Raw genomic sequence first — 44,003 nt, 5'->3', positions numbered from 1 at the left:
TAGGTCATGGGTGGAAGCACGGCGACGTGTGGAGCTGAATGATACTAATCGGTCGAGGCTTTGATCTAGAAACGGTTTGAACTTGATGAGTCTTCAGTTTTCAGGGAACAATTCCCTTGTCTGGTGGCGATAGCGAAGCGGCCACACCCGTTCCCATGCCGAACACGGAAGTTAAGCGCTTCAGCGCCGAAAGTAGTTGGGGGTCTCCCCCTGTGAGGATAGGACGTTGCCAGGCCATATGAAGGACGACCAAGCAGATGCTTGGTCGTCTCTTTTTGTATAATTTATGCGTACGGTGTCGGATAAGGAGGATTTCCACATGACTCGAAAGCCTAAAAATAATCCATTCACGTTTATGGAAATGCTTGAACAGCACGTTCGGGAAGGACGTGTGTCGTTTCATGTGCCAGGTCATCATAACGGGACCGTGACAGATGATAGCCTCCCGACAGCATTTAATAAAATCATGCCGTATGATTTAACCGAACTTGCACATCTGGATGACCTTCATCACGCTGAAGGGATTATCCAGCAAGGTGAAGAGGCTCTTGGGACCCTGTATCAAAGTAAGAGTAAGTGGTTAGTCAACGGATCGACCGTTGGCAACTGGAGCATGTTAGCTGCGACAGTCAAACGAGGTGAGCGGGTATACGTCCAGCGAAACTCACATAAATCAGTTTGGAACGCAATTGAATGGTTGGGCTTAGAGCCGATTTTACTAACTCCTGAACTAGAACGGGGCAGCGGTCTGCCGACGGTCGTTTCCCTTCGTACTGTCGAAGCGGCAGTTACGCAATATCCCGGAGGAAAAGCGTTACTGCTTACGTCCCCGACTTACTATGGAGATATGGCAGATGTACGGGCAATCAGTCGTTTTCTGCAGACGTTAACGATTCCCTTACTTGTAGACGAGGCGCATGGGGCACACTTGATTCATCCGAATCTTCCAAACCGCTCAGCGATTTTTGAAGGTGCGAGCGCTGTCGTCCAGTCCGCCCATAAGACACTCCCGGCATTCACGATGGGGGCCTGGATTCACTATAAGGAAGATATTAATGAATCGCGTTTGTTTCATGCGCTTTCTTCCTTCCAAACGTCTAGCCCGTCTTACTTGATTATGGCGTCTCTTGATCACGCTCGAGCTTATCTCGAAAATTTGAGTGACCGAGATTGGTCACTGATTCAAACGAGTCATTTAGCTTTTATTATGGAAATGAGACGTGCCGGTTTCACGATAAAAGTGGGCGACGATTTCACAAAAATGACGGTACTGACTTATCCGAAGAACGGTTTGATTTTTAGTAGACATCTATCTTCGATTGGAATTGATATTGAACTTGCGGCCGAGGACCATGTGTTATTCTGTCTGCCGTTCCGGGAATTAAAAACGCAAGAGATTCATCATTGGGTGAAGCTGATTAAAAATGCTTCTCAGCATGTCCCGCTCATTGACGAGGATGAAACAATTTATCCGTTTCCGATGACGGAGCCTGTTTCGCGCCTTCATCTTATAAAAGAAGATACACACGTCGTGCGCCTTCCGTTCGATGAGGCGATCGGACGCGTTGCAGCTGAGACGATTATCCCTTATCCGCCAGGGATCCCTTGGATTTTAAAAGGTGAGACCGTGACGGATGAGAAAATTCGTGTGTTAAAAGAGTGGATTTCGTTGGGACGGAACCTCCAGGCGAACAGACATGTTATGATAAAACAAATTGATGTTATCGTAGAGGAGTTTTAAACGTGAAAGGTATGTTCATCACTGTCGAAGGTCCAGACGGGTCTGGAAAGACGACGCAGTTGCAATTGCTGGCTAACGCCTTGACTAAAAAAGGGTATGAGGTTGTTATGACACGAGAGCCAGGAGGAACGAAAGTCGGGAATAGCATCCGGGAAGTGTTATTGTCTCCAGAGCATGACGAAATGACACCACGCACCGAAATGATGCTGTATGCAGCGTCTCGTGCACAAAACGTGGATCAGGTGATTCGTCCGGCCATCGACCGGGGGGCCATCGTTGTTTGTGACCGGTTTGTCGATGCATCCATCGCGTACCAAGGGTATGGTCTTCAGTATGACTTAGAGCAAGTCGTATCGCTCAATAAGTGGGCGACAGCTGGGGTCACACCCGATTTGACTTTCTTATTCGACTTAAGTCCAGAGCAGTCGAGTCATCGCATGAAAGAACGCGGGCAGTTAGATCGAATCGAGAGTCGGGACGAGGCGTTTCATCAACGCGTCTATGAAGGTTTCTTGACGTTACTTCAACAAAATCCTGGCCGAATGGTCCGAATCGACGCAAGCCAGACGATTGAAATCATCCAAGATGAAGTGTTCGATATCACGATAGAACGACTACACGAAAGAGGAGTGAACGAATTATGAAAATGGTAATCGCAATCGTACACGATAAAGACAGCGCGCGTTTGTCAGACGCTTTAATTGAAGAAGATTTTCGAGCGACGAAATTGGCTACGACCGGAGGTTTTTTGAAAGAAGGCAATACGACGTTCATGATCGGTGTCCCGAAAGAACGCCTTGACGATTTGCTAGGTTTGATCAAATCGAACTGCTCAAGCCGCGATCAAATGATTACGCCAATCTCGCCTATGGGTGGACATGCCGATTCATACATTCCGTATCCTGTTGAAGTCCAAGTTGGCGGAGCGACTATTTTCGTCTTGCCGATTGAAGGATTTCATCAGTTTTAATGGGAATGGTCACACATATGCGATTCCAAGAGTTGACTGAATCACAGAAAGTCGTAGCAAAAGTGATTGAGAATTCGATTGCCGCTCAAAAAATCGGGCACGCCTACATTTTTTCGGGTGACTATGAACCTTATCTGATTGAAACGGCCCAATTATTTGCCAAGGCACTTTTTTGTGAGATGCCTAGCGGGGCTGAACCTTGTGGCGTTTGCCGAAACTGCAAACGGATGGATTCTGGCAATATCGTCGACTACATGGAAGTTGAACCGGACGGGGCCAGTATCAAAAAAGAACAAATCCAGCAGCTATTGAGCGACCTGTCATTACGGGGAGCCGAGGGCGATCGTCAAGTCTATGTGATCCACCAAGCGCATAAGATGACGACGCAAGCAGCGAACAGTTTATTAAAGTTTTTTGAGGAACCCGGTGTCGGCAAACTCGCCATTTTGGTGACGACGCAACCTCAACTGCTTCTCCCGACGATTCGTTCACGGGCTCAACACTTAGTATTTCGCCCCATTGACCGGGTCCGCCTTGCTGAAAAACTGGCAGAAGAGATGCAATGCACGAACGATTTGGCACGTCTTGCCCTGACCGTTTATCCGAAATGGGACGATGCGCGCGAGGCACTTCACAACGACTGGTTTGTACAGGCGTACGGGCTAGTGGTACAATTAGTTGAAGTATTGACAAAACGGCCGCAAGAGTTGCTTTTGTTCGCCCAAGAGAAGTGGCTCGGTCACTTCAAAGGGCGCAATGAACTCCGAGTCGGCCTCGAACTGTTCGAAAGTTGGTTGGAGGAAGCTCTCCACTTCAAAGTTCGAACCGATTATGTCCCGGAACTGTTCACGAAAGAGCAGTCGTTATATACGGCTTTCGTGAATGATCGTCCGGTACACAAAATCGTCCATGCCATCGAATTCGTTCATGAAGCGATTCGACGACTCGAGGCAAACGTCAATCCTCAATTAACGTTCGAACGGTTAACGTTCGATTTGCAGAAGGGATAGGAGAGCGTGCTTGAAGTAGTTGGAGTCCGTTTTAAAGAAGCGGGAAAAATCTATTACTTTTCACCAGGCGAAGCAACGCTTGAACGTGGAGACCATGTCATCGTCGAGACGGTGCGAGGAATCGAATACGGTGAAATCGTCCAAGTTGGTAAACAACTAGGTGAAGACGAAGTCGTCTTGCCGTTGAAAACGATCCTTCGTGTCGCCGATCAAAAAGATGCCGAAATCGTTCAAGACAACCGATTGGCAGCTGTTGACGCTCACGCCGTCTGTGAAGAAAAAATTCGCGAACATCGACTTGAGATGAAATTAGTAGATGTTGAGTATACATTTGATCGTAATAAAGTTATTTTTTATTTCACGGCTGAGGGGCGCGTTGATTTTCGCGAGCTTGTTAAAGACTTAGCGAGCGTGTTCCGGACACGGATCGAACTCCGACAAATCGGGGTGCGGGATGAAGCGAAGCTACTCAGTGGAATCGGTCCTTGTGGTCGAGTGCTGTGTTGTTCCTCGTTCTTAGGCGAGTTCGAACCGGTGTCCATCAAGATGGCCAAGGATCAAAACCTTTCCTTGAACCCTAACAAGATCTCCGGTGTATGCGGTCGTCTCATGTGTTGTCTCAAATATGAGAACGATACGTATGAAGAATTGAAACGAGACTTGCCAGACGTCGGGAAGCGAATCAAAATTCCAGAAGGTGACGGACGTGTCGTCGGTCTCAACATCTTGGATCAGTTGATTCAAGTCGAATTGAATGACCGGACTCGTGTTGTGACGTATACGATCGATGAACTCGTCGAAGTCGGTGCGGTCAAACGAAAACCGTTGAAACAGTGATGGGGTGCTGAGCAGTGGAGAGAATGGATAAAAAAGAAGTTATGATGCGGGTCGATGCCATCGAGCAACAGATGTACGTGTTGACGGAGCATTTAAGCGTGCTCAAAGAACAACTCGCCTATTTGCTTGAAGAAAACCAACATATGTATCTCGAGAACCATCACCTGCGTGAAAAGGTTGAGCAGCTTGCAGAAGTCGAAACCCCTGATGGCGATCCGCAAATCGCTTTGTCCGGAAAAGGACAGAACAACTTGGCGGCGCTCTATCAGGAAGGGTTCCATATTTGCAACTTGCACTACGGACAAGTCAGAAAAGATGGCGATTGCCTCTTCTGTATGTCGATGTTAAATAAGCATTAATCGGGGGCGATAGACGGAGGAAATCTCTGTCCGTCGCCTCTGTTGTTATATAGGAGGGAAACAGCGTGACTGTAAAACAAGGGGAGCGCCTTGACGATTTGCTTGGACGCCCCGGTAAAATCATCCAAAGTGATGATGTCTTTTCATTCTCATTGGATGCGGTGCTACTCGCCGAATTCGTTTGGGTACCGATTCAACAAGGAAAGTTGGTTGATTTATGCGCTGGCACCGGCGCAATCCCGCTCTTTTTATCTTATCGGACGAAAGGGACGGTGACGGGCGTCGAGATTCAACCCCGGCTCGTCGACATGGCGAATCGCAGCATTGAGGTGAACGGTCTCGAAGAGCGGCTTCACATCATCGAAGGAGATGTGAAAACGGCCGCCTCCAGTCTCGGCCATGCCCGTTATGATGTTGTGACGTGTAATCCACCTTACTTCCTGGCCAATGAGACGTCGCTTCGCAATCAAAATGAGCACCATACGATTGCTCGTCACGAAGTACTCTGTACGCTTGAAGATTGCATTCGTTCGGCAAGTCAGCTTGTGAAGCCAGGCGGGAAAGTCGCGTTCGTCCATCGGCCCGAACGGCTGCTCGATATCGTCACGCTCATGCGGGCATACCGCATTGAGCCGAAGCGGATGCAGCTCGTCTACCCGAAGGCAGGACGAGATGCGAACACATTACTTATAGAGGGGTCTAAAGATGGAAAACCAGGACTCACGATCTTACCTCCGTTTATCGTTTATGAGGAAGATGATACGTATACGAAAACGATGCGAGACATCCTCGATGCGTAACTATTATGCGTATATTCTCGAATGCAGTGACCAAACCTACTACACCGGTTACACGACCGATATCGAAAAACGGGTCACTGTGCACAACGCCGGTAAAGGTGCGAAATATACGAGGGCGCGTCTCCCGGTCAGTCTTCGATACGTCAAGTCGTTCGAGACGAAACAGGAAGCGATGCGGTATGAATGGTCGATCAAACAATTGACCCGCGCTCAAAAACAGCAGCTGATGGAGGGGACGACCAATGAATTCACAGAAAAGTTATCAAACTGAGGGGCCGACGCTTTATGTCGTACCGACACCGATCGGCAACTTAGAGGACATGACGTACCGGGCCGTCCGCATCATGCGTGAAGTCGACTTGATTGCGGCCGAAGACACACGGCAAACGATGAAACTATGTCGTCATTTCGAGATCGAGACGAAATTGGTCAGCTATCATGAGCACAATAAGCAAGTTAGCGGACCACGTTTAATTGAAGACATTCAAAACGGTAAGTCCGTCGCCGTCGTATCGGATGCGGGCATGCCTGGTATTTCAGATCCGGGGAGTGACCTCGTCCGACTCGCGATCGAGGCGAAGCTGCCAGTCGTCGTCTTGCCGGGTGCGAACGCGGCACTCACGGCACTCGTCGCATCTGGCCTCGCGACAGAACGGTTCTTATACTACGGGTTTTTACCTCGTAAAAAGAAAGAGCGGACCGAAGTGTTGGCTTCCCTTCAATATGAACCGGGTACACTCATCTTTTATGAGGCACCGCATCGGTTGAAAGAGATGTTGACCGGGGTGAAGGACGTACTCGGTAATCGCGAAATCGTGCTCGGTCGAGAGTTGACGAAAACGTTCGAAGAGTTTTTAAGAGGCACGGTTGAAGAGGCGCTCGCATGGTGCGAGGGCGAGGTGCGTGGCGAATTCGTCGTCATGGTGAGCGGCTCTACAGAGTCGGCACCGACGAGCGACTGGTGGGAAGCGCTGTCGCCTTTAGAGCATGTCGACCGGTACATCGAAGACGGACTCAAACCGAACGCGGCCATTAAGCAAGTCGCGAAAGAGCGTGGCTTGGCACGAAGCGAAGTCTACGATGCGTATCATCAAGTCGACAAAAAAGAGTAAGCAAGGATTCCCTTGCTTACTCTTCGCTGTAGTAGTTCTCGAGCATGTTTTTCAACTCGACGAGAACGCGCTGTGCGCCTTCAGGTGAAAGGATGAGTTTTCCGTCAGCCAACTTGAAGTTGTCGTCAGATACTTCGCCTGTCACTTGGCATGTCATGTTCGGTTTGTATTTTTTTAAGATGATTTGTTCGTTGTCGACGTAAATTTCGAGTGCGTCTTTTTCAGCGATACCGAGTGTCCGGCGCAATTCAATTGGAATAACGACGCGGCCGAGCTCGTCAACTTTCCGTACGATACCTGTAGATTTCATTTTGTGTTTCCTCCTCCAATGATGTCGAAATCTCATGGTGACATGAATCGTCAAAATTCGACAATGTGGCTTCAGCAAAAAGCATACTAAACTTTCCAATTGCAGTCAACTGCTTACTATTGGAAATGCGCATTTTTCGAAAAATGACGATAAGGGAATCATATATCCATAAAATTCCCCGAAAGTTTGCACCTGAAACAAAGAAAGGGTTTTTTTGGAACATATTTTATGAACTAGCATCAAATTAATTCCAAACAATTGGTTTGGAAATTCTTTTGTCGAACCGTGTATAATGGAAATTGCAAATGTCGAAAGGATGGAGAACATACTATGGCGAAGCCAACTTTTTATATCACGACTCCGATTTACTATCCGAGTGCGAAACTACACATTGGTCATGCCTATACGACGGTGGCCGGCGATGCGATTGCTCGCTATAAGCGTTTAAAAGGATTTGACGTCCGTTACTTGACTGGGACCGACGAGCATGGACAGAAGATTCAAGAAAAGGCCCAAGAAGCTGGCGTGACGCCACAAGCGTTTGTCGATGAAGTCGTCAAAGACATCCGTGTGCTTTGGGACAAGCTTGAGATCTCATATGACGATTACATCCGGACAACTGACGCCCGTCATAAAGCGGTCGTCGAGCACGTATTTGAGACGCTGCTTAAAAATGATGATATTTACCTCGGTGAGTACGAAGGGTGGTACTCAATCCCGGACGAGACGTACTATACAGAATCACAACTCGTTGATGGAAAAAGTCCTGACAGCGGTCATCCGGTGGAACTCGTGCGCGAAGAGTGCTATTTCTTCCGCCTCAGCAAGTATGCGGACCGGTTGATCGAGTACTTCGAGTCACATCCGGATTTCATTTTACCGGAATCGCGTAAAACTGAAATGGTCAACAACTTCTTGAAGCCGGGGCTGCAGGATTTGGCAGTCTCGCGGACGACGTTCGACTGGGGTGTACAAGTCCCGTCGAATCCGAAACACGTCGTATATGTCTGGGTCGACGCGCTCACGAACTATATCTCCGCGCTCGGCTACGGGACAGACAACGATGAATTGTTCAATCGTTACTGGCCGGCGGACGTACACTTGGTCGGGAAAGAAATCGTTCGTTTCCATACGATCATTTGGCCGGCGCTGCTCATGGCGCTTGACCTACCGCTACCGAAACAAGTGTTCGCGCACGGCTGGTTGCTCATGAAAGACGGTAAGATGTCGAAGTCAAAAGGGAACGTCGTCGATCCGATTCCACTCATCGACCGCTACGGTCTTGATTCGCTTCGCTACTACTTGCTCCGTGAAGTCCCATTCGGTGCAGACGGCACGTTCACACCGGAAGCGTTCGTCGATCGCTTGAACTTTGATCTCGCGAACGACCTCGGGAATCTTCTCAACCGGACCGTTGCCATGATCAAGAAGTATTTCGATGGCAACGTACCGGCTTATGCGGGGAATGTGACGGCGTTCGATGCGGAACTTCTCCGTATGGTAAACGAAACGACGAACAAGACAGAAGAAGCGATGGAGCATATGGAATTCTCGGTCGCCCTCGCAAGCATTTGGCAACTCGTCAGCCGAGCCAATAAATATATCGATGAGACACAACCATGGGTGCTCGTAAAAGATGAGTCGAAGCGTGATGAGCTTGCATCTGTGATGACGCACCTCGCCGGCGTACTCCGCCATGTCGCGATCATGATTCAACCGTTCATGACACGGGCGCCGAAAGAAATGTTCCGTCAGCTCGGACTCGTTGACGAAGACATGTCATGGGAAGCGCTCGATACGTTCGCTGCCTTTGATGGAGCGGTCGTGACGGACGGAACGCCGATTTTCCCACGTCGAGACGTGAAAGAAGAAGTCGATGCGATTCAAGAGATGATGCGTCAAGCTTCGCAAGCGCGCATCGAAGCGGAAGCAACGCCGACTGAAACTGAAGATGAGGACGTCCGTCCAGAAATCACGATCGATGTGTTCGACCAAGTTGAGTTTCGGGTCGGGCAAATCGTCGAAGCAGATAAGATCAAGAAAGCGAAAAAACTACTGAAGCTTCAAGTCGACCTTGGCGGCGAAACGCGACAAATCGTCTCGGGCATCGCCGAATGGTATGCGCCGGAAGACTTAGTCGGTAAAAAAGTGATCGTCGTCGCCAACTTGAAACCGGTCAAACTCCGCGGTGAACTGTCTCAAGGAATGATTTTAGCAGCCGATAAAGATGGTAAGCTAGAACTCGCCACCGTCTCAGAGAATATGCCGAACGGGGCCATCGTCAAATAATTTTGAGGGAGACTTCGGTCTCCCTCTCTTTGTCTAAATAAGGAGGATGCATCATGTTGATTGATACGCACACCCATATTAACGCTGAGCAGTTCAATGAAGATGTCGAGGCGACAATCGAGCGTGCTCGCACTGCCGGCGTCTCGCCGATGCTCGTCGTCGGATTCGATACACCTACGATTGACCGTGCCATTGAGTTGGCTGAGGCGTATGAGGACGTCTACGCCATCGTCGGCTGGCATCCGGTCGACGCGATTGACTGCAGCGAAGCTGAACTCGCCCGAATTGAAGCGCTTATGGCACATCCTAAAGTGATGGCACTCGGGGAAATCGGCCTTGATTATCATTGGGACAAGTCACCGAAAGATGTACAGCAGCGTGTATTCCGTCAGCAAATCGCAATCGCGAAGCGGACGCACATGCCGATCGTCATCCACAACCGCGAAGCGACCGCGGACGTGCTCGATCTGCTAGAAGAAGAGCACGCGGAAGTTGTCGGCGGCGTGTTTCATAGTTACAGCATGTCTGTTGAACTGCTCGAGCGCTGTTTGAAGTTGAATTTTTATATCTCGCTCGGCGGACCGGTGACGTTCAAAAACGCCAAAGTGCCGAAGAAAGTGGCGCAGCAGGTACCGCTCGACCGTCTTCTTGTCGAGACGGATTGCCCCTATTTGACGCCGACACCGTTCCGCGGTAAACGAAATGAACCGGCATACGTCACTTACGTCGCTGAAGAGATTGCAGCGCTCCGCGGCATGCCTTACGAAGCACTCGCCGAGGCTACGACCGCCAATGCGAAACGGCTGTTCCGACTTCCATGATGATTAGACGTTTCGTGTTAAGTGCAGGCGTCATTGTCGTTGCCGTCTTCGCCTACATGATGATGCAGCCGGAGAAGATTACGATTATCGATAACGGTGTCAAGATTGAGCACGATACACAGGCTGATTCGGTCATCGAAGTGCTCGCCGAGGCCGGGATCACGATCGATGAGGCTGACTATGTGACGCCGGCGCTCAGTGCGGACATCCCGCCGGAGCGTGTCATTCATATCGAACGGGCCCAAACGGTGTCGCTCCAGATCGGTTACGGTCAAATGGAGACGATCGATACCCGTGAGCGGACCGTTGGTGATGTCCTGCTCCGATACGGTGTGAGCGTGCGAGAAGGTGATGATGTCTATCCGTCGGTCAGAACACCGATCACGTCAGGCATGACGATTCGCTATCAGCCGGTCGTGGCGCTTGATTTGATCATAGGCGATGATGCGACAAAAGTTTATACGATGGCATCGACCGTGGAAGAGGCGTTACGAGAAGCCCGAATTGAGATTTCAGATAAAGATACGGTCGTTCCGGCGCTCACGGCCGAAGTGCGTGATGGGATGACGATCACCGTCAACATAAGCCGAGACGTCGTTCAATATGAGAACCGCTTAATCCCGTTCGAGATCATTGAAGAAGAGGATGCGACACTTGCAGCCGGAACGACCGAAGTGTCACAAGTCGGCGTCCCTGGTCTAGAGCGGACGCGGTATGCACTGACAGTTGAAAATGGTACAATTACAAATCGGACCGAGACAGACGTCGAAATGGTGCAGACAGTCCGACCGCAAATCATTAAGGTCGGTACGAAAGTCGCAACCGAGCGCGAAGCCGAGTTTGAAGCAGCCGAAGCGCCGGCTGAGCCCGTTGACTCGACAAGTCCATTCCGCGAGGAAGCGGAAATCAAAATCGAGGAAACGCCTCGGGCCGACGATGTCCTCGACTTCACATCAGCCAAACAGCTCCTCGTCGAGGCCACCGCCTATACGAACAATGCAGAAGACACCGTGACGTATGACGGCAGAGTACTGACGCGCAGCGGCTATGACGTGACGGATACGATCCTTTATGAAGGAATGCGGATCATTGCGGTCGACCCGGCCGTCATCCCGCTCGGAACCCGCGTCTATATCGAAGGGTTTGGCATGGCGATCGCTCTCGATACAGGCAGTGCGATTAAAGGCAATATTATCGATATCATGATGGATACGAAAGAGGAAGCGGTCACGTTTGGTCGTAAGCCACTGACGATTTGGGTGATCCCGAAGCAAGAAGAGAAAGAAGGAACTGACAATGCGTGAGAAAATACAAGAAGTGATCGTCGTCGAAGGACGCGATGATACGACCCGGCTTCAAGAAGTGTACGACGTCGACACGATTGAGACGAACGGTTCGGCCGTGTCAAAACAGACGATCGAACGGATCAAACGTGCCCAGGAGACACGCGGTGTCATCATCTTGACCGACCCGGACTATCCGGGCGACCGGATCCGGGCCATCGTCGAAGAGCAAGTGAAGGGCTGTAAACACGCCTACCTCCCTCGGGCCGAGGCGAAAGACAAACGAGGGAAAATCGGCGTCGAACACGCGACACCTGCGACAATCCGTCGTGTGCTCGAGGCGGTTTATGAAACGCGAGTTGAGACAGACGAGCCACTCGTCACGCGACAAATGGTGCTCGAGGCCGATTTGATCGGTGGGGCGGATGCCGCAACTCGGCGCAAGCGTCTAGGTGTTTTGCTCCGCATCGGAGAACCGAACGCCAAGCAATTTGTGAAACGAGTCGAAGCGTTGCGTGTGACCATCGAAGAATGGGAGCGGGCGCTCGCTCAGTTAGAGGAGGAAAATCAGTGAAAGATATTGCAACGATTCATCGCACGAAAGCGATTTTACAACGTCACGGCTTCTCATTCAAAAAGTCGCTCGGACAAAACTTTTTAATCGACTTGAATATATTAAATAAAATCGTCGACGCCGCAGAACTAGGTGAAGCGAGCGGTGTGCTCGAAATCGGTCCGGGAATCGGCTCGTTGACGGAACAATCGGCCAAGCGGGCGCAAAAAGTGGTCGCGCTTGAAATCGATCAACGCCTTCTACCGATCCTTGAAGACACGATGGCGCCTTACCCGAACGTTCACGTCATTCATGGGGACGCGCTCGAGCTCGACATTCGCAGCATCGTGGAACGTGAGTTCTTGAGTGAAGGGATTGATGATATCGCGGTCGTCGCCAACTTGCCATATTATGTGACGACGCCGATTATCATGCGTTTGCTCGAGAGCCGGATCAAGTTCCGTTCGCTCGTCATGATGATTCAAAAAGAAGTGGCTGAGCGCATCGGGGCGAAACCTGGCACGAAAGCGTACGGTTCTTTATCAATCGCGATCCAGTATTATGCGGAAGCGAGTGTAAGCTTTATCGTACCGAAAAGCGTGTTCATGCCGGCTCCAAACGTCGACTCGGCCGTGATCACGCTCAAGATGCGTCCGCGCCCGGCTGTCGATGTCGAAGACGAAGCCTTTTTCTTTGAAATCGCCCGCGCTAGTTTCGCGCAACGTCGAAAAACGATTTTGAACAACTTGACGAATCATCTCGGCAAAGATAAAAAAGTAGACCTTGAATGTCTCTTGAATGAAGCGGGAATCGACCCGAAACGGCGAGGCGAAACGCTTTCGCTTCAAGAGTTTGCACGCTTAGCAGACACAATTTTACCACTTAAAAATAGTTGACGACTGGATAGCGAGTCGCTATAATATTTACTCTTTATTTCCGTTTTAGAATATGCTATACTTGTAACAGTGAGGTGAAGCGTATGCCAAAGACGTTGCAAGAAATCAGACAAAAACTCGAATCACATGTTGGAGAACGATTGACGTTGAAAGCAAACGGCGGTCGTAAGAAAGTCGTTACTCGGTTTGGAACGCTCGTTGAGACGTATCCCGCGGTGTTCGTTGTCAAGTTGGATGAAGAGCATCACAACGTGGAACGTGTCTCTTATAGCTACGCTGATGTCCTAACGGATACAGTTAAAATTGAATTCAGTAATTGATCGATAAATGAGGGGCGGATGCATTGGCAGCTGCTTCTTTTTTTGTGCGTCCGTTTACGGTACAATGGCGAACAGGAGATACATTGGGAAGGGTGAACGATATGCGTACGATCAGTGTGAAAGCGCCGGCAAAAATCAATTTGACACTAGACGTCCTCGGGAAGCGGACGGACGGCTATCATGAAGTAGAAATGGTGATGACGACAGTGGACTTGTCCGACCGGCTCGAATTGACCGTACTCGATACGGATGAGATTCGAATCCAGTCTGAGCACGCCTATGTCCCGAGCGATCATCGGAACTTGGCTTATCGCGCGGCCGATTTATTGCGGAAGCGGTTCGACATCACAGAAGGAGTCGAAATCGTCCTCGATAAACAAATCCCGGTCGCAGCAGGGCTCGCCGGAGGATCGAGTGATGCAGCGGCGACGCTTCGGGGAATGAACGAACTGTTCGAGCTCGGTTTAACGCTCGAGGAGTTAGCAGAGCTTGGAGCCGCGGTCGGTTCAGACGTCTCGTTTTGTGTGATGGGTGGAACCGCGATCGCCCGGGGTCGCGGTGAGATATTAGAGACGATTCCGTCACCGCCGCCGTGCTATGTCGTATTGGCGAAGCCGAAGCTCGGTGTATCAACGGCTGACGTGTATCGAGCCGTTCAGATGGAGAAAATCATCCATCCAGACACTGCGGCGATGGTTAAAGCGATTCGTGAACGGGACTTTGACGGAATTTGTGCGAACCTCGGCAACGCGCTTGAAGGCGTCACGCTTGAACTGCATCCCGAAGTCCGTCAAATCAAAGAGACGATGCTGCATTGTGGTGCTGATGGCGTGTTGATGAGCGGCAGCGGCCCGACCGTATTCGCGCTCATCGAGCACGAGCAAAAAGCGCACCGCGTCTATAACGGACTGAAAGGATTTTGTCCGGAAGTGTTCGTCGTTCGGATTCTCGGCAAAAAACATTGAACAAAGACGAATGAAAGTGATATATTCTGTTTAGAACATTCGTCTATTATTGACAAAGTGAAGGGGAATCCGTATGAAAATTCGTAGAAGTGGTCGTCTCGTCGATATGACCCGTTATATGCTTGACCATCCACATCAGCTCGTCTCGTTATCGATGTTTTCGAGCCGCTATCAGTCTGCTAAATCATCGATCAGTGAAGATTTAGTCATCGTCAGTGAAATGCTCGCCCACGACGGTACCGGAAAATTGATTACCGTCCCAGGTGCGGCCGGGGGAGTCATGTTCATTCCAGGGTGGAGCAAAGACAAGTCGCTATCGATGATCGATGGCTTGTGCGATCAACTGTCGAAACCGGAGCGTCTGCTTCCGGGAGGCTATTTATACTTAACCGACGTGCTTGGTAATCCGCGTCAAGTGAAACCGATGGGACAAATCTTCGCCTCGGTGTTTGCGGACCGTAAAGTCGACGTCGTCATGACGATTGCGACAAAAGGGATCCCGCTCGCCTACGCGGTCGCTGAGCAATTAGGTGTTCCGTTCGTCATCGTCCGGTCCGACAGCCGTGTCACGGAAGGGTCGACCGTCAGTATCAATTACGTTTCCGGCTCGTCAAAAGCGATCCGTACGATGGCACTCGCACGTCGAAGCTTGCCACGAGGCGCAAACGTCTTGCTCATCGATGACTTTATGAAAGCAGGCGGGACGATCCGTGGGATGATGAGCCTGTTGAATGAGTTCGAGGCAAACCTAGCTGGTGTCGGTGTCTTGATGGAAGCCGAAGGTGCCGAGAAGAAAATGGTGAGTGAGTACGTCAGCTTGATGAAGTTGACGAACGTTGATGCAGATGAAGGACTCGTCACAATTTCACGCGGTAACGTCGAACAGTTCTTAAAGTGATTGGCAAAAATTTGATTTCGTTTTATGATGAGAGGGTATATCAGTCATACGGAGTCAATCGGTTCGCTTGAATCACTTTAACCTTTTAGTGAAAGTACACCATGGCATAGACAACGAAGAAAAGGGGATGCGAAACATGCAGATCACAGACGTAAAAATTCGCAAAGTGACGACGGAAGGTAGGATGAAGGCGCTCGCTTCAATCACGCTCGACCAAGAGTTTGTCGTGCATGACCTTCGAATCATCGAAGGAAGCACCGGGCTCTTCGTCGCGATGCCGAGTAAACGAACGCCGGAAGGCATCTTCCGAGACATCGCTCACCCGATCAATGGAGATATGCGCCAAAAAGTCGAGGCGGCTGTGCTCGAAGCCTACGGCACGGTCGATGTTTCCACTTACGAAGCACAGGAATCATACAACGGTATAAACGAATAATGACTCGACAGCGGATGGGGACCCTTCCGCTGCCTTTTTGCGTTTGATTGGTTACGAATGGTTACAACGGTTGAAACCGCGTCACGGTTTCGATATAGTAGAAACGGTGTATTCAGGATTTAAATATAGAAAAAACCGAACGATTGAATAAAAACAGTCGATTAAGATAGGGGCGAATCAAGAATGGATCGTTTTGCAGTCATTTTGGCAGCAGGTAAAGGGACGCGTATGAAGTCTAAGCTCTATAAAGTGCTTCATCCGGTCCTCGGAAAACCGATGGTCGAACATGTCGTCGACCAACTCGACAAAATCGGAGTCAGTCGTCAAATCGTCATCGTCGGTCACGGGGCTGAAGCGGTACAAGAGACGCTAGGCTCGCGCGTCGAGTACGCGGTCCAAGAACAGCAACTTGGAACGGGCCATGCGGTTCAAATGGCAGAAGCTGAGCTCGCTGGTAAATCAGGTGCGACGCTTGTCGTCTGTGGTGACACACCACTTCTCACAGCGGAAACGTTGGAGGCGCTCCTTGCCCATCATGAGGCGCAGCAAGCGAAAGTAACGGTACTGACGGCGATCGCTGACGATGCGACCGGTTATGGTCGTGTCATCCGTGGAGAAGACGGTAACGTGACGAAAGTCGTCGAACATAAAGACGCCTCTGCTGCAGAGCAAGCGATTCTTGAAATCAATACGGGAACTTACGTGTTTGACAACGAATTATTGTTTGATGCCCTCAAACAAGTCGGTAACGATAACGTTCAAGGTGAGTATTACTTGCCAGACGTCATCGCGATTGCGAAAGAAGCAGGCGAAGTTGTCGCGGCCCATACCGCGCCGACGTTCGGTGAGACGATCGGTGTCAACGATCGTGTCGCTCTCGCGCAGGCTGAAACACTCATGCGCAAGCGGACGAACGAACGCCTTATGCGCGAAGGCGTAACCTTCATGGACCCGGCCTCGACATACATTTCGCCGGACGCCGTCATCGGATCAGATACGATCATCTACCCAGGGACAGTCATTCTTGGCAAGACGGTCATCGGTTCGGAGTGCGTGATCGGACCGAACTCGGACATCCGCAACAGTGTGATTGAAGACGGTGCGACCGTTCGTCAATCGGTACTCAGTGATAGCCGTGTCGGAAGTCATGCGCAAGTTGGGCCGTTCGCCCACCTTCGTCAACAAGCAGTCCTTGGCGCCAATACGCGCGTCGGCAATTTCGTGGAAATCAAAAAATCAACGTTCGGGGACGGTGCGAAAGCATCGCATCTCAGCTATATCGGAGATGCCTCGATCGGTGAACGTGTCAATCTCGGATGTGGATCGATCACGGTCAACTATGATGGTAAGAATAAGTTTGAGACGGTCGTTGAAGCAGACGCGTTTGTCGGATGTAACGTCAACTTGATTGCCCCGGTAACAGTCGGGAAAGGTGCGATCGTCGCTGCCGGTTCAACGATTACAAACGATGTCCCTGAAGAAGCTCTCGCGATTGCGCGCGAGCGTCAAACGAACAAAGAAGGTTACACGAAACGCTAAGTTGCTGCCTATTACTATGGAAAACGATGGAGGAGAATCCTAAACATGTCTACTGTATATGAACGTGAAATTCGCCTATTTAGCTTAAACTCGAACCGCCCGTTAGCTGAAGAAATTGCCAAAGAAATCGGTGTCCCACTCAGCGACTGCCAAGTGAAGCGGTTTAGCGACGGAGAACTTTACATCAATATCGAGGAGAGCGTCCGAGGCGACGATGTGTACATCATCCAATCGACGAGCTCACCAGTGAATGAAACGCTCATGGAATTGCTCGTGATGATCGATGCGCTGAAACGGGCCTCGGTTCGCACGATCAACGTCGTCATCCCATACTATGGTTACGCACGCCAAGACCGTAAAGCACGGTCGCGTGAGCCGATCACAGCGAAACTCGTTGCCGATCTGCTTACGGTAGCCGGAGCGACACGCGTCATCACAATGGACTTGCACGCCGCTCAAATCCAAGGTTTCTTCAATATTCCAGTAGACCAATTGTTAGGTGTCCCGCTCATCTCGACGTATTTCGAGACAGATGAGTTCAAAGCAAAAGATATCGTCGTCGTCTCACCAGATCACGGCGGTGTCACGCGCGCGCGGAAGCTCGCAGAACGTTTGAAAGCACCAATCGCCATCATCGACAAACGACGCCCGGAAGCGAACGTGGCCGAAGTCATGAACATCGTTGGCAGCGTTGAAGGCAAAACAGCCATCTTGATCGATGATATCATCGACACGGCCGGTACGATCACACTCGCAGCAGACGCAATCGTCCAAGCGGGAGCAAAAGAAGTATACGCTTCATGTACCCACCCGGTTCTGTCTGGCCCGGCAATGGAGCGAATCGACAACTCGTCAATCAAAGAACTCGTCGTCCTTAACACGATCGATTTGACTGGTCGCGAGTACTCGAGCAAAATCAAGCAGATGTCGGTTGCCCGTTTGCTTGGGGAAGCGATCATGCGTGTCCACGAGCACAAATCGGTGAGCACGCTGTTCGATTAAAAAAACGAGGCCCGAAGGCGTTCGCCTTTGGGCTTTTTTGTTCAGGAGGAACATGATGAAATGTATCGTCGGTCTCGGGAATCCGGGCAAGAAATATGGAATGACCCGTCATAATATCGGGTTTTTAGCAATTGATCGGTTAGCGGACAAGCACGGGATCACGCTTGACGAAGCCAAGTTTAAAGCAGTCATTGGAACGGGAAGAATCAATGGAGAGCGGGTCGTCCTCGTCAAACCGCTCACGTACATGAATCTATCAGGTGAAGCGGTCCGTCCGATTCTCGATTACTATAAAATCGATATCGACGATTTACTCGTCATCTATGATGATTTAGACATGGTCCCAGGCAAACTCCGCCTGCGTCCGAAAGGGAGTGCCGGTGGACATAATGGCATCAAGTCATTGATTCAGCATCTAGGGACGATGGATTTTAAACGGCTTAAGCTTGGCGTTGGACGTCCGCCGCACCCGATCAAAGTTGTTGATTGGGTACTGATGAGTTATCGAAAAGAAGATATGTCCGAATTGAACGATACGCTCGACCAAGCCGTGGCCGCCGCAACAGATTTTGTGGACACGGACTGGGTCGCGCTCATGAATCGATATAACTAAAGGGTCACAGCACCCTTTTTTGTCGTATAAGGTGGAGGAAAACAAATGAACGCTTTAGAGAGATTTATGGTGACACTGCCGGAGACGAACGTGATTCGAGACCGGTTGCCTAAAGTCGACCGTCAACTCGTCACGGGGTTGACGACAAGTGCCAAAGCGCTCGTTTTGGCCGGTTTGGCGAAACAGTCGACACGCCGTCTCGTTGTCGTCACCCATAACATGTACCAAGCCCAAAAGATGTTCGACCAGCTTGAGCCGCTTGTCGGACCGAGCAAGACGTTGCTCTATCCGATTGACGAGACGCTCGCCGGTGAACTGTCGCTCACATCCAGTCCCGAGCTCCTCGCCGCGCGAATCGAAGCCAGAACACGTCTCCTGACCGAAGAGGGAGGCGTCCTTGTCGTCCCGCTCGGTGGCTTGCGTCGTTTCGTGCCGAGTCCGACCGATTGGCTGGCGAGTCATCGGACGATCAAACCAGGGCAAGAGCTTGATTTAAAGCCGTTTGCCTCAACACTGATTGAACTTGGTTACGAGCGGACGGCCACGGTGACGGCACCGGGTGAGTTTTCGGTCCGCGGCAGCATTCTTGACGTCTATCCGCTCACGGAAGCGAGACCGTATCGAATTGATTTGTTCGACACGGAAGTCGATTCCGTCTTCACGTTCGATGCGGAGACGCAACGGTCGTTAGGTGTCGTTTCGGAAGCGGTCATCACGCCGGCGACCGAGTTCGTCGCATCGGTCGAACAGTTGAAGAAAGCCGGACAAGCGCTCGAACGGCAATACGACCGGACGCTCGAGCTGATTGAAACCGAGACGATTCGACAAGCGCTTGAATCAGGTATCGCCCGCGACATCGAGCAGTTCGGGCGCGGTGATGTACCGGAGAAGCTCGGGAAGTACACGCCGCTACTTTATACGTCGACGCTGCTTGACTATGTGGGTGCTGATTCGGTCCTCATGTTGGACGAAGTGGCACGTATCGAGGACGCGGCGGACGTGCAAGACCGTGAAGAGGCCGAATGGTTCTCGTCACTGATCGAACGCGGGGAGTCGGTCAGCAACTATACCCTCGCCGTGCCGATGCACAAAGTGTTCCGAAGCTTGAAACAAGTTGCGTTCTCGCTGCTGCCATCACGGCGTTCGGGGATCCCGGAGACGAATACGGTCCATCTCAGTTGCCGCCCGCTCCCTGCCTTCCACGGACAGATGCACTTGTTGAAGCAAGAGGTCGAGCGGTGGCAACAAAGTGATCACCGGATCGTTTTCCTCGCCGGGGATCAAATGCGGGCAGACAAAGTCGTGGCGCTCCTTGAAGACTACGGTATCCCGTCCACGTTCACGAATGTTGACGGGGAGCTGTTGCCACGCCATGTCCACGTCATGATCGGACAGGTCGAAGGCGGGTTCGAGTTATCGACGAGCCGCCTCGTCGTCGTCTCGGAAACGGAGCTGTTCAAGCGGGTCACGAAACGGAAACGGCAGACGAAGAATTTGACGAACGCCGAACGAATCAAGAGTTATCAAGAGCTGAAGCCGAATGATCATGTCGTTCATATCCATCACGGGATCGGGAAATACTTAGGGATCAAAACAATCGAAGTCGGCGGGATCCATCAAGATTACCTCCATCTCGTGTACGCCGGGGATGACGCGCTTTACGTGCCGGTCGATCAAATCGACCTCGTCCAAAAGTACGTCGGGGCCGAAGGGAAAGAGCCGAAGATTTATAAACTCGGTGGGACGGAATGGAAGAAGGTCAAATCAAAAGTCGCCAAGTCGGTCGAAGACATTGCCGACGAGTTGATCAAACTTTATGCGGCCCGAGAGGCATCGGTCGGCTTCGCCTTCCCGGCGGACGATGACGAGATGAGCCAGTTCGAATCGACCTTCCCGTACGCCGAGACGGAAGACCAAGTTCGATCGATTGCCGAGATCAAGACAGATATGGAACGGTCACGCCCGATGGATCGCCTGCTTTGCGGCGACGTCGGATATGGCAAGACCGAAGTCGCGATCCGGGCGGCGTTCAAGTCGGTGCTCGCGGGCAAACAAGTCGCGTTCCTCGTTCCGACAACGGTGCTCGCGCAGCAACATTATGAGACGATGCTCGAACGGTTCAGTGAATTCCCGATCAACGTCTCGGTCATGAGCCGTTTCCGTTCGAAGAGTGAGCTGGCGGCGACGAAAAAAGGACTGAAAGAGGGAACGATCGACGTCGTCGTCGGGACGCACCGCGTGCTGTCGAAAGACGTGACGTTCGCCGATCTCGGCCTCGTCATCATCGATGAAGAACAGCGGTTCGGGGTCAAGCATAAAGAGCGCCTGAAACAGCTGAAGACGAACATCGACGTCTTGACGCTGACGGCGACACCGATTCCGCGGACGCTTCATATGTCGATGATCGGAATCCGTGATTTATCTGTCCTCGAGACACCGCCGGAGAACCGTTATCCGGTTCAGACGTACGTCATGGAATACGACGGCATCGTGTTGCGAGAAGCGCTCGAGCGCGAGCTCGCCCGTGGCGGCCAAGCGTTCTTCTTATATAACCGAGTCGAAGGGATCGAGCGGAAAGCCGAAGAGATTCGGGCGCTGTTGCCGGATGCCCGTATCGCGACGGCGCACGGCCGGATGACCGAGACCGAGCTTGAAAGTCAGCTCATCAGTTTTCTTGAAGGAGAAGCCGACGTCCTCGTCTCGACGACGATTATCGAGACCGGCATCGACATCCCGAACGTGAACACGCTCATCGTGCACGACGCCGATAAGATGGGGCTGTCGCAGCTGTATCAGCTCCGAGGACGCGTCGGCCGATCGAACCGGATCGCGTATGCGTACTTCACGTATCGGAAAGACAAGCGGTTGACCGAAGTTGCGGAGAGCCGCCTCCAAGCGATCAAAGAGTTCACCGAGCTCGGCAGCGGGTTTAAGATCGCGATGCGTGACTTATCGATTCGCGGGGCCGGCAACCTGCTCGGTGCCCAACAGTCCGGGTTCATCGACTCGGTCGGGTTCGATCTGTATTCACAGATGTTGTCAGAAGCGATCGAAGAGCGGAAAGACCGCATGCGCGGTCAAGTGAAACAAGTCGTCTTCAAACCGGAAGTCACGTTCCAAGCGGATGCCTACATTCCGGACGATTACTTGTCGGACAGCGAACTGAAGATCGAGATGTATAAGCGGTTCAAATATGTCGATACACCAGAAGCACTGTTCGCGCTTCAAGACGAGTTGATCGAACGGTTCGGAGAATTCCCGGAACCGGTCGCGTTGCTCATCCAACTGACGCGTCTGCGCATTTACGGGGAGCTGGCGAAAGTGACACGGATCAAACAGTCACCAGAGCGGATCGACATCGTGTTATCGATGGAATCGACGACGGCACTCGATGTGCCGTCGTTCATGGAATGGACGATGCCGCTCGGACGAAAACTCGGAGTCGGGCAAGACAACGGGGCGCTCAAGCTGTCACTCAGCGGACGTATGCCAGTTGTCGAGCTGTTGAACGATGCCGACACGGTCCTTGAGGAACTCGTGAAGCGGTTGGTGGTCCATGCGGACGCCAAGTAAGTTTGCGACAGGTGTCGTCTTATTTGCGCTCGCAGGATACATTTCAAAATTTATTAGTTTTGCCTATCGGGTCCCGTATCAGAACATTGCCGGTGATTTTGGGTTATACGCTTACCAGACGGTATATCCGTTTGCGGCGATCGTCGCCTCGCTCGGAATTTACGCGATGCCGGTCGTGATTGCCAAAATCGGGGTTGGGGCACAAGGTCCAAGACAGAAGTTAGAAGTCCTGTGGGGCAGTTTTTATGCGCTCCTCGGCCTCGCTGTCGGCCTCGTGGTCGCGATGTTCGCGCTTGCGCCTGTCATCGCGCGCTTGCTCGGTGACCCCGAACTGGCGACGACGCTCCGGGTCATCAGTCTCAGCTACTTGTTGATGCCTGCGCTTGCGGTACTGCGCGGGTCATTTCAATCAATTGATGACTTGCGACCGAGTGCGCTGTCGCAAGTGCTTGAAAACTTGATTCGGGTCGCGGTGTTGCTCGTCTCACTGCTCGTCGGTGTCCACTTTGGGCGTGACGCATATGAACTCAGTCGCTATGCCTATGCGGCGACGTTAGTCGGTGGGAGTGTCGCCGTCGTCGTCTTGTCGATTTGGGCGAAAGGGTTCCGAATCGTCGCGGTCCGTGCCACAACACTGCGCGCCGTACTGCGTGTTCTCTTGACGAGCGGGCTTGCGGTCGGATTTGCGTCGCTCGGTATTCTTTGGATGCAACTCGTCGATTCATTCACGATTGTCAATTTGATGGGCGGCGATTATTCGGCCAAAGTGAGTAAAGGCGTGTTCGACCGTGGCTATCCGCTCGTGCAGTTTGCGATTCTCTTCACCACGGCACTCGGGATGGCGAACGTGCCGAACTTAGTCCGCCATTACCGGGCCGGGCGACTCACGGCGACGGCAACGGGCCTCAGTTCGATGATTCGAGTGACGACCACGGTCGCTGCGGCTGCAACGATCGGACTGATGGGCGTCATGTGGCCTTTGAACGTCGCGTTGTTTGAAAATGCTGACGGTACAAGAGCGCTTGTATTGTTATCGACGAGTACGTTCGCGGCCTCGCTCGCGGTCGCGAGTATGACGTGCCTTCAAGCTATCGACAAAGAGCGGACGGCCGCCTTTGGTATGCTGTTTGCCATGATTGTAAAGTTTGCGATCAATTTGCTGCTCGTTCCACGTTATGGGATTGACGGGGCGGCAGTCGGTACATCGCTCGCATTTTTAGCGATGGCGGCCTTTAATTTTAATCGGCTCGACCAGAACATTCCGCTCGGTACGTTTCGGTTGCACCATTACGGACTGCTCTTAAAGACCGTCCTACCTATGGGGATCGTCTTGATCGGTTTGAACGCGTTAGCGTCTGAGTCACTATATAACCGCGTCAACGCACTCGGTTGGCTCGGTTTGATGGTGTTGTGCGGCGGCGCTTTGTACGTCTGGCGAGCGGTCAGGGAACAGGTGCTGACGATCGAAGAATGGGAGATGATTCCGTTTGGAAATCGACTCATCAATTTGATTGATAAAAAGGAGACCTAATATGAGTTATGGAATTACCGTCGTCGGACTCGGCTCCGGCGAACTCGAGCAACTTCCGCTCGGGGTATATCGTCATTTGAAACAGCAACCGCTCGTTTGGTTGCGCACGAAAGAACATCCGGTCGTCAAAGAGCTCGAGGCGGAAGGGGTTCATTTTGAATCGTTTGACCACATTTACGAATCAAACGATACGTTTGAGGCCGTCTATAAACAAATCGTTGAGACGTTGCTCGACAAGAGCGACGAACTGGCGATCACATATGCGGTCCCGGGCCATCCGTTCGTCGCCGAGCGGACGGTCGAACTGCTCGTCGAACAAGGGGCGGACGTGACGTTCCTCGGCGGACAGAGCTTTTTGGACGCCATGTTTCAGGCGCTCCAGATTGATCCGATCAATGGATTTCAACTGCTCGATGCGACCGCACTCGACGTTGAATGGCTCCAAGTCACACAGCACGTGTTAATCGGTCAAGTGTACGACGGGTTTGTGGCCGGGGATGTGAAAGTACAATTGATGGAACGTTATCCGGACGAGCATCTTGTCAAGCTCGTCACGGCGGCCGGAACGAAACGAGAGCGAATTTCCGAAGTTCCGCTCTACGAGATGGATCGAGTCGCTGAAGTCGACAATTTGACGACGCTCTATGTCCCGCCACTCACTGACGAGACGCACCTCGCGCGGGAGTTTGCGACGTTGACAGACATCATCGCGACACTCCGCGGTCCGAACGGCTGCCCGTGGGACCGAAAACAGACGCACGCATCACTGCGGAAATATTTACTCGAAGAGGCGTATGAGTTAATCGAGGCGATCGACGAAGAGGACGATGATGCGATGATCGAAGAACTCGGAGACGTATTGCTCCAAGTCATGCTTCATGCGCAAATCGGGGCCGACGAAGGGTACTTTGACATTCGTGACGTAATCGGCGCGATCAGTACGAAAATGGTCCGTCGCCATCCGCACGTCTTCGGTGACGTGACGGTCGCAGACGCCGACGACGTGGTTTCGAACTGGAATGCGATTAAGCAAGACGAAAAAGGGGAAAATAAACATTCGCAGCTCGATGGTGTGCTCATGACCCAACCGGGGTTAATGCGTGCTGAGCAACTCCAAAAGAAAGCGGCTCAAGTCGGGTTCGAGTGGGATGACGTAACCAGAGCGTTCGAGAAGCTCGAAGAAGAGTTACAAGAGTGGCGAGACCGTCCCGAAGACGAACAAGAACTAGGGGACGTACTGTTCTCAGTCGTCAACGTAGCCCGTTATTTCGGATTGAACGCGGAACAAGCACTTGAACGGACCAATCAAAAATTCAAGAGACGATTTGAATATATCGAAGCGAACGGATCGCTCAGCGACATGACGCTCGAACAGATGGATCGGCTTTGGGATGAAGCGAAGGAGAAGGGATTATGAGACTAGATAAATTTTTGAAAGTGTCGCGCTTGATCAAACGACGGACGTTAGCGAAGGAAGTGGCCGATCAAGGCCGTATCCGCTTGAATGGCCAAGTCGCCAAGGCCAGTACGGACGTCAAGGCCGGTGATGAGCTCCAAATCCGATTCGGGAATAAGCTGGTGACGGTCATTATCGATTCAATTGCCGAGCATGCCCGGAAAGAGGATGCGAAAGAAATGTACCGGTTGATCAAAGAAGAAAAGGTGAACAGTGGTACGGAAGCATAAAAAAAAGGTATACTGAACATAATAGGTCAAGAGGAAGGTGATTCGATGAATGGACGTAACCCGATGGAACGCAAACAGCGGATTCGGGCTCTCGACGAACGGAGAGAACAGCTGGAAAAAGAACAGAGCCGGCGACGTATCCATCTTCGACGCCGCCTAGCCGTGGCCTCACTTGTCTTTTTGTTGTTGATTGTCTTCATCGGTCAGAGCTATTTCTCAAAGGTCGGATATGTAACGGATCAAGAGCTAAAGCAAGACGAGGCTCGTGTCGAGCTTCGTGAAACGAAGGAAGAACAAGCGGAGCTAAAAGAGCAGGTTGAACGTTTACAAGACGAAGAATACATCGCCAATCTTGCACGCAACGAGCTGTTGTTCTCGAAAGATGGCGAGATTATTTTTTACTTCTCACCAGAGGAATAAGTAGGTTCGTTGACCGTTGACGAATCGACTCGTATAATTGTAGGGAATCATTCAAAAAAAGGAGTACATTATTTTATGTCAATTGAAGTAGGAAGCAAGGTACAAGGTAAGGTTACAGGGATTACGCATTTCGGAGCGTTCGTAGAGCTCCCTAATGGAAAAACGGGTTTGGTGCACATCAGTGAAGTGGCAGATTCTTATGTCAAAGACATCAATGAAGTCCTAACGGTCGGTCAAGAAGTCACAGTCAAAATCTTGAACATCGAAAGTGATGGCAAAATCGGGTTGTCTATCAAAAAAACTGTCGATCGTCCTGTTAGCGAACGCCCAGAACGTCCAGCCGGCGAACGCTTCTCACGGGGCCCTAGTTCAGGCGGCCCTGGTCAAGGTGGCCCACGCCCGGGCGGTCCACGTCCAGGTGGTCCTGGTCAAGGCCCACGCGGCGGCGGTGGCCCACGCGGTGGCGGCGGTCCCCGTGGCGGTGGCGGCGCGCGTCGTGAAGTACGTCGTGAGCCAGAAACGTTTGATACGTTGATGACCAAGTTCTTGAAAGATAGCGACGAACGCCTTACAACGTTGAAGCGTCAAACTGATTCAAAACGCGGTGGACGTGGAGCCAAGCGCGGGTAACCCTTCGTAAACCATCAGCTTCTACTCGTAACGATAACGCCACGGACACCGGTCCGTGGCTTTTTTTCATGGCGCGACAATTGTCGGCGCTTTTTTTGTTATGAAAAATAACTAAAAAAGGTTGCAATTTTTCGACGGAGCGAGCACAATAGGGAACATGAAAAATAGTTATGTTTTATAAGTAAAGGTGGAGAAACAAATGAACGGATGGAAGTTATGGAAAGCAGAATGGCAGAGCATCGGTAAAAATCCGCGGGTATGGATTCCGATTCTCGCGGTCGCGCTCGTGCCGCTCATGTATGCGGGCATGTTCTTATGGGCATTTTGGGACCCTTACGGCCAAATGAAAGATTTGCCCGTCGCGATCGTCAATGAAGACCAAAGGGCCACGTTTGAAGGGGAGGAACTCGCTGTCGGTGACGAACTCGTCGATAAGTTGACGACCTCGGAAGCGTTCCGATTCGTCGAAGTGTCGAAAGCAGAAGCGGACGCCGGGTTACAAGATCACGCCTTTTACATGGCAATCGAAATCCCGGATGACTTTTCAGAGAAAGCGACGAGCGCGCTGTCCGCTGACCCTGAACAATTAGAACTTCGATACATCGCGAACGAGTCGTATAACTTCCTCGCCGCTCAAATCGGAGGTTCGGCGATGGAACAAGTGAAAGGCGAACTGTCGACTGAAGTGACGAAACAGTATGTCAACGCCATGCGGGACGGATTGAAAACCGTCGCTGACGGATTAGATGAAGCCGCAACCGGTGCGACGGAGCTTGCTGACGGATCAACGGCCGCTAAAGAAGGAGCCGTTAAGCTAGCGGACGGCTCGCAACTGCTCGCTTCAAAACAGCAGGAACTAGCGGACGGCGCAGCCAAGCTCGATGACGGACTCGGTGCGCTTGAGTCTGGGACGGCTGATCTCGTCGACGGGAGCCAGCGTATCCAAACTGGGAGTTCCACGCTGTCAGACGGTGTCCATCGTGTCGACGCCGGGGCCGCCGTGCTAAAAGACGGTACGACTCAGCTCGTCGACGGAACGAGCGCGTTCTCTTCGAAGTTAGGCGAGTTGCATAGCGGGACGCAACAGCTTGACGCTGGGATTCATGAACTCGCAGCCGGACTCGAGGACGCACAGGCCGGAAGCGGCCAACTCGTCAACGGCTCGAGCACACTCGCAGAAGCGCTTGGTGCGGCTAGTGCCGGAAACGAAGCACTTGTAGCGGGAACGGTAGGTGTCACCGCTGGCATTGACCAAATGAAAGCGGAGCTGTTAGGCCAGCAAGAGCAACTGATCGCCAAGTTGTCTGCGCTCGCCGAATCCGGAACGCCCGCAACGCCAGACATGTTGCAAGCGCTCGTCGCCGAGCTGTCTACAGGCATGCAGGCAACGGAAGCGGGATTCACATCGCTTTCAGAGGGCGCGTCTCGTGTCACGGAAGGCCAAACGGCACTCGGGGACGGGTTGGGACAAGCCGAAGCCGGTGCCAATGAACTCGCGGCCGGATTGGTTGCGTTGAATGACGGACAGACTCAGCTCGTCAACGGGGCCGCGGCGCTGAGCGAGGGATCAAGCCAAATCGAGCAAGGTGCCAAAACCGCGATGGATCGTTCGGGTGAACTTGCATCGGCAAGCGTTCAATTGAACGAAGGGGTGGCGACGCTTCATGACGGGACGACGGAACTGGCGTCGGGGAGTGATCAATTGGCTGACGCCACGCTCGCCTTGTCTAAAGGAAGTACGAAACTCGCCAACGGGGTCAAAACGGCCGGTCAAGGAACGGGTACCATCGCTGAAGGGGCATCGCGTCTGGCCGAAGGGGGTCAAGCGCTCGGTTCTGGAAGTTCGGACCTGGCGGAAGGTCTGACTGAACTAGAGTCTGGTAACGGAAAACTTCGTGACGCCTTACTCTCGGGTGCGGAATCGGCTGACGTCGACATCCGCGACGAGAACGTTGAAATGATGGCGGGGCCGATTCAAATCGTGAACGACTCGATTCATCACGTACCGAACTACGGGACAGGATTTGCACCATACTTCATGTCGCTCGGTCTCTTTGTCGGGGCGCTCTTGTTGTCAATCGTCTATCCGCTCTATGATCCGGCTGGCAAACCGAAGCGGAGTTTATCTTGGTTGTTATCGAAATCGGGCGTATTGCTCGTCGTCGGTTTTGTTCAGGCGCTCGTCTTAAACGTGGCGATGATGGCGTTGCTCGGACTCGAGGTCGAGTCACCGCTTCGCTTCTTCGGTTTCAGCTGGCTCGTCAGTATTACGTTCTTATTGATTGTTCAGTTGCTCGTCACGACGCTCGGGAACCCGGGGCGGTTCGTTGCCATCGTCTTATTGATTCTTCAATTGACGACGTCGGCCGGGACGTTCCCGCTTGAATTGATTCCACGTGCCTTGCAGCCGTTCAACGCGTTACTTCCAATGACGTATACGGTGGCCGGCTATAAAGAGATTTTGTCGGCGGACGGGCTCAGTTATTTACAAGGGGCGATTCTATACTTGGCGCTCGTGTCGGTCGGTTGCTTCTTCTTGCTCTGGGGATATTTCCGCATCGCTTGGAAGAAAAAATATCGACCGGCTCCGTCGGAAGCGTGATGCACAATCAACCGAAAATCGTGTATAGTGTATGAAATGGCACTATACACGTTTTTTTGTGAAAAAAGTTTTAAAAAAGAATTGACACGGACGTGGCTACTGGTTATTATAGAAAATGTGCTTAGGACACAACACAATAACATGGCGGTGTAGCTCAGCTGGCTAGAGCGTACGGTTCATACCCGTGAGGTCGTGGGTTCGACTCCCTCCGCCGCTACCATTTTATTTAGGCCCGTTGGTCAAGCGGTTAAGACACCGCCCTTTCACGGCGGTAACACGGGTTCGAATCCCGTACGGGTCACTTACCTAAGCGAAAAGAAGCCATCTCAACTTGAGATGGCTTCTTTTGTTATATCAAGGAGGAGCGACGATGACGAAAGTGCTGGTGGCCGTATCGGGTGGGATGGATTCGATCGTCTTGTTAGACCGCGTCGTGAGAAGCGGTGCTGACGTCGGGGTCGCCCACGTCCATCATGGACTTAGGCCTGAGTCCGATGAAGAGTTCGAGTTCGTGAGACAGTTGGCGAAAGCGTACGGTGTGCCGTTTCACGGGAAGCGTCTTGCGTTTCCGGACGGGGGATCGCAAGCCGTCTATCGGACGGCGCGGTATGCATTTTTTGAAACGGTCATGCGTGAAGACGGGTATACCGAACTGATGACGGCTCATCACGGCGATGACGAGCTCGAAACGGTACTCATCCAGCTTCATCGAAACGTCGTCGAAGTGACGGGGATCCCGGAACGTCGTCCGTTCGCCGGAGGGACAATCGTTCGTCCGTTGCTGACGGAAACAAAACGACAGCTCTTGGCGTACGCGTTAGCGAACGGACTCGTCTGGCGAGAAGACGCGACGAATGAGCAGACGAATTATTTGCGCAACAAGATCAGACACCACATCGTCCCGCAGCTCCTCGATGTTTGGCCGAACGTGGTTCAAGACGTCGGTAGCGCGGCCCGTCGGCAGCGTGAGCTCTGGCATAAGCGCTACGACGACGTCGGGAAGTGGATGGTGCGCCACGTCCGTTATAATATGAAAACGTTTCATGTGAAACTTGAAGACGTGGCCGGTTTGAACGAACCCGAACGATACGTACTCGGCCGACTCTTATCGGCTAGATATGGTGTCGAGATGGGCGAAGCCATCCGTCGTCTCCTCGGTAGTCCAAAAGGAACAGGACGATACGACCTTGAAGGCGGCGCGCGCCTGCAAAAGTATGATGGGGTGATCAGCCTCGTCCCACATACCGATCCAGTGCTGACTGAAGTACCAGGTGACCGAGTGATCTCGAGCCTCCCTGTCCAGACGTCTTTTGGCGACCGCGAGCTCTCACTTGAAGTTATCACAAGCAAGGACGGGATCCCGCTCGAGGCGCTCACGTTCCCGTTGACCGTCCGCTCCGTCCGACCAGGGGATGTGATGAAACTCTCGATCGGGACGAAAAAAGTCGCCCGAATCTTGATCGATGCGAAAATCCGACGTGAAAATCGTCCGTTTGTCCCCTTAGTAGTTGACGCGACAGGGAGGATTGTCGCTATAGTAGGAGTAAGAGTTTCGGATTTTCCGGATAAGTCAGATGCGATTTGCCCACGATTAATGGTAAAATGATGATTGTGTCGGATTAGAAAGAGGAGGATTTCAAGATGTCATTAATGAACGATATGGAAAAGGTGCTTATTTCAAGTGAAGAGATTCAAGTAAAGGTGAAAGAACTCGCGACAACGCTCAGCGAAGAATATAAAGAAGAGTTTCCGCTTCTCGTCTGCGTATTGAAAGGCGCGATGCCGTTCATGTCGGACCTCGTCAAAGAGATGGACATCCATTTAGAGATGGACTTCATGGACGTATCGACGTATCACGGTGGAACGTCATCGACAGGTGAAGTGAAAATCGAGAAAGATTTAAACACGTCTGTAGAAGGACGAGACATCCTGATTGTAGAAGATATCATTGATAGCGGGCTCACGCTCGGCTATCTCGTCGATCTCCTCAAATATCGGAAAGCCAAGTCGGTGAAGATCGTCACGTTGCTCGATAAACCGACGGGTCGCAAGAACGGTCTATCGGCAGACTATAGCGGTTTCGTGATTCCGCACGAGTTTGTCGTCGGCTACGGTCTCGATTACGAAGAGAAATATCGTAACCTTCCTTACGTCGGTGTGCTCAAGCCGAGTGTTTACGGGGGCTAACGTTTTTCTTTTGAAAATGTGACGTGTTAAGATAAAAGAAATACCCCAAAGTATACACATATACTGAATGGGCGAGAACATCGTTTCTCGGAATAGGAGGCAGAGAATGAATCGTGCAGTGAAAAACACCTTAGTGTTCGGTGTGATTTTCCTGGCCTTGATCTTGTTCCTTCAATATTTACAGAACCCGAGTAGCCAGAGCGAAACGCTCTCTTATTCGAAGTTCTTGGAATATGTGGAAGACGATCGGATCGAAACGGCAACCGTACAGGAAATCCCGGGAGCCATCTCAATTACAGGTGACCTTACAGGAGACGAAGACCAGCTTTATGAAACGAATATCCCGGCCAACGAGGCCGAATACGCCGAAGTGCTCTCGCAACTTCGCGCGAATACCGACATTCAAATCGAAGAATCAGAGTCGAGTGGTAGCTGGTTTAGCATCGTATTCGCGATCTTACCGTTCATCATCATCTTCATCTTGTTCTTCTTCTTGCTCAACCAAGCCCAAGGCGGCGGTGGTGGCGGTCGCGTGATGAACTTCGGGAAATCGAAGGCGAAACTCTACGACCAAGAAAAACGTCGTGTAACGTTTGATGACGTTGCCGGGGCGGATGAGGAGAAACAAGAACTCATCGAAGTCGTCGAATTCTTGAAAGACCCTCGCAAATTCTCGAGACTTGGAGCGCGGATTCCGAAAGGTGTCTTGCTCGTCGGTCCTCCGGGAACAGGTAAGACGTTACTCGCTCGTGCAGCTGCGGGAGAAGCCGGTGTACCGTTCTTCTCGATCTCAGGTTCTGACTTCGTCGAAATGTTCGTCGGTGTCGGGGCGTCGCGTGTCCGCGACTTGTTCGAGAACGCGAAAAAGAACGCACCGTGTATCATCTTCATCGATGAGATCGACGCGGTCGGACGCCAGCGTGGTGCCGGTCTTGGTGGTGGCCACGACGAGCGTGAGCAAACGCTCAACCAGCTTCTCGTCGAGATGGATGGATTTAGTGACAACGAAGGAATCATCATGATTGCCGCGACGAACCGTCCGGACATTCTTGACCCGGCCCTTCTTCGTCCAGGTCGATTCGACCGTCAAATCACGGTTGACCGCCCGGATGTTAAAGGCCGTGAAGCAGTACTCAAAGTTCACGCCCGTAACAAACCGCTCGATTCGACAGTTGACTTGAAGTCGATCGCGCAGCGGACGCCTGGATTCTCAGGTGCTGACCTTGAAAACTTGTTGAACGAAGCAGCGCTCGTCGCAGCCCGGTCTGACCGTTCAGCGGTCTCGGTCGTGGATGTCGAGGAAGCGATTGACCGTGTCATCGCTGGTCCTTCTAAGAAGAGCCGCGTCATCTCGGAGAAAGAACGCCAAATCGTCGCCTATCATGAGGCGGGTCATACGATTATCGGGATTGAACTCGAGAACGCAGACGAAGTGCACAAAGTGACAATCGTCCCACGTGGAAATGCTGGCGGATACGTCGTCATGCTTCCGAAAGAAGATCGTTACTTCATGACGAAACCTGAACTCGAAGATAAAATCGTTGGTCTCCTCGGGGGCCGCGTGGCGGAAGACGTCATCTTCGGTGAAGTGTCGACAGGAGCAAGCAATGACTTCCAACGCGCGACTGGTATCGCTCGGAAGATGGTCATGGATTACGGGATGAGCGACAAGCTCGGACCGCTCCAACTTGGATCGAACCATGGAGGACAAGTCTTCTTAGGTCGCGATTTCCAAACGGAACAAAACTACTCGGATGCGATTGCACAAGATATCGACCTCGAGATCCGGGACATCATCAACCGCTGTTACGCGAAAGCGAAACAGATTTTGACTGACCGTAAAGACGATCTCGAGCTCGTCGCGAAGACGTTGCTCGAAGTCGAGACGCTCGATTCGAAGCAGATTCGTCACTTGATCAAGACGCGCGAATATCTTCCGCACGAACCGGAAGAGCCGTCTGAACCATCGAAAGATGATGCAAGCGATGAGGCGAAGAAAGATGAGGCGGCCGTCAAGCACGGGCAAGTCATCGATCAGCCTGGAGTCGTTCAAGAAGCGAAGCCGGACGTTGTCCCTGAAGGCGATAAGCCGGAAGCGACACCGACGGAACGCCCGAATAACGAATCACGGTAAGTGTAAGAGACGAATGCCCTAAATAAGGCATTCGTCTTTTTTCGTGTTATAATTCGAGCGAACTGTAATTGACAACAAAGTGAGGAACCATATCATGATTTTAGTGATCGATGTTGGGAATACAAATATTGTCCTCGGGATGTACGATGGTGAGACGCTCGTCCATCATTGGCGCATCTCGACGGACCGCACGAAAACGACCGACGAGTACGGTATGCTCGTCAAATCGCTGTTTGACCACTCGAACGTCTCGTTTGACCAAATCGACGGCGTCATTTTGTCTTCGGTTGTTCCACCGGTCATCTTCCCGCTCGAACAGATGTCGCAGCGCTACTTCAACGTCCGGCCGATCGTCGTCGGTCCTGGCGTGAAAACAGGTCTCGACATCCACGTCGATAATCCGCGTGAAGTCGGGGCGGACCGCATCGTCAACGCGGTCGCAGGTATTGCCAAGTACGACGGTCCATTGATCATCGTCGACTTCGGTACGGCGACGACGTATTGCTATATCGATGACAAACGCCGTTATCACGGCGGGATCATCTCCCCGGGGATTATGATCTCGGTCGAGGCGCTCTATCAACGGGCTGCGAAATTACCGCGCATCGAGCTCGCGACCCCGCCGACCGTCGTCGGGAAAAATACGATCCAAGCGATGCAATCGGGCACGTATTACGGGTATGTCGCCCAAGTCGACGGCATCGTCAGTCGCGTCAAGCGTGAAGTCGGGGAAGCGACCGTCATCGCGACAGGTGGGCTGGCCCGTTTGATCAGTGAACATGCCGAAACGATTGACGTCGTCGACTCGTTCTTGACGCTCGATGGACTTCGTCTCATCTATGAGCGCAACCAGAAATAAACTTTAAAGGAGTTACTCAATATGATTCAACCAGAACAACAAGCGTTACTTGACCAAATGAAAGACGACTATCTCGTCCGTGCCCTCGGGTTCGGTGGAGAAGTCCGGGCGTTCGCCGTACGGACGACAAAAACGATTTTCGAAACGCAACTTCGTCATCAGACGACACCGGTCGCCTCAGCCGCGCTCGGGCGGACGATGACGATCGGGACGATGATCGGTTCGATGCAAAAAGGAGCTGCACGCGTCACCCTTAAAGTCGAAGGCGATGGACCGATCGGGAAAATCATCGTCGATGCGGACACGGCAGGAGACGTCCGCGGATACGTGTCACATCCGCGTGTCGAAGGCGGAACATTCGTCAACGACCACGGATTGACGAAGTTGAAAGTCGGCGATGTCGTCGGCCGCGGCACGGTCTCGGTCATCAAAGACCTCGGGCTAAAAGACTTCGTTGGCGGTTCGTCCGAAATTCAAACGGGTGAGATCAGTGAAGACTTCACGTACTACTTCGCGACGTCGGAACAAGTGCCTTCAGTCGTCGGAGCTGGTGTGCTCGTGCTTCCAGAAGATGAATCGATTTTAGCTGCCGGCGGGATTATCGTCCAGTTGATGCCGGACGCTTCAGAGCAAACGATTCAAGCGTTAGAAGGCGCATTGAAAACGTTCCCGCCAGTGTCGGTTCTCATCGGAGAAGAGAAGACACCGGAAGAGATGCTGCATATGCTCCTCGGAGATAGCTTAGAAGTACTCGACCACCAAGCGATACAGTTCAACTGTACGTGCAGCCGGGATCGGATGGAAAGTGCGATCATCGGGCTCGGTACCGAAGAGATCCGTCAAATGATCGAAGAAGACGGTGGCGCCGAGGCGGTTTGCCACTTCTGTGGCGAAAAGTATCACTTCTCGGCTGAACAGCTCGAAGTGATGAAACAGCAAGCACGCTGAGGCTGTCGTTCCAAATTGCATATTTTCAATCCGATAGGGTATTATTACAATATCGGAATAGTCGGAATTATGAAGGAGGAAATGAAATGCGTATCGTAGATTCAGTGACAGACTTAATTGGAAAGACTCCGGTCGTGAAGTTGAACGGGCTGACTGGCCCGGATGACGCGACGGTTTACATGAAGTTAGAATATATGAACCCTGGTTCGAGTGTAAAAGACCGGATTGCCTTAGCGATGATCGAGGCCGCTGAGGAAGAAGGCGTCTTAAAGCCGGGTGACACAATCATCGAGCCGACGAGTGGGAACACGGGCATCGGACTCGCGATGGTCAGTTCTGCTAAAGGCTATAAGGCAATTCTCGTCATGCCGGAAACGATGAGTATGGAACGACGCAATCTGCTTCGCGGATACGGTGCCGAGCTGATTTTGACGCCTGGTCCTGAGGGGATGGGCGGAGCGATTCGCCGGGCGACAGAAGAAGCTGAGAAAAACGGCTACTTCCTCCCGCAACAATTCAATAATGCGGCCAACCCGAACGTCCATGAAATGACGACCGGCCCTGAGATCGTCGATGCGTTCGACGCGTCAGGTCTTCAAGTCGATGCGTTCATCGCTGGTGTCGGTACAGGCGGAACGATCACAGGAGCGGGTAAAGTATTGAAAGCCCACTATCCGGACGTGCAAATTTTAGCGGTCGAACCGGTCGACTCTCCAGTCTTATCTGGCGGGAAGCCAGGACCTCATAAAATTCAAGGCATCGGGGCCGGCTTTATCCCGTCGATTTTAGACACTGAGATTTACGAAGGTGTCCTTCAAATCACGACAGAGCAGGCGTTCGAGTACGCGCGTCTCGCGGCTCGGACGAACGGTGTGCTCGGTGGCATCTCGTCAGGTGCAGCCATCGCGGCCGCGGTCGATACGGCGAAGCGCCTTGGGAAAGGCAAAAACGTGCTCGCGATCATCCCGTCAAACGGAGAACGCTACCTTAGCACGCCGCTCTATCAGTTCGACGAAGAATCAGATAGCGTTCGCGCATAACAAACGGCAGTTACCAGAAGACATCTTCTTTCGGTAACTGCCTTTTCTTGTGTACAATTAGAGGCATGAATGAGTGGAACGGGGGGATTTGACGTGAGAACGACAGCGTTCAAAACGATGCGAACGACAAAAGAGAGAATGTATGAGACGTATATGACGTTGACGGAAGCGGGCGAGCGCTATGCGTGGCTCGAGAGCGGGAGGGCTGGACGTTACACGATGGCCGGGATCGAGCCGTTCGGTGCGCTTCACGTGAAAGATGGGACTGGAACGCTCGTCATTTCAGATAAGACCGAGACGTTTTATGGCCAACCGCTCGACATCGTCGAGCAAGTGCGGGCCCGTTACGTTGCCGCAAGACCAGAAGGAGCACCGCCATTCTTCGGTGGGATGATCGGTTATGTCAGTTACGATGTCGCCCGGACACTCGAACGCTTGCCGCTTCAAGCCGAAGATGATCTAGGGACGCCCGACGTCTCGTTCTTGCTGTTTGACGAAGTGGCGGTATTTGACGAAGCGACATCGCTCCTCTATTTGCTGGTCACCGCCGATGAAGAAGTAGAAGCGAAGCTCGAGCGCTGGGCTGCCCTATGGCAGACGGAGACGCATTACACGTTCGGACCGGTCGCGCAAGCGCCACTCGAGCGAGCGCGTTCTCTATCGCAAGGTGAATTCGTCGAAGCTGTGCAGAAAATTCAAGACTACATCGTCGAAGGCGACGTGTTCCAAGTGAATCTGAGCGTCCGCCAATCGGAAGCGTTGCTCGCGGACCCACGCCACGTCTATGACACATTGCGCCAAATGAATCCCTCACCGTATATGGGGTACTTCGTCGACGATTTTTTGACGATGGTGTCGGCCTCGCCAGAACTGTTGATTGAGAAACACGGGACGTCGATCTCGACACGCCCGATCGCCGGGACACGGCCGCGCGGACGGGACGAGGCAGAAGATATGGAACTAGCGCGGACGTTGCTCGACAACGAGAAAGAGCGGGCCGAGCACGTCATGCTCGTTGATTTAGAGCGGAACGACCTCGGGAAAGTGGCCGCTTATGGGACGGTACACGTCGACGAATTGATGGTCATCGAGAAGTACTCACACGTACAGCACATCGTTTCGAACGTGCGCGGCACGATGCGAGACGGTGTGTCCGGGTCAGAGGCGCTCGGGGCGATGTTCCCGGGCGGAACGATTACCGGTGCCCCGAAAATTCGGACGATGGAAATCATCGAGGAACTTGAACCGGTTCGACGTGGGATTTACACGGGTTCGTTCGGCTGGATCAGTTGGGACGACGACCTCGTCTTTAACATCACGATCCGGACGATGGTCGTCAAAGACGGGATGGCCCACGTCCAGGCCGGGGCGGGGATCGTCATCGACTCCGACCCGGTCGCTGAATATGAAGAATCGTTGTCGAAAGCGAAGGCGCTATGGGCCGCGAAAGAAATGACGGAGGCGACGGTATGATTTTACTCATCGATAACTACGACTCATTCACGTACAACTTGGTTCAATACTTTGGTGAGCTCGGAGAGGACTTGATCGTGCGTCGTAATGACGACGTTACGATCGAAGAGATTAAACAGATGGGTCCGAGTTATCTCGTCATCTCGCCAGGTCCGCGGACGCCGAACGAAGCGGGGATCAGCGTCGACGCGATTCGGACGTTTGCTGGGAATATCCCGATTTTCGGGGTGTGTCTCGGTCATCAAGCGATCGGTCAGGCGTTCGGCGGGAAAGTCGTCCATGCGGACCGCCTCATGCACGGGAAGACGTCACCAATCGAACATGACGGCAAGACGTTATTTAAAGATATCCCACAGCAGACGATCGTGACGCGTTATCATTCGCTCGCCGTCGAGCGCACTTCATTGCCGTCCTGCTTAGAAGTGACGGCTGAGACGAGCACGGGAGAGATCATGGCGCTACGCCATAAAGAGTTGCCGATCGAGGGCGTCCAATTCCATCCTGAAGCCATCTTGACGGAACATGGGAAAGACATGATTAAAAACTTTATCGAGGCGTATCGTCATGTGGCTTTGGCATAACGGCGAACTGCGCGGCAGTTCAGAAGTGACGGTGCCGGTTCACGACCACGGTTTTTTGTACGGGATGGGGTTGTTCGAGACGTTCCGGACGTTTGACGGGGTCCCGTTCTTGTTCGACCTCCATTGGGACAGGCTTGAGAAAAGTATGGACGCACTTTGGATCGATCTACCTTATACGAAGCAGGAAATCAGACAGGCGATTCAAGACGTCGTGCGTCAAAACGAGGCGCCGAACGTATATATCCGACTGAACGTCTCCGCCGGTGTCGCTCCGCTCGGTCTGCACGACGGGCGTTACTCACGGCCGAACGTGACGCTGCTCGTCAAACCGTTACCGGAAACGTTCGAACCGACCGAGAAACGGCTTGAGGCACTCCCGTTTCCGAGAAGTCGACCGGAAGCGGCGTTCCGTTTGAAGTCACATCACTATATGAACAACATCCTTGGAAAACGTGCCTTGGTCGACCGGGAAGCGGAAGGTTTGTTCGCGGACGAGGCGGGACGTGTCGTCGAGGGACTCGTCTCAAACATCTTTTGGGTGGAACAGGATGGGCGGCTATGGACGACGCCGCTCGCGACCGGGGCGCTTGCGGGCGTGACCCGGCACTGGCTGATGGAGACATTTGACGTGCTCGAACGTGACGTGACGTTTAAAGAACTCGAGCATGCATCCGAAATTTGGCTCACGAACTCGGTGCAACAAATCGCACCGGTCACCGCTTATGCCGGCCGGACGTATCCGGGCAAGCAGGGGGCTCGATTTACAGCGTGTTGGTCCGAGTTACGACGAGCAATTGAAAGCGAGGGAACAACATGACAAAAATTATGGGCATTTTAAACGTGACGCCAGATTCATTTTCAGACGGTGGACGTTATAACGCAGTCGAGCAAGCGCTCGAACACGCTAAACGGCTCGTTCAGGACGGGGCCGATGCGATCGACGTCGGAGGCGAGTCGACAAGGCCGGGCGCACAGTTCGTCACAGCGGATCAAGAGATCGACCGCGTTGTCCCGGTCATTCGCCGCTTGAAAGAGGAGCTTGACGTCCTGATCTCGATCGATACGTACAAACCTATCGTTGCGCGAGCGGCACTTGAAGCGGGCGCTGACATGATCAATGATGTGTGGGGGTCGAAGTGGGACGATCAATCGATGGCAGAAGTGGCCAAAGAGTTTAACGTCCCGATCATTTTGATGCATAATCGAGACAACCGAAACTATGGACACTTCATCGAAGAAGTCGTCGGCGACATACAAGAATCAATCGCGATCGCCCGTGCCGCCGGTGTTCGTGATGACCAGATTTGGTTAGACCCCGGCATCGGCTTCGCCAAGGACTACAACCAAAACTTAGAGCTCATGAATCGGCTCGACGTCATCACGAATCTCGGGTTCCCCGTTCTGCTCGGGACGTCACGTAAGTCGTTCATCGGCCAGACACTTGATTTACCTACCGAGGAGCGGGTCGAAGGGACGGTCGCGACGACATGTCTCGGGATTGTGAAGGGGTGCGCCTGGGTACGGGTGCATGATGTGTTAGAGAACAAACGGGCGTCACGGATGATGGATGCGATGTTAGGAGGCGGACAAGTTGGATAAGATGTTTGTGAACGGGATGCGTTTTTACGGTTACCACGGTGTATTTGAAGAAGAGAACCGGCTCGGTCAGCGATTTAATATTGATTTGATGTGTGAGTTAGACCTGGCCCCTGCCGGCCAGTCCGATAATTTGGAAGACGGCGTCAGCTATGCCGGACTCTATCAACTGACAGAAGACATCGTCACAGGCGAGGCGGTCAACTTACTCGAAGCACTCGGTGAACGGATCACGACGGCCGTGCTCGCCCACAGTGACAAGATTCAAAGTGTGACGGTCAAGGTCATCAAACCGGATCCACCGATTCCGGGCCATTACGATTCGGTCGCGATCGAGATGACGCGGAGGCGTAACGGATGATGTATGTGGCGCTTGGTTCGAATATCGGTGAACGGGAGCGTTATTTGTTCGGTGCCCTTCAAGAGATGGAGGCGGCCGGTCTTCATGTGACGAAGCAATCGAATGTATACGAGACGGCACCGGTCGGCTATACAGATCAACCATCGTTTTATAACATGGTCGTCGAAGTCGAGACATCGCTAGGGGCGGACGATGCGCTCGTTCGTCTCCAACAGGTTGAGCGCGGTCTTGGGAGAGAGCGTCTGTTTAAGAACGGGCCGCGTACGATCGACCTTGACATCTTGCTCTATAACGGCGAATATATACAATCGAAGCACTTAACTGTTCCGCATCCGCGAATGCATGAACGTGCTTTTGTCCTTGCCCCGCTCGCGGAGATTGCTCCGACGCTCGAGGTTAATGGGAAGACGGTACGACAATTATGCGATGCCTTGCCGGAATCGGAGCGGCGCGACGTCGTACGTCTACAGTCGTTAACGTCATTAGTCGGTTCTGTTTAACGCTATTGAAGGAAGTGAAGCAATGTCAGGGTTCAAAATTGGTAACGTTGATATAAAAAATCGGGCGGTCCTCGCCCCGATGGCCGGAGTGACGAACTCGGCATTTCGTTTGATTGCGAAGGAATTCGGTGCCGGACTCGTTTGTGCGGAGATGGTCAGCGACAAAGGGATTTTATTTGAAAACGCGAGAACGCTGCGCATGTTGTACGTCGATGAGCGCGAAAAGCCGCTCAGCCTGCAAATTTTTGGCGGTTCGAAAGACACGCTCGTGAAAGCGGCGCAATACGTGGATCAAAACACGAACGCCGATATCATCGACATCAACATGGGGTGCCCGGTCCCGAAAGTCACGAAATGTGAAGCGGGTGCCAAGTGGCTCCTCGATCCGGATAAGGTTTATGAGATGGTGAACGCCGTATCGAAGGCGGTGGACAAACCAGTGACCGTCAAGATGCGCACCGGCTGGGACAGTCAGCACATCTACCTCCTAGATAACGTCAGAGCGGCCGAATCCGGTGGCGCGGCGGCGATCGCGATTCACGGACGGACGCGGTCCCAATTGTATGAAGGAACAGCCAACTGGGAGCTTATTGGTGAGGCGAAGAAAATTGCCGGCATCCCGATTATCGGGAACGGTGATATTACGACGCCGCAACAAGCGAAGCATGCCCTCGACCATTACGGTGTCGATGCGGTCATGATCGGGCGGGCTGCCCTCGGAAATCCATGGATGCTCTATCAGACGGTGCAGTACCTCGAGACGGGTGAACTTCCGGCCGAGCCGGAGGCACGCGAGAAAATTGACATTTGCATGCTGCATCTCGATCGTTTGATCGACTTGAAAGGCGAGGTGGCGGCGGTTCGTGAAATGCGTCAACACGTGGCCTGGTACTTGAAAGGTCTCAAAGGGAACGGGCCGGTCCGTAAGCAAGTCTTCGAGTTGGAATCACGGGATGCCGTCGGGAGTGTGCTCTACGATTTCGTCGGACAGATCGAGAACGCGCCACAAGAAGTGTGAACTAGTGTAAAAAAGTGATTTATGGTAAGCTTGTTTGGCGAAAAAGTGATACGCAAAGAGCGAACAGCTTAGGCTGTGCTGTTGGCCGTGAGGTCGACAGCTTTTTGTTAGGACCAAACCCAATATGTATAGAGGAGTGAATGGAGTAGTGAGTCACGAGTTGGAAATGAACGACCAAATGCAGGTTCGATTTGAAAAGATGACTGAGATGCGCGCGCAAGGGCTCGACCCGTTCGGACATCGGTTCGAACGTTCAGCCCATGCCGGTGAATTACATGAGCAATATGAAGCGATTGAGAAAGAGGCGCTCGCTGAGCAAGACGTAGAAGTCACGCTCGCGGGACGGATTATGACGAAACGTGGAAAAGGGAAGGTCTTCTTCGCCCACATCCAAGACGTCACGGGACAGGTTCAAATTTACGTCCGTAAAAATGACGTAGGGGATGAGGCGTTTGATTTGTTCAAATCATCTGACCTCGGTGATATTGTCGGCGTGAAAGGTAAGCTGTTCAAAACGAATGTTGGCGAGTTATCGATTCACGTCGAGACGTTTGAACTTTTGACGAAAGCGCTCCGTCCGCTTCCAGACAAATATCATGGCTTAAAAGATGTCGAACAACGTTATCGTCAACGTTATCTCGATTTGATCACGAACAATGATTCGCGCCAAACATTCATTTTGCGTAGCCGAATCATTTCAGAGATCCGTAACTTCTTGAACCATCGCGGTTACTTAGAAGTTGAGACACCGATGCTCCATACGATTGCAGGCGGAGCAGCTGCCCGTCCGTTCTTGACGCACCATAACGCCCTCGATATGGAACTTTATATGCGCATCGCGATCGAGCTTCACTTGAAGCGCCTCATCGTCGGTGGCCTTGAGCGTGTTTATGAGATTGGCCGTGTCTTCCGTAACGAAGGGATCTCGACACGACACAACCCAGAGTTCACAATGATCGAGCTCTATGAAGCGTACGCTGATTACAACGACATCATGGATTTGACAGAAGAACTCGTTGCGCACGTTGCTAAAGAAGTACTCGGTACGACAGACGTGAAGTATGGAGAAGATACGATCCATCTTGGTGTCGGTTGGAAGCGGGCCCATATGGTCGACTTGGTTAAAGAAGAGATGGGTGTCGACTTCTGGCAGCAGATGTCTGATGAACAGGCACGTGAACTTGCGAAAGAGCACGGAGTAGAAGTCCAAGACCATATGACGTTCGGTCATATCGTCAACGAGTTCTTCGAACAAAAAATCGAAGAGACGTTGCTTCAACCTACGTTCGTCACGGGACATCCGGTCGAAGTGTCGCCGCTTGCGAAGAAGAACGATCAAGACCCGCGCTTCACAGATCGCTTCGAGCTGTTCATCGTTCGTCGTGAACACGCGAACGCGTTCACAGAGTTGAACGATCCAATCGATCAACGTGAGCGCTTCGAAGCCCAACTACTTGAAAAAGAAGCTGGGAACGATGAGGCCCATGAACTTGATAACGACTTCCTAGAAGCGCTCGAGTACGGGATGCCGCCAACAGGTGGTCTCGGAATCGGGATTGACCGTCTTGTCATGTTGCTCACAGACGCACCATCGATTCGCGACGTATTGCTCTTCCCGACAATGCGTCACCAACAGTAACAAGTTACGACCTCTCACCATTGCGGTGAGAGGTTTTTGGTTTCTACAGCCAAGCTATAACGTGGCAGGAAACTTTTTCAGAAAAACTTTTACCGAAACTATTGCATTCTATTTGAGGATGGGTTAAAGTAATAAACGTTGCCGCTGATGGCAGCGGAAAAGAATTAAAAAAGTGGTTGACAACTGTGTCGATGACTTGTAATATTGTAAGAGTCGTTAAGAGCGACAGACGAACTTTGAAAACTGAACGATGAGGCAAAAAAAGTTTTACAAGTTTTGATTGAAGCGCAAGCTTCGTCATTTTCAAGAGCTATATCAAATTCTTTGGAGAGTTTGATCCTGGCTCAGGACGAACGCTGGCGGCGTGCCTAATACATGCAAGTCGAGCGCAGGAAATCGACGGAACCCTTCGGGGGGAAGTCGACGGAATGAGCGGCGGACGGGTGAGTAACACGTAAAGAACCTGCCCTC

General features: G+C 52.2%; 43 protein-coding genes, 2 tRNA genes and 2 rRNA genes. 46 read left to right on the top strand and 1 reads right to left on the bottom strand.

The features are described from left to right. Window positions 1-119 precede the first annotated feature (119 nt). From rrf to rsmI, 10 genes are all read left to right on the top strand, one after another. Window positions 120-235: ribosomal RNA gene (gene rrf / locus BJU60_RS13955) — 5S ribosomal RNA — on the top strand. 84 nt (window positions 236-319) lie between these two features. Continuing rightward, a complete protein-coding gene (locus tag BJU60_RS13950) occupies window positions 320-1,741 on the top strand; it encodes an aminotransferase class I/II-fold pyridoxal phosphate-dependent enzyme (protein WP_236633567.1) in 1,422 nt (473 codons plus the stop codon). A gap of 2 nt (window positions 1,742-1,743) precedes the next feature. Then, entirely contained in the window at window positions 1,744-2,385 is a 642-nt protein-coding gene (gene tmk / locus BJU60_RS13945; RefSeq protein ID WP_070329396.1) for a dTMP kinase, read from the top strand. Then, a complete protein-coding gene (locus tag BJU60_RS13940; RefSeq protein ID WP_070329395.1) occupies window positions 2,382-2,711 on the top strand; it encodes a cyclic-di-AMP receptor in 330 nt (109 codons plus the stop codon). The genes tmk and BJU60_RS13940 overlap by 4 nt, the downstream gene beginning before the upstream one ends. A gap of 5 nt (window positions 2,712-2,716) precedes the next feature. Further along, window positions 2,717-3,721, top strand: coding sequence for a DNA polymerase III subunit delta' (locus tag BJU60_RS13935; protein ID WP_236637678.1), 1,005 nt, complete (start codon window positions 2,717-2,719; stop codon window positions 3,719-3,721). A gap of 6 nt (window positions 3,722-3,727) precedes the next feature. Then, a complete protein-coding gene (locus tag BJU60_RS13930; RefSeq protein WP_070329394.1) occupies window positions 3,728-4,558 on the top strand; it encodes a PSP1 domain-containing protein in 831 nt (276 codons plus the stop codon). Window positions 4,559-4,581: 23 nt separating this feature from the next. Beyond that, a complete protein-coding gene (gene yabA, locus BJU60_RS13925) occupies window positions 4,582-4,917 on the top strand; it encodes a DNA replication initiation control protein YabA (protein WP_016510808.1) in 336 nt (111 codons plus the stop codon). A 65-nt stretch (window positions 4,918-4,982) separates the two neighbouring features. Beyond that, window positions 4,983-5,717, top strand: coding sequence for a tRNA1(Val) (adenine(37)-N6)-methyltransferase (locus BJU60_RS13920; protein ID WP_070329393.1), 735 nt, complete (start codon window positions 4,983-4,985; stop codon window positions 5,715-5,717). Next, window positions 5,710-5,988 carry a GIY-YIG nuclease family protein gene (locus BJU60_RS13915; protein ID WP_016510809.1) on the top strand — a complete coding sequence of 93 codons (279 nt, stop codon included), beginning with the start codon at window positions 5,710-5,712 and terminating at the stop codon, window positions 5,986-5,988. Before BJU60_RS13920 ends, BJU60_RS13915 begins: the two co-directional genes overlap by 8 nt. Continuing rightward, window positions 5,960-6,829, top strand: a complete 870-nt coding sequence (gene rsmI / locus BJU60_RS13910; RefSeq protein ID WP_070329392.1) for a 16S rRNA (cytidine(1402)-2'-O)-methyltransferase — start codon at window positions 5,960-5,962, stop codon at window positions 6,827-6,829. Before BJU60_RS13915 ends, rsmI begins: the two co-directional genes overlap by 29 nt. A 16-nt stretch (window positions 6,830-6,845) precedes the next feature. Here the strand turns inward: rsmI and BJU60_RS13905 are convergent, their stop codons facing one another. Continuing rightward, window positions 6,846-7,139 (bottom strand): AbrB/MazE/SpoVT family DNA-binding domain-containing protein, encoded by a 294-nt coding sequence (locus tag BJU60_RS13905; protein WP_070329391.1) that lies wholly within the window; start codon window positions 7,137-7,139, stop codon window positions 6,846-6,848. 330 nt (window positions 7,140-7,469) lie between these two features. Between BJU60_RS13905 and metG the strand changes: the two genes are divergently transcribed. From metG to BJU60_RS13725, 36 genes are all read left to right on the top strand, one after another. Next, window positions 7,470-9,428 (top strand): methionine--tRNA ligase, encoded by a 1,959-nt coding sequence (gene metG, locus BJU60_RS13900; RefSeq protein ID WP_070329390.1) that lies wholly within the window; start codon window positions 7,470-7,472, stop codon window positions 9,426-9,428. A gap of 53 nt (window positions 9,429-9,481) precedes the next feature. Beyond that, complete coding sequence (locus tag BJU60_RS13895; protein ID WP_070329389.1) at window positions 9,482-10,249, top strand: TatD family hydrolase; 768 nt, start codon at window positions 9,482-9,484, stop codon at window positions 10,247-10,249. Then, a complete protein-coding gene (locus BJU60_RS13890) occupies window positions 10,249-11,553 on the top strand; it encodes a 3D domain-containing protein (RefSeq protein ID WP_070329398.1) in 1,305 nt (434 codons plus the stop codon). The genes BJU60_RS13895 and BJU60_RS13890 overlap by 1 nt, the downstream gene beginning before the upstream one ends. Further along, window positions 11,546-12,106, top strand: coding sequence for a ribonuclease M5 (rnmV, locus tag BJU60_RS13885; protein WP_070329388.1), 561 nt, complete (start codon window positions 11,546-11,548; stop codon window positions 12,104-12,106). Before BJU60_RS13890 ends, rnmV begins: the two co-directional genes overlap by 8 nt. Beyond that, on the top strand, window positions 12,103-12,981 hold the full coding sequence (rsmA, locus tag BJU60_RS13880) for a 16S rRNA (adenine(1518)-N(6)/adenine(1519)-N(6))-dimethyltransferase RsmA (RefSeq protein ID WP_070329387.1): 879 nt from the start codon (window positions 12,103-12,105) through the stop codon (window positions 12,979-12,981). The genes rnmV and rsmA overlap by 4 nt, the downstream gene beginning before the upstream one ends. An 83-nt stretch (window positions 12,982-13,064) precedes the next feature. Then, entirely contained in the window at window positions 13,065-13,301 is a 237-nt protein-coding gene (locus BJU60_RS13875) for a Veg family protein (protein WP_070329386.1), read from the top strand. A 101-nt stretch (window positions 13,302-13,402) separates the two neighbouring features. Continuing rightward, window positions 13,403-14,266 carry a 4-(cytidine 5'-diphospho)-2-C-methyl-D-erythritol kinase gene (ispE, locus tag BJU60_RS13870; protein ID WP_070329385.1) on the top strand — a complete coding sequence of 288 codons (864 nt, stop codon included), beginning with the start codon at window positions 13,403-13,405 and terminating at the stop codon, window positions 14,264-14,266. 73 nt (window positions 14,267-14,339) lie between these two features. Then, window positions 14,340-15,164 carry a pur operon repressor gene (gene purR, locus BJU60_RS13865; protein ID WP_070329384.1) on the top strand — a complete coding sequence of 275 codons (825 nt, stop codon included), beginning with the start codon at window positions 14,340-14,342 and terminating at the stop codon, window positions 15,162-15,164. A gap of 136 nt (window positions 15,165-15,300) precedes the next feature. Beyond that, window positions 15,301-15,600: a septation regulator SpoVG gene (gene spoVG, locus BJU60_RS13860; RefSeq protein ID WP_070329383.1), complete on the top strand. Its 300-nt coding sequence runs from the start codon at window positions 15,301-15,303 to the stop codon at window positions 15,598-15,600. Between the two features lie 183 nt (window positions 15,601-15,783). Next, complete coding sequence (gene glmU, locus BJU60_RS13855; protein WP_070329382.1) at window positions 15,784-17,139, top strand: bifunctional UDP-N-acetylglucosamine diphosphorylase/glucosamine-1-phosphate N-acetyltransferase GlmU; 1,356 nt, start codon at window positions 15,784-15,786, stop codon at window positions 17,137-17,139. A gap of 45 nt (window positions 17,140-17,184) precedes the next feature. Continuing rightward, window positions 17,185-18,141 (top strand): ribose-phosphate diphosphokinase, encoded by a 957-nt coding sequence (locus BJU60_RS13850; RefSeq protein WP_016509622.1) that lies wholly within the window; start codon window positions 17,185-17,187, stop codon window positions 18,139-18,141. Between the two features lie 55 nt (window positions 18,142-18,196). Then, window positions 18,197-18,754, top strand: a complete 558-nt coding sequence (pth, locus tag BJU60_RS13845; protein WP_070329381.1) for an aminoacyl-tRNA hydrolase — start codon at window positions 18,197-18,199, stop codon at window positions 18,752-18,754. A 45-nt stretch (window positions 18,755-18,799) separates the two neighbouring features. Then, on the top strand, window positions 18,800-22,327 hold the full coding sequence (mfd, locus tag BJU60_RS13840) for a transcription-repair coupling factor (protein WP_070329380.1): 3,528 nt from the start codon (window positions 18,800-18,802) through the stop codon (window positions 22,325-22,327). Continuing rightward, window positions 22,311-23,858 (top strand): polysaccharide biosynthesis protein, encoded by a 1,548-nt coding sequence (locus BJU60_RS13835; protein WP_070329379.1) that lies wholly within the window; start codon window positions 22,311-22,313, stop codon window positions 23,856-23,858. The genes mfd and BJU60_RS13835 overlap by 17 nt, the downstream gene beginning before the upstream one ends. A 1-nt stretch (window position 23,859) precedes the next feature. Further along, window positions 23,860-25,275 carry a nucleoside triphosphate pyrophosphohydrolase gene (gene mazG, locus BJU60_RS13830; RefSeq protein ID WP_070329378.1) on the top strand — a complete coding sequence of 472 codons (1,416 nt, stop codon included), beginning with the start codon at window positions 23,860-23,862 and terminating at the stop codon, window positions 25,273-25,275. Continuing rightward, window positions 25,272-25,544: an RNA-binding S4 domain-containing protein gene (locus BJU60_RS13825; RefSeq protein ID WP_070329377.1), complete on the top strand. Its 273-nt coding sequence runs from the start codon at window positions 25,272-25,274 to the stop codon at window positions 25,542-25,544. The genes mazG and BJU60_RS13825 overlap by 4 nt, the downstream gene beginning before the upstream one ends. A 45-nt stretch (window positions 25,545-25,589) precedes the next feature. Further along, window positions 25,590-25,964, top strand: a complete 375-nt coding sequence (locus BJU60_RS13820) for an FtsB family cell division protein (RefSeq protein ID WP_070329376.1) — start codon at window positions 25,590-25,592, stop codon at window positions 25,962-25,964. 75 nt (window positions 25,965-26,039) lie between these two features. Beyond that, on the top strand, window positions 26,040-26,594 hold the full coding sequence (locus tag BJU60_RS13815; RefSeq protein ID WP_070329375.1) for a S1 domain-containing RNA-binding protein: 555 nt from the start codon (window positions 26,040-26,042) through the stop codon (window positions 26,592-26,594). 199 nt (window positions 26,595-26,793) lie between these two features. Beyond that, window positions 26,794-29,196 (top strand): YhgE/Pip domain-containing protein, encoded by a 2,403-nt coding sequence (locus BJU60_RS13810; protein ID WP_070329374.1) that lies wholly within the window; start codon window positions 26,794-26,796, stop codon window positions 29,194-29,196. Window positions 29,197-29,339: 143 nt separating this feature from the next. Beyond that, a tRNA-Met gene (locus tag BJU60_RS13805) sits at window positions 29,340-29,416 on the top strand. A 9-nt stretch (window positions 29,417-29,425) separates the two neighbouring features. Continuing rightward, window positions 29,426-29,497, top strand: a tRNA-Glu gene (locus BJU60_RS13800). A gap of 69 nt (window positions 29,498-29,566) precedes the next feature. Further along, window positions 29,567-30,802, top strand: a complete 1,236-nt coding sequence (gene tilS / locus BJU60_RS13795) for a tRNA lysidine(34) synthetase TilS (protein ID WP_070329373.1) — start codon at window positions 29,567-29,569, stop codon at window positions 30,800-30,802. 35 nt (window positions 30,803-30,837) lie between these two features. Further along, window positions 30,838-31,383, top strand: coding sequence for a hypoxanthine phosphoribosyltransferase (gene hpt / locus BJU60_RS13790; protein WP_016509617.1), 546 nt, complete (start codon window positions 30,838-30,840; stop codon window positions 31,381-31,383). Between the two features lie 106 nt (window positions 31,384-31,489). Next, window positions 31,490-33,517, top strand: a complete 2,028-nt coding sequence (gene ftsH / locus BJU60_RS13785) for an ATP-dependent zinc metalloprotease FtsH (RefSeq protein ID WP_070329372.1) — start codon at window positions 31,490-31,492, stop codon at window positions 33,515-33,517. A 94-nt stretch (window positions 33,518-33,611) separates the two neighbouring features. Further along, on the top strand, window positions 33,612-34,376 hold the full coding sequence (locus BJU60_RS13780; protein WP_070329371.1) for a type III pantothenate kinase: 765 nt from the start codon (window positions 33,612-33,614) through the stop codon (window positions 34,374-34,376). A 21-nt stretch (window positions 34,377-34,397) separates the two neighbouring features. Further along, window positions 34,398-35,324 carry an Hsp33 family molecular chaperone HslO gene (gene hslO / locus BJU60_RS13775; protein WP_070329370.1) on the top strand — a complete coding sequence of 309 codons (927 nt, stop codon included), beginning with the start codon at window positions 34,398-34,400 and terminating at the stop codon, window positions 35,322-35,324. Between the two features lie 86 nt (window positions 35,325-35,410). Continuing rightward, entirely contained in the window at window positions 35,411-36,364 is a 954-nt protein-coding gene (cysK, locus tag BJU60_RS13770) for a cysteine synthase A (RefSeq protein ID WP_070329369.1), read from the top strand. Window positions 36,365-36,457: 93 nt separating this feature from the next. Then, on the top strand, window positions 36,458-37,837 hold the full coding sequence (locus BJU60_RS13765) for an anthranilate synthase component I family protein (RefSeq protein WP_302050629.1): 1,380 nt from the start codon (window positions 36,458-36,460) through the stop codon (window positions 37,835-37,837). Next, window positions 37,834-38,418: an aminodeoxychorismate/anthranilate synthase component II gene (gene pabA, locus BJU60_RS13760; RefSeq protein ID WP_070329368.1), complete on the top strand. Its 585-nt coding sequence runs from the start codon at window positions 37,834-37,836 to the stop codon at window positions 38,416-38,418. Before BJU60_RS13765 ends, pabA begins: the two co-directional genes overlap by 4 nt. Beyond that, complete coding sequence (locus BJU60_RS13755) at window positions 38,402-39,235, top strand: aminotransferase class IV (RefSeq protein ID WP_070329367.1); 834 nt, start codon at window positions 38,402-38,404, stop codon at window positions 39,233-39,235. Before pabA ends, BJU60_RS13755 begins: the two co-directional genes overlap by 17 nt. Next, window positions 39,232-40,017, top strand: coding sequence for a dihydropteroate synthase (gene folP, locus BJU60_RS13750; protein WP_070329366.1), 786 nt, complete (start codon window positions 39,232-39,234; stop codon window positions 40,015-40,017). Before BJU60_RS13755 ends, folP begins: the two co-directional genes overlap by 4 nt. Further along, on the top strand, window positions 40,010-40,375 hold the full coding sequence (folB, locus tag BJU60_RS13745; protein WP_070329365.1) for a dihydroneopterin aldolase: 366 nt from the start codon (window positions 40,010-40,012) through the stop codon (window positions 40,373-40,375). The genes folP and folB overlap by 8 nt, the downstream gene beginning before the upstream one ends. Further along, on the top strand, window positions 40,372-40,875 hold the full coding sequence (folK, locus tag BJU60_RS13740; RefSeq protein WP_070329364.1) for a 2-amino-4-hydroxy-6-hydroxymethyldihydropteridine diphosphokinase: 504 nt from the start codon (window positions 40,372-40,374) through the stop codon (window positions 40,873-40,875). Before folB ends, folK begins: the two co-directional genes overlap by 4 nt. A 22-nt stretch (window positions 40,876-40,897) precedes the next feature. Then, a complete protein-coding gene (gene dusB, locus BJU60_RS13735; protein ID WP_070329363.1) occupies window positions 40,898-41,893 on the top strand; it encodes a tRNA dihydrouridine synthase DusB in 996 nt (331 codons plus the stop codon). A gap of 148 nt (window positions 41,894-42,041) precedes the next feature. Continuing rightward, a complete protein-coding gene (gene lysS / locus BJU60_RS13730) occupies window positions 42,042-43,532 on the top strand; it encodes a lysine--tRNA ligase (RefSeq protein WP_070329362.1) in 1,491 nt (496 codons plus the stop codon). Between the two features lie 321 nt (window positions 43,533-43,853). Then, a 16S ribosomal RNA gene (locus BJU60_RS13725) occupies window positions 43,854-44,003 on the top strand; the annotation flags it as partial.

It is taken from the genome of Exiguobacterium aurantiacum, from assembly GCF_001766415.1.
In the GTDB taxonomy this organism is placed as follows: domain Bacteria; phylum Bacillota; class Bacilli; order Exiguobacteriales; family Exiguobacteriaceae; genus Exiguobacterium; species Exiguobacterium aurantiacum_A.
This window is presented reverse-complemented; position numbering and strand designations above follow the sequence as displayed.

Bases quoted from the DNA above. Each gene is read 5' to 3' on its own strand.
- BJU60_RS13950 (WP_236633567.1), top strand. From the start codon at position 320: ATGACTCGAAAGCCTAAAAATAATCCATTCACGTTTATGGAAATGCTT.
- BJU60_RS13940 (WP_070329395.1), top strand. From the start codon at position 2,382: ATGAAAATGGTAATCGCAATCGTACACGATAAAGACAGCGCGCGTTTG.
- BJU60_RS13935 (WP_236637678.1), top strand. From the start codon at position 2,717: ATGGTCACACATATGCGATTCCAAGAGTTGACTGAATCACAGAAAGTC.
- yabA (WP_016510808.1), top strand. From the start codon at position 4,582: ATGGATAAAAAAGAAGTTATGATGCGGGTCGATGCCATCGAGCAACAG.
- BJU60_RS13915 (WP_016510809.1), top strand. From the start codon at position 5,710: ATGCGTAACTATTATGCGTATATTCTCGAATGCAGTGACCAAACCTAC.
- rsmI (WP_070329392.1), top strand. From the start codon at position 5,960: ATGAATTCACAGAAAAGTTATCAAACTGAGGGGCCGACGCTTTATGTC.
- BJU60_RS13905 (WP_070329391.1), bottom strand. From the start codon at position 7,139: ATGAAATCTACAGGTATCGTACGGAAAGTTGACGAGCTCGGCCGCGTC.
- metG (WP_070329390.1), top strand. From the start codon at position 7,470: ATGGCGAAGCCAACTTTTTATATCACGACTCCGATTTACTATCCGAGT.
- BJU60_RS13895 (WP_070329389.1), top strand. From the start codon at position 9,482: ATGTTGATTGATACGCACACCCATATTAACGCTGAGCAGTTCAATGAA.
- BJU60_RS13890 (WP_070329398.1), top strand. From the start codon at position 10,249: ATGATTAGACGTTTCGTGTTAAGTGCAGGCGTCATTGTCGTTGCCGTC.
- rnmV (WP_070329388.1), top strand. From the start codon at position 11,546: ATGCGTGAGAAAATACAAGAAGTGATCGTCGTCGAAGGACGCGATGAT.
- BJU60_RS13875 (WP_070329386.1), top strand. From the start codon at position 13,065: ATGCCAAAGACGTTGCAAGAAATCAGACAAAAACTCGAATCACATGTT.
- ispE (WP_070329385.1), top strand. From the start codon at position 13,403: ATGCGTACGATCAGTGTGAAAGCGCCGGCAAAAATCAATTTGACACTA.
- purR (WP_070329384.1), top strand. From the start codon at position 14,340: ATGAAAATTCGTAGAAGTGGTCGTCTCGTCGATATGACCCGTTATATG.
- spoVG (WP_070329383.1), top strand. From the start codon at position 15,301: ATGCAGATCACAGACGTAAAAATTCGCAAAGTGACGACGGAAGGTAGG.
- glmU (WP_070329382.1), top strand. From the start codon at position 15,784: ATGGATCGTTTTGCAGTCATTTTGGCAGCAGGTAAAGGGACGCGTATG.
- BJU60_RS13850 (WP_016509622.1), top strand. From the start codon at position 17,185: ATGTCTACTGTATATGAACGTGAAATTCGCCTATTTAGCTTAAACTCG.
- pth (WP_070329381.1), top strand. From the start codon at position 18,197: ATGAAATGTATCGTCGGTCTCGGGAATCCGGGCAAGAAATATGGAATG.
- mfd (WP_070329380.1), top strand. From the start codon at position 18,800: ATGAACGCTTTAGAGAGATTTATGGTGACACTGCCGGAGACGAACGTG.
- BJU60_RS13835 (WP_070329379.1), top strand. From the start codon at position 22,311: ATGCGGACGCCAAGTAAGTTTGCGACAGGTGTCGTCTTATTTGCGCTC.
- mazG (WP_070329378.1), top strand. From the start codon at position 23,860: ATGAGTTATGGAATTACCGTCGTCGGACTCGGCTCCGGCGAACTCGAG.
- BJU60_RS13825 (WP_070329377.1), top strand. From the start codon at position 25,272: ATGAGACTAGATAAATTTTTGAAAGTGTCGCGCTTGATCAAACGACGG.
- BJU60_RS13820 (WP_070329376.1), top strand. From the start codon at position 25,590: ATGAATGGACGTAACCCGATGGAACGCAAACAGCGGATTCGGGCTCTC.
- BJU60_RS13815 (WP_070329375.1), top strand. From the start codon at position 26,040: ATGTCAATTGAAGTAGGAAGCAAGGTACAAGGTAAGGTTACAGGGATT.
- BJU60_RS13810 (WP_070329374.1), top strand. From the start codon at position 26,794: ATGAACGGATGGAAGTTATGGAAAGCAGAATGGCAGAGCATCGGTAAA.
- tilS (WP_070329373.1), top strand. From the start codon at position 29,567: ATGACGAAAGTGCTGGTGGCCGTATCGGGTGGGATGGATTCGATCGTC.
- hpt (WP_016509617.1), top strand. From the start codon at position 30,838: ATGTCATTAATGAACGATATGGAAAAGGTGCTTATTTCAAGTGAAGAG.
- ftsH (WP_070329372.1), top strand. From the start codon at position 31,490: ATGAATCGTGCAGTGAAAAACACCTTAGTGTTCGGTGTGATTTTCCTG.
- BJU60_RS13780 (WP_070329371.1), top strand. From the start codon at position 33,612: ATGATTTTAGTGATCGATGTTGGGAATACAAATATTGTCCTCGGGATG.
- hslO (WP_070329370.1), top strand. From the start codon at position 34,398: ATGATTCAACCAGAACAACAAGCGTTACTTGACCAAATGAAAGACGAC.
- cysK (WP_070329369.1), top strand. From the start codon at position 35,411: ATGCGTATCGTAGATTCAGTGACAGACTTAATTGGAAAGACTCCGGTC.
- pabA (WP_070329368.1), top strand. From the start codon at position 37,834: ATGATTTTACTCATCGATAACTACGACTCATTCACGTACAACTTGGTT.
- BJU60_RS13755 (WP_070329367.1), top strand. From the start codon at position 38,402: ATGTGGCTTTGGCATAACGGCGAACTGCGCGGCAGTTCAGAAGTGACG.
- folP (WP_070329366.1), top strand. From the start codon at position 39,232: ATGACAAAAATTATGGGCATTTTAAACGTGACGCCAGATTCATTTTCA.
- folK (WP_070329364.1), top strand. From the start codon at position 40,372: ATGATGTATGTGGCGCTTGGTTCGAATATCGGTGAACGGGAGCGTTAT.
- dusB (WP_070329363.1), top strand. From the start codon at position 40,898: ATGTCAGGGTTCAAAATTGGTAACGTTGATATAAAAAATCGGGCGGTC.